The sequence below is a fragment of the Hymenobacter ruricola genome, from assembly GCF_015694525.1.
In the GTDB taxonomy this organism is placed as follows: Bacteria; Bacteroidota; Bacteroidia; order Cytophagales; family Hymenobacteraceae; genus Hymenobacter; species Hymenobacter ruricola.
On record NZ_JADQDM010000003.1, the window covers coordinates 115,344 to 173,014 of the forward strand.

The 57,671-nt window shown below is 64.4% G+C and carries 35 protein-coding genes (2 of these 35 cut by a window edge); 14 read left to right on the forward strand and 21 right to left on the reverse strand.

What is annotated here, in order from left to right; genetic code table 11:
- A protein-coding gene (locus tag I2H31_RS08550; protein WP_196292609.1) for a DUF294 nucleotidyltransferase-like domain-containing protein crosses the window boundary here: on the forward strand, nt 1-525 show its 3' portion. 1,389 nt of this gene lie to the left of the window's left edge; the window shows 525 of its 1,914 coding nt (coding positions 1,390-1,914); the start codon falls outside the window, past its left edge; its stop codon occupies nt 523-525.
- A 185-nt stretch (nt 526-710) separates the two neighbouring features.
- On the opposite strand, the gene I2H31_RS08555 is transcribed toward I2H31_RS08550, so the two are convergent.
- Both I2H31_RS08555 and I2H31_RS08560 read right to left on the reverse strand, forming a co-directional pair.
- Nucleotides 711-1,160 carry a DUF4174 domain-containing protein gene (locus I2H31_RS08555; protein ID WP_196292610.1) on the reverse strand — a complete coding sequence of 150 codons (450 nt, stop codon included), beginning with the start codon at nt 1,158-1,160 and terminating at the stop codon, nt 711-713.
- Nucleotides 1,157-1,864, reverse strand: coding sequence for a DUF4328 domain-containing protein (locus I2H31_RS08560; protein WP_196292611.1), 708 nt, complete (start codon nt 1,862-1,864; stop codon nt 1,157-1,159). Before I2H31_RS08560 ends, I2H31_RS08555 begins: the two co-directional genes overlap by 4 nt.
- 271 nt (nt 1,865-2,135) lie before the next feature.
- Here I2H31_RS08560 and I2H31_RS08565 point away from each other — a divergent pair, with 271 nt between their 5' ends.
- The 4 genes from I2H31_RS08565 (at nt 2,136) to I2H31_RS08580 (ending at nt 9,719) form a co-directional block, all read left to right on the forward strand.
- The gene (locus tag I2H31_RS08565; RefSeq protein WP_196292612.1) at nt 2,136-3,608 is read left to right on the forward strand and encodes a TIGR04222 domain-containing membrane protein; all 1,473 of its coding nucleotides are present in this window, start codon (nt 2,136-2,138) and stop codon (nt 3,606-3,608) included.
- Nucleotides 3,609-3,927: 319 nt separating this feature from the next.
- Entirely contained in the window at nt 3,928-5,157 is a 1,230-nt protein-coding gene (locus tag I2H31_RS08570) for an oligogalacturonate lyase family protein (RefSeq protein WP_196292613.1), read from the forward strand.
- Nucleotides 5,158-5,298: 141 nt separating this feature from the next.
- Nucleotides 5,299-6,432, forward strand: coding sequence for a glycoside hydrolase family 88/105 protein (locus I2H31_RS08575; protein ID WP_196292614.1), 1,134 nt, complete (start codon nt 5,299-5,301; stop codon nt 6,430-6,432).
- 443 nt (nt 6,433-6,875) lie between these two features.
- On the forward strand, nt 6,876-9,719 hold the full coding sequence (locus tag I2H31_RS08580; RefSeq protein ID WP_196292615.1) for a glycosyl hydrolase: 2,844 nt from the start codon (nt 6,876-6,878) through the stop codon (nt 9,717-9,719).
- A 488-nt stretch (nt 9,720-10,207) separates the two neighbouring features.
- Here the strand turns inward: I2H31_RS08580 and I2H31_RS08585 are convergent, their stop codons facing one another.
- From I2H31_RS08585 to I2H31_RS08615, 7 genes are all read right to left on the reverse strand, one after another.
- Complete coding sequence (locus I2H31_RS08585; protein WP_196292616.1) at nt 10,208-10,774, reverse strand: LutC/YkgG family protein; 567 nt, start codon at nt 10,772-10,774, stop codon at nt 10,208-10,210.
- Complete coding sequence (locus tag I2H31_RS08590; protein ID WP_196292617.1) at nt 10,771-12,168, reverse strand: lactate utilization protein B; 1,398 nt, start codon at nt 12,166-12,168, stop codon at nt 10,771-10,773. Before I2H31_RS08590 ends, I2H31_RS08585 begins: the two co-directional genes overlap by 4 nt.
- A 152-nt stretch (nt 12,169-12,320) precedes the next feature.
- The gene (locus tag I2H31_RS08595; protein WP_196292618.1) at nt 12,321-13,061 is read right to left on the reverse strand and encodes a (Fe-S)-binding protein; all 741 of its coding nucleotides are present in this window, start codon (nt 13,059-13,061) and stop codon (nt 12,321-12,323) included.
- 107 nt (nt 13,062-13,168) lie between these two features.
- The gene (locus I2H31_RS08600; RefSeq protein ID WP_196292619.1) at nt 13,169-14,554 is read right to left on the reverse strand and encodes an FGGY-family carbohydrate kinase; all 1,386 of its coding nucleotides are present in this window, start codon (nt 14,552-14,554) and stop codon (nt 13,169-13,171) included.
- On the reverse strand, nt 14,551-15,831 hold the full coding sequence (locus tag I2H31_RS08605) for a TIM barrel protein (RefSeq protein WP_196292620.1): 1,281 nt from the start codon (nt 15,829-15,831) through the stop codon (nt 14,551-14,553). The genes I2H31_RS08600 and I2H31_RS08605 overlap by 4 nt, the downstream gene beginning before the upstream one ends.
- Before the next feature lie 204 nt (nt 15,832-16,035).
- Nucleotides 16,036-17,046 carry a GntR family transcriptional regulator gene (locus I2H31_RS08610; RefSeq protein ID WP_196292621.1) on the reverse strand — a complete coding sequence of 337 codons (1,011 nt, stop codon included), beginning with the start codon at nt 17,044-17,046 and terminating at the stop codon, nt 16,036-16,038.
- 293 nt (nt 17,047-17,339) lie between these two features.
- Entirely contained in the window at nt 17,340-19,448 is a 2,109-nt protein-coding gene (locus tag I2H31_RS08615; RefSeq protein ID WP_196292622.1) for a bifunctional aldolase/short-chain dehydrogenase, read from the reverse strand.
- Between the two features lie 296 nt (nt 19,449-19,744).
- Here I2H31_RS08615 and rhaT point away from each other — a divergent pair, with 296 nt between their 5' ends.
- The 9 genes from rhaT to I2H31_RS08660 all read left to right on the forward strand — a co-directional run bounded on the left by rhaT (nt 19,745) and on the right by I2H31_RS08660 (nt 41,769).
- Nucleotides 19,745-20,833, forward strand: a complete 1,089-nt coding sequence (gene rhaT / locus I2H31_RS08620) for an L-rhamnose/proton symporter RhaT (RefSeq protein WP_196292623.1) — start codon at nt 19,745-19,747, stop codon at nt 20,831-20,833.
- A 330-nt stretch (nt 20,834-21,163) separates the two neighbouring features.
- A complete protein-coding gene (locus tag I2H31_RS08625; RefSeq protein WP_196292624.1) occupies nt 21,164-24,040 on the forward strand; it encodes a glycoside hydrolase family 2 protein in 2,877 nt (958 codons plus the stop codon).
- A 129-nt stretch (nt 24,041-24,169) separates the two neighbouring features.
- Entirely contained in the window at nt 24,170-25,252 is a 1,083-nt protein-coding gene (locus I2H31_RS08630; protein WP_196292625.1) for a glycoside hydrolase family protein, read from the forward strand.
- 371 nt (nt 25,253-25,623) lie between these two features.
- Nucleotides 25,624-28,836: a SusC/RagA family TonB-linked outer membrane protein gene (locus I2H31_RS08635; protein ID WP_196292626.1), complete on the forward strand. Its 3,213-nt coding sequence runs from the start codon at nt 25,624-25,626 to the stop codon at nt 28,834-28,836.
- A gap of 21 nt (nt 28,837-28,857) precedes the next feature.
- Nucleotides 28,858-30,381, forward strand: a complete 1,524-nt coding sequence (locus I2H31_RS08640) for a RagB/SusD family nutrient uptake outer membrane protein (protein ID WP_196292627.1) — start codon at nt 28,858-28,860, stop codon at nt 30,379-30,381.
- Between the two features lie 208 nt (nt 30,382-30,589).
- Complete coding sequence (locus tag I2H31_RS08645; RefSeq protein WP_196292628.1) at nt 30,590-34,117, forward strand: DUF4450 domain-containing protein; 3,528 nt, start codon at nt 30,590-30,592, stop codon at nt 34,115-34,117.
- Between the two features lie 12 nt (nt 34,118-34,129).
- Nucleotides 34,130-36,274, forward strand: coding sequence for a hypothetical protein (locus I2H31_RS08650; protein WP_230687604.1), 2,145 nt, complete (start codon nt 34,130-34,132; stop codon nt 36,272-36,274).
- A gap of 136 nt (nt 36,275-36,410) precedes the next feature.
- Complete coding sequence (locus I2H31_RS08655; protein WP_196292629.1) at nt 36,411-38,066, forward strand: glycoside hydrolase family 28 protein; 1,656 nt, start codon at nt 36,411-36,413, stop codon at nt 38,064-38,066.
- Between the two features lie 499 nt (nt 38,067-38,565).
- The gene (locus tag I2H31_RS08660) at nt 38,566-41,769 is read left to right on the forward strand and encodes a fibronectin type III domain-containing protein (RefSeq protein WP_196292630.1); all 3,204 of its coding nucleotides are present in this window, start codon (nt 38,566-38,568) and stop codon (nt 41,767-41,769) included.
- Between the two features lie 424 nt (nt 41,770-42,193).
- On the opposite strand, the gene I2H31_RS08665 is transcribed toward I2H31_RS08660, so the two are convergent.
- The 12 genes from I2H31_RS08665 to I2H31_RS08720 form a co-directional block, all read right to left on the reverse strand.
- Nucleotides 42,194-42,457: a hypothetical protein gene (locus tag I2H31_RS08665; RefSeq protein ID WP_196292631.1), complete on the reverse strand. Its 264-nt coding sequence runs from the start codon at nt 42,455-42,457 to the stop codon at nt 42,194-42,196.
- 203 nt (nt 42,458-42,660) lie between these two features.
- A complete protein-coding gene (locus I2H31_RS08670) occupies nt 42,661-49,863 on the reverse strand; it encodes a putative Ig domain-containing protein (RefSeq protein ID WP_196292632.1) in 7,203 nt (2,400 codons plus the stop codon).
- A 387-nt stretch (nt 49,864-50,250) separates the two neighbouring features.
- Nucleotides 50,251-50,784 (reverse strand): phage tail protein, encoded by a 534-nt coding sequence (locus I2H31_RS08675; RefSeq protein ID WP_196292633.1) that lies wholly within the window; start codon nt 50,782-50,784, stop codon nt 50,251-50,253.
- A gap of 43 nt (nt 50,785-50,827) precedes the next feature.
- Nucleotides 50,828-51,367: a phage tail protein gene (locus I2H31_RS08680; RefSeq protein WP_196292634.1), complete on the reverse strand. Its 540-nt coding sequence runs from the start codon at nt 51,365-51,367 to the stop codon at nt 50,828-50,830.
- Nucleotides 51,368-51,400: 33 nt separating this feature from the next.
- Entirely contained in the window at nt 51,401-51,937 is a 537-nt protein-coding gene (locus I2H31_RS08685; protein ID WP_196292635.1) for a phage tail protein, read from the reverse strand.
- 441 nt (nt 51,938-52,378) lie between these two features.
- Entirely contained in the window at nt 52,379-53,047 is a 669-nt protein-coding gene (locus I2H31_RS08690) for a response regulator transcription factor (RefSeq protein ID WP_196292636.1), read from the reverse strand.
- A gap of 60 nt (nt 53,048-53,107) precedes the next feature.
- Nucleotides 53,108-53,917 carry a sensor histidine kinase gene (locus tag I2H31_RS08695; protein ID WP_196292637.1) on the reverse strand — a complete coding sequence of 270 codons (810 nt, stop codon included), beginning with the start codon at nt 53,915-53,917 and terminating at the stop codon, nt 53,108-53,110.
- Nucleotides 53,896-54,558 (reverse strand): hypothetical protein, encoded by a 663-nt coding sequence (locus I2H31_RS08700; RefSeq protein WP_196292638.1) that lies wholly within the window; start codon nt 54,556-54,558, stop codon nt 53,896-53,898. The genes I2H31_RS08695 and I2H31_RS08700 overlap by 22 nt, the downstream gene beginning before the upstream one ends.
- 45 nt (nt 54,559-54,603) lie before the next feature.
- Nucleotides 54,604-55,296, reverse strand: coding sequence for a hypothetical protein (locus I2H31_RS08705; RefSeq protein ID WP_196292639.1), 693 nt, complete (start codon nt 55,294-55,296; stop codon nt 54,604-54,606).
- 240 nt (nt 55,297-55,536) lie between these two features.
- Nucleotides 55,537-56,553: a zinc-binding alcohol dehydrogenase family protein gene (locus tag I2H31_RS08710; protein ID WP_196292640.1), complete on the reverse strand. Its 1,017-nt coding sequence runs from the start codon at nt 56,551-56,553 to the stop codon at nt 55,537-55,539.
- Between the two features lie 103 nt (nt 56,554-56,656).
- Nucleotides 56,657-57,445: an L-fucose dehydrogenase gene (locus tag I2H31_RS08715; RefSeq protein WP_196292641.1), complete on the reverse strand. Its 789-nt coding sequence runs from the start codon at nt 57,443-57,445 to the stop codon at nt 56,657-56,659.
- An 11-nt stretch (nt 57,446-57,456) separates the two neighbouring features.
- Nucleotides 57,457-57,671 carry the final stretch of an amidohydrolase family protein gene (locus tag I2H31_RS08720; protein WP_196292642.1) on the reverse strand. It continues 616 nt past the right edge of the window, so 215 of the gene's 831 nt are visible here — the last part of the coding sequence; its start codon lies beyond the right edge, outside the window; the stop codon is at nt 57,457-57,459.

A 57,671-nucleotide genomic window follows, 5' to 3' on the forward strand; every position in this document is an offset into this window, starting at 1 on the left:
CGCTACCTCTACGGCGACGCCGAAATCATGGACGAGCTGCACGTTTTCCTGGCCGCTGAGCTGCGCAAGCCGCGCGACCGGTTTTTCCACTATATGGCCGTGAACGCGCTGCAATACGAGCCGCCGCTCACGTTTTTCCGCAACATCCGCACCTTTGCCGTGGGCACGCAGCAGGTGTTCAACCTCAAGCGCACCATGTCGCCCATCGTCGATTTGGTGCGCATGTACGCCCTGCGGCACCGCATTTTTGCCACCAACACCGGCGAGCGCCTCGCCGCCCTGCGCGCCGCGGGCGTGTTCACGGAGCGCGAAACCCAGGAGCTGCTGCAGTCCTACTACTACCTCATGGGCGTGCGCCTCAAAAAGCAAGCCGCCCAAATCATCAGCGACAACGTGGCGCCCGACAATTACCTCGACCCCAAAACCCTGACCAAAGTAGAGCAGGTGACGCTGAAGGAAATTTTCAAGGTGATTTCCGATTTCCAGCTCAAGATTAAGGTGGGCTTCACCAAGTCGTTGGGGTAGGAGCAAGGTACGTCTGTCATTGCGAGCGTAGCGAAGCAATCCGTCCTTTAAGAACCAGACACCTTCCGAAGTGAGAAGCCCCGGCACTGCGTAGTGCCGGGGCTTCTCATTGAGGTTTTGTCACGCCTCAAGCCTAGTCGCAGAAACCAGGATGGATTGCCGCGCTGCGCTCGCAATAACTGGTACTACTGCTTCCGCATTTCCTGCCGGCGCATGGGCATTTTGTCCACGGTACCGAAGAGGTTTTCCGGCTTCATGGGCCGGCTGCTTTTCTCCTTCACGCCGCCGTCTTTGCCGATGAGCACCATGGCGAAAGCGGGCGGCTGAACGCCAATTTCACGCTTGAGAAATTGCTGGTCGGCGGCCGAAAGCTGCTCGTACAGCACCGGCAGCACCAGGAAGTCGCGTTCGGCCAAAGCGGCTTTTTGCGAAGCCAGAAGTTCCTGTTGCTGCTGGAAGTCGGCTTGTTGCGCATTGGGCGCCGCTACCAGCAGCACGCGCTTTTTCCAGCGGCTTTCGCGCAGGGTCTTTTCCAGGCTCATGGCTTTGGGGGTTTGGGCGATGAGCGTGCTCAGCAGCGCAAACGCCACGAGCGCGGCCATGCCGGTAATCAGGTTTTTGCCGAAGCGTTTCATGCCGTAGGGGCCGGCGCCGTGGTGGAGGCGGCGAACAGAAAACGCTCGTGCGGCGCCAGGGTTTTTAGCAGCGTCAGCGTCGCGGCGGCACTCAGGGCTGTGAGCGTCTCGGCAGCCATCAGAAGCCGGCTGTAAAGCAGTAAGTCCTCTATCGGGCTGGCCTCGGTGGGTGTGAATGCGGACGACATGGTGACCCTAGAAAACACGAGGATAATCAGGTGCAATGCCCACCAGGCCACCAGCGCGTAGTCCCAGCGGGGATTGGTGATGGTGTTGCGAGGACTGATGAACCCACCCAGGTAATGGCCCAGCTCCGCCATTATTTTGTAGGGATACCACAGGTTTATCACCGGAATAAACCAGCCCCACACGGCCATGCTGGCGGGGTAGTTGGGGTCAGCCAGGGGCAGGCGGTGGGCGTTTTGGTAGGCCCGGTAAAACCACAGCAGCAGGCCCACAAACGCCCCGATAATGACCACGAGTTGCCCCACGGTCAGCGCCAGCACGCCCCCGTCGATGGCATCGGCTGTGCCGGCAGCCACCTTCTGGCCCAGCTGCACCCGCCGCAGGAGGTGGTATTGCACCGCATACGCAACGACCCCGAGCAGCGCCAAGCCGCCGCGAACCCATTGGCCACCCTGCGCAAAGCGCATCCGGCGGCGGTTATCCAGTAGTTGTGCGGGCAAGGAAACGTCGTTCGACATTGCAGGAAAGGCTGGGCGTAGCGCGCAAGAACGGAACAAACAACTGCTGTGGCCGTCCGATTCCGCTTTTCTGGTGAGCAACGAGCAGGGGAGGCTTTTTCGGGCTGCGCTGCGCTAGCCGCTTCGCCGGGATAAAGGCCGCCAGTGTGGTTCCCGATGTCGTCCCATCGCCAGCCTAGGCGGCAGGGCTGATATTATCTTTTTGTTTCCAGGCCCTTCGGGGAGAGGGTTTTCGGAAAAGTTGTTTTAGCGCCTTCTTACCTTTGAGGCGTTGAAAAACATCGCTGAAAGCGCTGCAGGGAACCACGCAGCCCCGGCCCTACTCTGGGCCCGATTACAAGCCCTGGACCTCGACGGAGGGGCTTCATTCTCCTTCTCCAAGCGCCTGGCCCGCGACAACGGCTGGACGGCCGCCTTTGCCCAACGGGTGGTGCTGGAGTACCGGAAATTCCTGTTTCTGGCCGCCACCTGCGGGCACCCGGTCACGCCTTCCGACGAGGTGGACCAGGCCTGGCACCTGCACTTGGTGTACACCCGCTCGTATTGGGACGAGCTGTGCGGGCAGGTGCTGAGCTTTCCGCTGCACCACGGCCCCACCAGGGGCGGCGCGGCCGAGGGCCACAAGTTTGAGGACTGGTACGCGCGCACGCTGCGCTCCTACGTGGCTGCCTTTGGCACGGCCCCGCCGGCCGATGTGTGGCCCGTGGCGGCGGTGCGCTTCGGCGAGGCCCCGCACTACCGGCGCGTGAGCCTGCGGCGGTACTGGCTGCTGCCGCGGCTGCGGTGGCCGTTTGGGCGGCCCGATTGGCGCGGCGGGCTGGGGCTGCTGGCGGCGCTGGCGCTGGTGGGCTGCGGCGCTCGCACCCCGCTGAACCCGCTGAACTGGTACGGTGCTGAGTTCCTGGCGCTTTTCTGGGGCCTGGCCTTCCTGCTGGGGCTGCTGGGGCTGTGGGCCCGGCACCGGGGGCGCGGGCCGGAAGGCGAGTACACCGGCGCCCCGCTCGGCATCTACGAGCTGGCCCGGCTGGCCGGCGGGGGCCGGTTGGTGGCCGAAAGTGCCCTCGCCGCCCTCCTCAAAACCGGCCAAGCCGAACTGGTGCCCGAGCGTAAAATCAAGCGCACCGCCGCGCCCCCGCCCACCGAGCCCTACGAACTTGCCGTCTGGAACCTGATGGGCGCCGCGGGTGCAAAGGATTTGGATGCGCTACGCGAGCAGGCCACCGGTCCCACTATTGGGGCGCTGCAGGCGCTCGATGACTCGCTGAAAGCCAAAGGACTGCTGCTGCCCGCCGCCGAGCGCCGGCGCATCAATAGCCTGCCAGTGCTGGGCGCGTTGGGGCTGGGCCTCTTCGGCCTGGCCAAAACAGGGGTGGGCCTGAGCCGGGACCGGCCCGTGGGCTTGCTGTGCCTGTCGCTGCTGGCCCTGGGCGGCGCGGTGTGGAGCAGCCGCAAGGCCTACGCGGTGTGGGCCACCGGCTGCGGCGAGCGCCTGTTGCGCGAGTTCATTCCGCAGGTGCGCGCCGCGCAGGTAGCCCACCACCGGGCCGACACGCCGGGGCCGCTGGTGGCCGTATCGGTAGCTTTCTTCGGCGTGGCCGAGCTGGAGCGGTTTGGCATGGCGGAGGTGGCCGCCAGCCTGCTGCCGCCCCCGCCCCCGGCCGGCGGCAGCGACGGCGGCTCGGGTTGCGGCAGTAGCGGCTGCGGCGGGGGCGGCTGCGGGGGCTGCGGCGGGTGCGGCAGCTGAGCACATCGAACAAAAAGGCCAGAGCAGCACAGGGCCGGGCTCGCCGCCCGGTGCGCGGCACGGCTTCGGCCTGCGGCCCGGGTTGGCATCGGAAATAAAATCCGAGCCTCAGGCCGGAGCCTGGGGCAAGAAGGTGTTGGCAGCAAGCCGAAGGCGGGCGCGGCGCCATTCGGTAGCCGAGCGGTCGGCGCCGCGTTGGCCATTCACCGAAGAGTACAGGAAGGTTGCGCGCCGGGCCCCCAGGTTCTTGCGGTGCCTTTCCGCAATGCCTGTTCCGGTCTTGTCGAAAGGCCGTGCCCTCACCCTACCAACCCCACCCATGAAAACCAACCGCTACTTGCCCGTGCTTGGCGGCCTGCTGCTGAGTGTCGGCAGCAACGCCCAAACCACCCGGCTGGCCACCGGCGCCCAGAAGCCCATGCCCGCCGCCGAGTGGATTGACGCCGACACCGGCCACAAAATCGTGCGCCTCACCGCCCTCGACGGCGCCAACGAGAGCTTTTACTTTCACAACAACCCCTTCGTGAAAAGCCTGGGCACGGCCGGCGACAAAATGGTGTACTACCACACCTCGCCCGCCGGCAAGCAGCTCTACGTCCTCAACCTCAAAACCCACCAGGCCGAAGCCCTGACCCGGCCCTTCGCCAAGGTGCACGGCGAAATAGTGGGCCGCAAGCGCCGCGAGGTGTTTTACCAGACCGGCGACACGGTGTACGCCACCCACCTCGACTCGAAAAAGACGCGCTTGGTCTACGTTTTCCCGGCCGATTTCAAGGCCGACATCACCACGCTGAACGCCGACGAAAGCCAGCTGGGCGGGGCCTGGGGCAGCGACGCCGAGAAGGAGATTTACCGCCAGTACCCGGCCAAGCACGACTTTTTTACCCGCATCTACGAAGCCAAATTGCCGCGCACGCTTTTCACGGTGAGCGCCGACGGCAAGGGCCACCTCACCAAGCTGTTCACCGACAAGGCCTGGCTGAACCACGTGCAGTTTTCGCCCACTGAGCCCAATCTGCTGCTGTTTTGCCACGAAGGGCCCTGGGAAAAAGTGGACCGCATCTGGACCATCAATACCAAAACCAAGGCCGTGCAGCTCATTCACAAGCGCACGCTCGACCGCGAGATTGCCGGCCACGAGTGGTTCGGGGCCGACGGCAAAACCATCTGGTTCGACCACCAGAAGCCGCGCGGCGTCACCTTCGCCGTGACGGGCGCCGACCTGCGCACCGGCCGCGAGAAAACCTACGCCCTGACGCGCGACGAGTGGTCGGTGCACTACACCAGCGCGGCCGACGAGAAGACCTTTGCCGGCGACGGCGGCTACCCCACGTCCGTGGCCAAGTCGGCCGAAGGGCACTGGATTTACTTGTTCACGCCCGAAGGCGACCATTTCCGGTCCGAGAAACTGGCCAACCTCAAGATGCACGACTACAAGCTGGAGCCCAACGTACACTTTTCGCCCGACGGCAAATGGCTGATTTTCCGGGCCAACTTTGAGGGCCAGGCCCAGGTGTACGCCGTGGAAATTGCCAAGTCGGCGATTTGAGGTTTTGTCCGGTCACAAACAGAACGGTCATGTCGAGCTGGTCGAGACATCTCGCGTGCCGCCCCTAATCCGTTGATTACTGCCCCGGGCGAGATGTCTCGACCAGCTCGACATGACCGTGCAAGCAAAGTTTTTTACTCCATGCCCCTCAAACTTCCCCTCCATCTCCTCCTCGGCGCCGCGCTGCTGCTGGCCCTGCCCGCCGCTGCCCAGAAGCTCCCCAAGCCGAAAGCCGTGCTCAAGGCCATGACCCTGACCAACGACTACTTCATGCGGAAGTGGCCGGATACGGGCAAGGAAATCGTGACCAACGCCACCCGCCCCAGCCACATCTGGACGCGCGCCGTGTACTACGAAGGCCTCCTGGCCCTCTACCGCACCGATAAGCAGGCGCGCTACTACGACTACGCCGTGGACTGGGGCCAGCAGCACCAGTGGGGCATCCGGCGGGGCACTACGGACCGAAACGCCGACAACCAGTGCGCCGGCCAAACCTACCTGGAACTCTACCAGATTGACCCCAAGCCGGAACGCCTGCACGACATCAAGGCCGCCGTGGACAACATGGTGAACAGCCCCAAAATCGACGACTGGAACTGGATTGACGCCCTGCAAATGGCCATGCCCGTCTTCGCCAAGCTGGGCGTGATAACCCGCGACACGGCCTACTACGAGAAGATGTACCGCATCTACACCTACTCGAAAACCCGGCACGGCGGCAATGGGCTGTATAACCCGCAGGACAAACTCTGGTGGCGCGACAAGGACTTTGTGCCCCCGTACCAGGAGCCCAACGGCGAAGACTGCTACTGGAGCCGCGGCAACGGCTGGGTGGTGGCCGCCATGGTGCGCGTGCTGGAGGTGCTGCCCCAAGACGCCCCGCACCGCACCGAATACGAGCAGATGTACCGGGCCATGATGCAGGCCCTGCCGCCCCTGCAGCGCCCCGATGGCTTCTGGAACGTGAGCCTGCACGACCCTACGCACTTCGGCGGCAAGGAGATGACCGGCACCGCCCTCTTCACCTACGGCATGGCCTGGGGCCTCAACCACGGCCTGTTGGACAAACAACAGTACGCCCCCATCATCGCCAAAGCCTGGCAGGGCATGGTGAAAGACTGCATCCACAAAGACGGCTTCCTGGGCTACGTGCAGGGCACCGGCAAGGAGCCCAAAGACAGCCAGCCGGTGAGCTACACCAGCAAACCGGACTTCGAGGACTACGGACTGGGCTGCTTTTTATTGGCGGGGAGCGAAGTTTACAAGCTGAAGTAGGCCGCCGGCCGACGCGAAACGAGACAAGCGGCACCTGCTTATGGCATAACGCACCCGTGTTATGATACATCCGGCATTGTTTTATGGAACATCACAGGTGTGTTATGGTACATCCGGCATTGCTTTATGGAACATCATATGTGTGTTATGATACATCTGGCATTGTTTTATGGAACATCACAGATGCGTTATGGTACATCCGGCATTGCTTTATGGAACAACGCGTATGTGTTATGGTATATCCGGTGCTGCTTTATGGTGCAGTGCAGGTGTGTTATGGTATATCAGCCAGTAGTTATGATACAACGCCCTTGCACAACGATACATCCGACGGCGGAATGTGTCATTGCGCCGCTTTGGAGCCACGAAAAAACCGCCCGCTTCCGTAGCAGCCCCTCGCCGTTGAGGAGAGAGCCGGGAGAGGCGCCCGCCAGAACAATTACATGAAACGCACCCTCGCCCTGCTGCTCCTGGCCTCGCTCACGGCCCAGGCACAAGCCCCCAAATGGCCCGCCATCACCCAGCAAGCCAAGCCCTGGACGCGCTGGTGGTGGCAGGGCAGCGCCGTGAACCGGGCCGACCTCACCCGCCTGCTCACCGAGTACGACAAGGCCGGCCTGGGCGGCCTGGAAATCACGGCCATCTACGGCGTGAAGGGGGCCGAAAGCCAGTTCATCGATTTCCTCTCGCCGAAGTGGATGGACATGCTCACGCACACCCTCACGGAGGCGGGCCGCCTGGGGCTGGGCATCGACGTGGCGCAGGCTTCGGGCTGGCCCTTCGGCGGGCCCTGGGTGACGCCGGCCGATGCCTCGAAGTACGTGGCCTACAAAACCTACGAAGTGAAAGGCGGCGCCGGCCTGGCCGAGCCGGTGGCCTTTATGCAAAAGCCCATTGCCAACGCCGTGGGCCACAAAGTCGACCTCAAGCAGCTGGCCGACCCCGTGGCCGCCAACAAAAACCTGCAAGCCCTGGCCCTGGACCAGGTGCGCTTCGAAAAGCCGCTGCCGCTGCAAGCCCTGATTGCGTACTCGGACCAGGGCGCTACGGAAGACCTCACCGCCAAAGTCGACGCCAAGGGCAAGCTGGCCTGGACGGCCCCGGCCGGCGCCACCTGGACGCTGTACGCGCTGTTTCAGGGCGGGCACGGCAAGCAGGTGGAGCGCGCTGGCCCCGGCGGCGAGGGCGACGTCATCGACCACCTCTCCAAGCCGGCCACGGAACATTACCTGGCGCATTTCGACAAGGCCTTTGTGGGGCACAACGTGAAGCCGATTCGGGCCTTCTTCAACGACTCCTACGAGGTGGACGACGCCCAGGGCGAGGCCAACTGGACCCCGCAGCTGTTCGCCGAATTTGGCCGACGCCGGGGCTACGACCTGCGCCAGCACCTGCCCGCCTTGTTCGGCAAAGCCAGCGCGGACGAAAACCAGCGCGTGCTCACCGACTACCGCGAAACGGTGTCGGAGCTGCTGCTCGAAAACTACACCCAAACCTGGGGCGCCTGGGCCAAAACCCACGACGCCCTGATTCGCAACCAGGCCCACGGCTCGCCGGCGAATATCCTGGATTTGTACGCCGCCACCGACATTCCCGAGACGGAAGGGGAAAACCTCACGCGCATCAAGTTCGCCTCCTCGGCCGCGCACGTCGCGGGCAAGCCGCTGACTTCGGCCGAAACGGCGACCTGGGAAAATGACCATTTCCTGAGCAAGCTGAGCGACGTGAAAAAGGCCGTCGACCGCATGCTGCTCGGCGGCGTCAACCACGTGTTTTACCACGGCACGGCCTACTCGCCGGCGGCCGCGAAGTGGCCCGGCTGGCTGTTCTACGCCGCCGTGGAGTTCAACCCGCAAAACCCCTTCTGGACGGATTTTGGCAAGCTGAACCAATACACGGCCCGCTGCCAGAGCTTCCTGCAGGCCGGCCAGCCCAGCAACGACGTGCTGCTGTATTTGCCGCAGTCCGACGCCTACACCCGCCCCGGCAAGGTGCTGTTGCAACACTTCGATGGCATCGACCACGGCTTCAAGGGCCTGCCCGTAGAAGCCACCAGCGAGTTGCTGCTGGCCAAAGGCTACGGCTACGATTTCATCTCCGACAAGCAGGTGCTGGACGTGAAAAACGCCGGCGCCGCCCTCGCCACCAGCGGCGGCGCCCGCTACCAGACCCTGCTGGTGCCCGACGCCCACCTCATGCCGCTCCTCACCCTGGAGCAGCTGCTGCGCCTGGCCACCAACGGCGCCACCATCCTGTTTCAGAACCAAACGCCGGCCGACGTGCCCGGCCTCGGCAACCTCGAAAACCGGCGCGTGAACTTCCAGAAGCTGCTGGCCCAGTTCAAGTTCAAAGACTCCCAGGGCGGCGTGCGCCAGGCCACCGTGGGCAAGGGCCGCGTGCTGCTGGGCCCCGACGTGGACCAGCTCCTGGCCAAAGCCGGCGTGCGCCGCGAAACGCTGGTCGATAACGGCCTGCAGTTCATCCGGCGCGGCCGGGCGGGCGGCCACACCTACTTCCTGGCCAACTGGGGCGACCAGCCCGTAGCCGCCTGGGTGCCCCTGGCCACCGCCGCCAAATCGGCCGCCCTCTACAACCCCATGACCGAGCAAAACGGCCTGGCCGCCGTGCGCGCCACCGCCCAGGGCACCCCCGAAGTGTACGTGCAGCTGGCCCCCGGCGAAACCTGCCTCCTCGACACCAACGAAGCCGCTGCCACCGGCCCCGGCTACCCCTACCACACCCTGGCCGCCGCGCCCCAGCCCCTGGCGGCGCCCTGGGACCTGAGCTTCCTCATGGGCGGCCCGGAGCTGCCGGCCAAGCAGCAGGTGCGCGACCTGGCCTCCTGGACCACGCTGGCGGGCGAGGCGGGCCAGAAGTTCTCCGGCACCGCGGCCTACACCACCACCTTCGCTATGCCCGAAGGCCCTGCCGACGGCTGGCTGCTCAACCTGGGCCGCGTGGCCCAGAGCGCCCGCGTGCAGCTCAACGGCCAGCTCGTGGCCACCCTGCTCGGCCCCGTGTACCAGGTGTATTTGCCCAAATACCAGCTCAAACCCACCAACACCCTCACCGTGACGGTGAGCAACCTCATGGCCAACCGCATCGAGGACCTGGACCGCAGCCACGTCGACTGGAAGGTTTTCTACAACATCAACATGGCTGCCAAGCTCAAGGAAAACCGCGGCGCCGACGGCCTCTTCACCGCCGAGAAGTGGGCGCCGCAGGAGTCCGGCCTGCTCGGTCCGGTCACGCTCACGCCGGCTTCGGTGGGCGCGCCGGCGCAGTAGGGCAGGGGCAGGGCCAGGTTCTTGCCAGGGTTTTCAACTGCACAAGTGGCCCGTCATGCGGACAAGTAGTTCGTCAGGTCGAGCTTGTCGAGACATCCCGCGTGCAGCAGTAATCAGTTGCTCTGGCCCGCGGGCTGTCCCGGCTGCGCTCGACCTCACGCTTGGTAAGTCAGTACTCACCAGAATTTCCTGATAGCAGGAGGGTGCGGGAAGGTTTCAGGTAGTCAGGGTGACAGCTTTGTAATTGTGAGTGAATTACAACCTGACTGGCACGCAGCAGAACGGAAAAAGATTGGGTGGGAGTCCTCTTTCGTCCGTCTCTGCGGCGTGCCACGTCAGTGTTGCCATGTAGCGCCAACGATTAAAATCTGTGGTTGGGGCCGGCCACTACGAAAGCATGAAGGTTACAAGTGAGTTTTAGTGAAACAAGTAGAGTCGAAGAGGCGGCCTCCCCTGGGGGCCGCTTCTTTTTTGGACAGTTTCCTAGCTCAGTACAGCAGCACTACGAGGCTGCGCGCGCCGTGCGCCCCAATCACCAGCGACTGCTCGATGTCGGCCGTCTTGGATGGGCCGGCCACGAACTTGCCGTAGCCACCGGTGCCGGGCAGCTGCGCGTAGGCCTGGTGCATGGTGGCCACGATGCGCCGGTGGTCGAGCACCAGCGCCAGGTGCTGGGTGATGGTGGGCAGCGCCCGGTGCAGCATATTGGCCTCCGGGAGCCAGACGGCGCCGTTCTCGGCCACCCCGATTTCGCCCGGCAGCACGGCCAGGTCGATTTCGGCCAGGATGCCGGTCGACGTCTGCGCATCCACGGGTACCGTGCCGCGGAACAGGGGCGAGGCCGTGTTGCGCGCCTCTGGGAAAAGCTGCTGCAAAGTGGGCACGAGGCTGCCCAGCCCCTCCAGCCACACCACCGTGCCGCCGATGCCGGCCAGCACGCTCGCAAACCGCTCCGCCGTGGCGTCGCCACCGAACAGCGGCACCTCGGGCAGCGGCAGTTCGTCGGGCTTGTTGGCCTGGGCGGCGGCTAAAATTCGGTCGCGGGAAGCACTCATGCCGGCAGTTTGGGTTGGGGTTGAGGCGCGGGCTGCGGCTGCTTGGCGTACCACTCGCGGAAGCTTTGCTTCGGCGGCGCGGGCAGCTCGCGGGCCACGGCCCAGGCATTGAAGGAGGTGGCGTGGGTGAGGCCGTGCGGCAGCAGGCGCAGGGCGCGCCGCGCAAACTGCCCGCCCAGGCCATACACCCGGGTACTGGCCAGCACCCGGCCCATGAACTTCATGCCCCACTTTTTCGAGGCCGGGATTTCGTTGGCCTCGCCCAGCACCTGCCGCCACTTGTAGAGCTGGGTGTGAATGTCGATTTTTACGGGGCACACGTCGGTGCAGGAGCCGCAGAGCGTGCTGGCAAACGGCAGCGAGGCGTGCTTTTTCATGTCGATGTTGGGCGACAGGATGGCCCCAATCGGGCCGGGCACCGTGAAGTCGTAGCTGTGGCCGCCGCTGCGCCGGTACACCGGGCAGGTGTTCATGCAGGCCCCGCAGCGAATGCACTTCAATGAGGCCCGGAAATCGGGCCGGCCCAGCTGCTGCGTCCGGCCATTATCGACGATGACAATGTGCATCTCCTTGCCCGGTGCCGGCTTGGTAAAGTGCGAGGTGTAGGTGGTAACGGGTTGGCCCGTGGCGCTGCGCGCCAGCAGCCGCGTGAACACGCCCAGGTCCGTGAGCCGCGGAATAATCTTCTCGATGCCCATGGCCGCGATGTGCACCTGCGCCAGGTTCACGCCCAAATCGGCGTTGCCCTCGTTGGTGCACACCACCACGCCGCCGGTTTCGGCAATGGCAAAATTGACGCCCGAAATGGCCACCTGCCCCGCCAGGAACTTGGCCCGCAAATGCTGCCGGGCGGCTTCGGTGAGGCGCTGCGGGTCGCTTTCGCCTTTGGTGGTGCCCAAGTGCGTGTGGAAGGTGTCGCCCACGTCCTCCTTCTTCAAGTGAATGGCGGGCAGCACGATGTGGCTGGGCGCCTCGTCGCGGAACTGAATAATCCGTTCGCCCAAATCGGTATCCACCACCTCAATGCCGTGCTGAATCAGATACGGATTCAGGTGGCATTCCTCGGTCAGCATCGACTTGCTTTTCACCACGCGCGTGGCGCCCTGCTGCCGAATAATGTCGAGGATAATGGCATTGTGCTCGGCCGCATCGGCGGCCCAGTGCACGTGCACGCCGTTGGCCTGCGCGGCGGCCTCAAACTCCTGCAAATACAGGTCGAGCCGGCTCAGGGTGTGGTTTTTGATTTGCGAAGCCAGCTCGCGCAGCTCCTGAAATTCGGGCACGCCGTACACGGCCTTGTCTCGCTTTTCGCGCACAAACCACAGGGTTTCGTCGTGCCAGGTGGTGCGGTCGGCATCCAGCAAAAACTTGTCGGCGCGGATGGCGTGGTTCATGTGGTGGGTTGGTGGAGTGCGAAGAGCGAAGGTGAAAATGTCCGTCATCCTGAGCGCAGCGAAGGACCTTCTCACGCCCGAACAAATTGCAGTAATTTCAAACTGCGCAGTCGTGAGAAGGTCCTTCGCTGCGCTCAGGATGACAGATGTAATTAGGCAACCACACCATTCAGAATCTCCGCCGCGTGCATCACCCGGATAGGCATTTTAGCGCGGCGCACGATGCCTTCCAGGTGCATCAAACACGACATGTCGCTGCCGGTGAGCACCTGCGTGCCGTTCAGCACGTGGTCGGCCACGCGGTCCTGGCCCATGCGGGCCGAGATGCCGGCTTCGCTCACGCAAAACGTGCCGCCGAAGCCGCAGCACTCGTCGTTGCGGTTGAGGTGGGTAAGCTCGATGCCATCGAGCGAGGCCAGCAGGCGGCGCAACTGCCCGTCGCGCACCGGCGTCATCTCCGATTCGTTGGCTTGGTGCAGGCCGCGCTGGCCGTGGCAGCTCAGGTGCAGCCCCACTTTGTGCGGGAAGGCGCCCGGCAGCGTATCCACTTTCAGTACGGTGCTGATGAAGTCGATTAAATCATAGGCCGCGCCGCGCACGTGCTGCACGGCGGCGGTTTGGTCGAGCTTGTCGAAGTGCTTGCGCACGTGGTAGACGCAGCTGCCGGAGGGCGCCACCACGTAATCGTAGTCCTGAAACGTCTGCACGAAATGCTGGTAGATGGGCAGGGCGTCGCGCTCGCAGCCGCTGTTGGCCAGGGGCTGGCCGCAGCAGGTTTGCTGGGCCGGAAAGTGCGCGGTGACGCCCAGCTTCTCAAGCAGCTGCAGCGTCGCAATGCCTACCTGGGGGTAGAACTGGTCGATGTAGCACGGGACGAATAGGGCAACTTTCATTCTTGGTTTTTAGCGTGTGTAGCGTGGACTCTGCGAGTCCGCGCGCTGGCGAACGTCCCGGCAAAGCGCGGACTCGCAGAGTCCACGCTACGACTGTCCGGCTCTCGCTACGCCGTCCGGTTCTGCGCAATCACCAGCGGCAGCTCGTCCTCATCCGTGAACAGCGGCTGGGTTTTCTTCAGCGCCTCGCCCTGCTCCAGGTGCACCAGAGCGCCCAGCGCGGTGGCCTGCGGCACTTCCAGCGTGCGGATTTCGGCCTTGGGGAAGTTCCAGCTCAGCGTTTGCATGAAGAGTGGGTTGCGGGCAAAGCCGCCGTCCACGAAGATGGTTTTCTCGCCCTGCCACACCAGATGGATGGATTCGAGCAGGATGTTAATCAGCCCGTGCATGAGGTGCTGGTAGGCATCGGAGGCAGTGCGGAAACCTGAGAGGTCCCACTCGCCGGCCGGCTCATCGGGGAAGGGGCCGGTGCCGGCCATGCAGCCGGGCCGGAAGTCGGCCGAGGTTTTGTCGTAGGGCCGGGCCAGCACGATGGAGCGGTAAAAGTCCGGCTTCACGTGGAAGTGCGCGGCAATGCGCTCCACCTGAAAGTCGTGCTCGCGGCCCAGAAACACGCGGGCGGCGCGGGTGGCTTCGCCGCGCGGCGTCATGAAGCTGAGGCAGTCGCGGCGCAGCAGCTCCGGCGTGAGGGGCTGGCTGTTGAACGGGTTGATGGTAACCGACCAAGTGCCCGTCGAAACCAGCACGAAGGGTTCGTCGTGCTCGGCCAGGTAGGGCATCACGGCCGAAGTGCTGTCGTGCAGGCCCACGCCCACCATGATGCCGTCGACCACCGAGGCGATGGAGTCGCGCGTAAGCGGCGCCAGCTTCTCGTCGATGCCCTCGCGGCGCACCCACTCGTGGTACTGGCCGCGCTGGTAGTCCCACAGGTTGGTGTGGCAGCCCACGGAAGTATAGTCACTGAATTTCTCGCCCGAAATCAGGTAAGAGAGGTAGTTGGGCAGGTGCAACGAGGTGTGGATGCGGGCGTACTGCTCCGGCTTGGCGTATTTCAGCCAGTACAGCTGCAGGCCCGAGTTCAACAGGCCGAGCTGTGGCGAGCAGGTTTCGGCCGCGAATTCTTCCTTCGACTGCCCCAGTTGGGCGTAAAACTGCGCCTCAATCTCAGCCGGAATGGGCTTGAGGTAGTTGTAGAGCGGCAGCACGGGCTCGCCGTCGGCGCCGAGGTGCACGAAGCTGGCGCCGTAGGCCGTGAAGTTCACGCCCTTTACGGTGTAGTGCGGGTGCTGGCGCAGGTTGCGCCAGTGGGCCAGCACCCACTCGGTGAGGCGGGGCAGGTGGTCGCACACAAAGCCGTCGTCGTCCAGCACGTCAGTGCACACATGCAACTCCTCGTCAATAATCTGCTGGTCCTCGTCGAAGAGAATCAGCTTCTTATTGGTCTTGCCGATGTCGAACACGGCGTACACCGACTTTTTCATGGTCTTTTTCATAGCCCGGTCGATACGCTGTGCTTGCCGCGCTGGCCGATGAGCTGCTCGCGCACGCCGGCGGCGCGGTAGGCGGCGAGGGGCTTGAGGGCGCCGCCGGCCCGCAGGTAGGCTTCTGACACCAGCGGGCGCACGTCGGTGAGGAAGGCGTCGCGCAGGATTTCCTCGGCCCGCACCACGTCGTTGGCTTCCTGGGCTTCGGCGAGGGCGTCGCGGTCGACTAACAGGGCTTTGGCGTAAGCGGAAAGGATGTTTTCGACGGATTGCAGCAGGTCTTCCAGCGGGTCTTTCACGTTGTGGCTGGCGTCAATCATGTAGGCCACGGCTTCGGCCGGCACCGATTGGTCGAGGGCGGCGTCCACCAGCTCGTTGAAAATCAGGAAGAGCTGGAAGGGCTTGGCGCTGCCAGTGGTCAGGTCGTCGTCGCCATACATCGAGCCGTTGAAGTGGAAACCGCCGAGGCGGCCAAACTGGCGCAGGCGGCCCACAATCTGCTCGATGTTGGTGTTGGGCAGGTGATGGCCCAGGTCCACGAGCACCTGCGCGTTCTGGCCAATGGCCTGGCACAGGGCCAGCGAGGTGCCCCAATCCGGAATCACCATCGAGTAGAAGTTGGGCTCGTAGGGCTTGTACTCCACCAGCATGGTCCAGTCGGTCGGCATGGCCTCGTAGATGGCCGCCAGCGACTCCTGGGTGCGCAGAAACGCGCGGCGCAAGTGCTGCTGGCCGGGGAAGTTGGAGCCGTCGGCCAGCCACACGGTCAGCGTTTTGGCGTCGAGCTGACGGCCGTAGCCCACGCAGTCGATGTTGTGCTGAATGGCCTGCTCGCGCACGGCTTTGTCGGTGTTGCTGAGCGAGCCAAACTTGTAGGTGTGGGCCTGGTCTTTCTGGTCCTGAAAGGTGTTGGAATTCACCGAATCAATCACCAAGCCGTTTTGCTTGAGCAACTGCTGGAGGCCGGCGATGTCCTGCGGAATGTCCCAGGGAATGTGCAGCGAAATGGAGTTGGACGAGCGATTGAGCGCCTGCAGAATGCCCACGTCACCGATTTTCTCTTCCAGCGTGCGGGGCTCACCGCCCAGCGGGAAGCGGCCGAAACGGGTGCCGCCCGTGCCCAGCGCCCAGCTCGGAATGGCCACCTGGAAATCAATCAGCTTCTGCACCACGGCCGGCACGTCGAGCTGGCGCAGGCGCGGCGACTCGGCCAAATGCTGGAAATTGTGTTGGTGCTCGGCCAGCAAAGGCTGGTTGAGCTCGGCAAGGCGTTGGTCGGAGAACATAAGGCCGTGGAGTAGGATAGGAAAGTCCGGTGTTGGATGGGTAGAACAAATTACCCGTAGGCAGCGGCCGGAACTGTTCTGGGCTCTCCTGTTTGCGGGGAAAAACCTGGCGGCGCGGGCGGTAGCGTGGACTCTGCGAGTCCGCGTATCGTTGTCGTCGTAGGCCGTTCGCTCGGGCGCGGACTCGCAGAGTCCACGCTACCGCTACAACGAGCCCCGCCGAATGGTGTAGAACGGGTTCTTCACCTTCACGCGCTGCTTTTCCAGCAGCAGGGTGGCCGCGGTGCGGCCCATGGCCTCAAAGTCGGTGGTAATCACCGTCATGTTCAGCAGCTCTTTCAGGGGCGTTTCGTTGAAGGAGATGATGCCCACTTCGCGGCCCAGCAGGTAGCTGGTCTGGCGGATTTTCTTCACCAGCTCCACCAGGTCGGTTTCGCGGATGACGACGTAGGCGGTGCCGGCCGTCACCACTTCGTTCATGGCGTTTTCCACCACCGAAAATTCCTTGTTGCGCATCAGGCAAAAGGAGCGGAAGCCCCAGGGTAATTCTTCCGGGTGGTTGGCGTCGGAAGGCAGCACCAGCACCAGGCGGGAGTACTTTTCCAGCAAATCTTCGGCGTTTTCGAGGGCCCCGAAAATGTCCTTGTCAAAGTCCTGGAACACGCGCAGACAGTCGTGGGCGAGCTCGGGAATATCCTTATCGAGCAGCACCAGCTCCTGGCTGGGAATGGTGTTGAGAATGGCGCGGGACAGGGCCTTATCGGTGTCCAGGGTGAAGTGTGGCATCACCACGTAGTAGTTGTATTTGCCTAGGTTCTTTTCAATGATTTCCTGAAACAGGTTCACGTTGTAGTGGTGAATCTGCAGGTCGACGGTGGCGCGGTCGCCGAGGGTTTCGAGAAAGGCGTAATAGATGATTTTCTTGTAGGAGCTGAGCTTGTTGAACACCAGCAGAATCTTCAGTTTCGAGGTGTCGCTGGCTTCCACGTAGTAGCCCTTGCCCTGCACCGAGGTGATAAAACCCCGCTCGCGCAGCTCACGGTAGGCTTTTTCCACGGTGTCGCGGGCCAGGTAGTGCTCCACGCTCAGCTCGCTGATGCTGGGCAGGTGGTCGCCGTTTTTCAGCACGCCGCGCTCAATGTCCATAATCACCGACTGCACAATCTGCTTGTACTTCGGCGTTTTATCCAGCGGCTTGAGTTGTAGTTGGTACATCCCGGGGTGGTGGGGAATCTGGTGTCGTCGGGTGTCAGGTTTTGCTAAAAAACGGGCCTGACGCAACGAGGCGTGGGAAAAAGGGGAGGAGGCGTCACCCCAAATGTAGCTTTTTCCGCAATGCCAGCGGATAGATAGCTCAATAAAAGCAGAACGTCCTGGCAAGGCAAAAACAGAACGTCATGCAGAGCGCAGCGAAGCATCTTTACCGCAGTAGTAAATGATTACTTCCTGCGGGCAAGATGCTTCGCTGCGCTCTGCATGACGTTCTACTTGTTCGTCATGCTGTTCGCTTAGCGCACAAACGCCATGGCCACGCCGCCGTCCACGTTCAGCACGTTGCCGGTCGATTTGCTCAAGGAGCCATCCACGAACACGCGCACGGCCTTGGCGATGTCCTCCGACAGCAGCTCCTCGCCCAGCAGCGTGCGCTTGGCGTAGTGCGCCGGCAATTCCTCAACCGAGATGCCGTAGGCCTTGGCGCGGCCGGCGGCCCACTCGCCTTCCCAGATTTTGGAGCCGCGCAGCACGGCGTCGGGGTTCACGGTGTTCACGCGGATTTTGTCGCCTCCGAGCTCAGCGGCCAGCAGGCGGCTCATGTGCAGCTGGGCGGCTTTGGCCGTGCCGTAGGCCACGTTGTTGGGGCCGGCCACGAGGCCGTTTTTGCTGGCGATGTTCACGATGTCGCCGCCCAGGCCCTGCTGACGCAGGATGACGACGGCGGCCTGGCTCACCAGGAACTGGCCTTTCACCAGCACGTCGTTCAAAATGTCCCAGTCGGCCTGCGTGGTCTCAGCCAGCGGCTTAGAGATTGACAAACCGGCGCAGTTCACCACGATGTCGACGCCGCCGAACTGCAGCACGCCGGCGCGCAGCGACTCGGCAATGCTTTCGGCGCTGGTGACTTCGATGGGCGCCGTAACGGCGCCGTCTTTGCCGAACTGCTTGCGTAGGTCGGTTTGGGTTTCTTCGAGGCGGTCGCGGTCCACGGCCACCACGCAGGCGCCGAACTTCAGCAGCTCCTCGCAGATGGCTTTGCCGATGCCGCCGGTGCCGCCGGTCACGTAGGCCACCTTGCCCGAGAGGGCTTTGGGCGGGGCCATGCGCTGCAGCTTGGCTTCTTCCAGCAGCCAGTATTCGATGTTAAAGGCTTCCTGCTCGGGCAGGCCCTGGTAGGTGCTCACCGCTTCAGCCCCGCGCATCACGTTGATGGCGTTGGTGTAGAATTCGGCGGCCACGCGGGCGGTCTGCTTGTCTTTCGAGAAAGAGAACAAGCCCACGCCGGGCCACAGGATGATGACCGGGTTGGCGTCGCGCATGGCGGGCGAGTTCGGGTGCTTGCTGCGCTCGTAGTAGGCGGCGTAGTCGGCGCGGTAGGCCTCAAACTGGCTTTCCAGGTAGGTTTTCACGCCGGCCGCATCCCCTTGCATCACGTCGGCGTCGAGCACGAGCGGACGGATTTTGGTGCGCAGGAAGTGGTCGGGGCAGGAGGTGCCTTTGGCGGCGAGGCGGGCGAGGTCGTGCGAGTTCACGAATTCGAGCACGCGGGCGTCGTCGGTGTAGTGGCCCAGCATGCGGCGCTGGCTGCTGGCCAGGCCGCGCAGCACGGGCATCACGGCGGCGGCGGCGGCGCGGCGCTGGGCCGCGTCCAGGGTTTGCTCGCGCTTCACCCCGCCGAAAACCGGGCCGCGCTGGCCGTAGTTGGCTTCGAGGTATTTGGCGGCCTGCTCAATCACCTCCAGGGTGTTGATGTAGGAATCGTAAGAGGTATCGCCCCAGGTGAAGAGGCCGTGGCCGCCGAGGATGACGCCGCGCAGGCCGGGGTTCTCGGCCACAATCTTTTCCAACTGCAGGCCCAGGTCGAAGCCGGGCTTCTGCCAGGGCAGCCAGCCCATGCTGTCGCCCCAGATGTCGTGCATAATCTGCTCGCCGTCCTTGCTGGCCGCGATGGCAATCAGGGCGTCGGGGTGCAGGTGGTCGATGTGCTTGAAGGGCAGCAGGCCGTGCAGCGGCGTGTCGATGCTGGGCGTGGCGCACTTGGGGTCGAAGAGGCAGTATTCGAACAAACCCACCATTTCATCTTCAAATTCCAGGCCGCGGTAGCGGTTCTTGAGCTGGTGCAGCTTCTCGACGTAGAGGTTGGCGCAGCCGGCCTTGGTGAGCGTGCCGATGTCGCCGCCCGAGCCCTTCACCCACATCACCTCGGCGGGCTGGCCGGTCACGGGGTCGGTTTCCTGGATTTTGCAGGAGGTGTTGCCGCCGGCGTAGTTGGTCAGGCGCAGGTCGGCGCCCAGCAGGTTGGAGCGGTAGAGGAACAGGGCCACTTCGTCGCCGGCCAGTTCGGCGGCTTTCGTTTCGTCCCAGAGGTAACTCACGTGCTGGAAAGTGAGGGTTTTTTCCATGATGGTGCTTCTGTTGCGGTACAGAATTCGGGATGGGGTTGCTTTGGGTGCAAAGGTGCCGGGCCGGGCTGGCTACCAACCTCCTGCACTCTCCTGCTCGGGCATAAAAAGTTATTGTGAGCAGTAGCGCGGACTTTGTAGTCCGCGTCGCCGCGCCGTTTTGGGTGTCGTTTGGGTTTCCGCTGGGGACGCGGACTACAAAGTCCGCGCTACTTTCCGCATTATTTCGCACTCAGGAGAGCACAGGAGGGTTGGGGCTCACTTACCGGGCAGCTTTGCCCAAAACCGAAAATCGTATGGCTGTCATCTGGGGAGTTATCCTGCACGCGCTGGGCGGCTTTGCCTCCGGCAGTTTTTACCTGCCCTACAAGAAAGTCAACGGCTGGGCCTGGGAAAGCTACTGGCTGGTGGGCGGCATCGTGAGCTGGCTGCTGGCGCCCTGGGTGCTGGGCTACCTCACCGTGCCGCACCTGTTTGAGGTGCTGCACCAGGCCGACAATTCCACCATTTTCTGGGCCTACTTCTGGGGCATTCTCTGGGGCACGGGCGGGCTCACGTTCGGGCTGGCCATGCGGTACCTGGGCCTGAGCCTGGGCATGGCCGTCACGCTGGGGCTGTGCGCGGTGTTTGGCACGCTGGTGCCACCCATTTACGAAGGCAAGATGGGCGAGCTACTGAGCACCTCCTCGGGCCGCTACATCATGCTGGGGCTGGGCGTGTGCGTGCTGGGCATCCTCATTTGCGGCCGGGCGGGCCTGCTCAAGGAAAAAACCCTGACCCAGGAGCAAAAGCAGGAATCCATTGCTGAATTTGACCTGAAAAAGGGCCTGCTGGTGGCCGTGTTTTCGGGCATCATGAGCGCCTGCTTCTCGTTCGGGCTCACGGCCGGGCAGCCCATTGCCAAGCTGGCCGAAGCCAACGGCACCAACCCGCTGTTCGTCAATAACGCCATTCTGGTCATCATCCTGCTCGGCGGCCTCACCACCAACGCGGTGTGGTGCCTCTACCTCAACGTCAAAAACAAGACCTACACCGACTACCTCAACCCCTCGTACCCGGCCCTGCGCAACGTGTTGTTCTGCGCGCTGGCGGGCACCACGTGGTACTTCCAGTTCTTCTTCTACGGCATGGGCGACAGCCAGATGGGCGCCTACCGCTTCTCGGGCTGGACGCTGCACATGGCCTTCATCATCGCCTTCAGCAGCATGTGGGGCCTGGTGCTGCACGAGTGGCGCGGCGCCAACCGCAGCACCATGCGCACCGTCACGCTGGGCATCATCGCCGTGGTGCTCTCCACGGTGGTGGTGGGCTACGGCAACTACCTGGGCGACCCCTCGCGCAAGGCGGCCGCGCAGGACACGGCCAGTGCGAACACGGCAGAGTAGGGGGCCTGCGCCTCAGATATCTTGCCCGGATAAGCCTGGAAGCACGGGCAGCGCTGCCCGGTTCATCTTGAGCAGGTAAGAGATACCGGGCAGCGCTGCCGGGTGCATCTCAAGCAGGTGAGATAGGCCAGGCAGCGCTGCCCGGTGCCCATTAGGTAGTTAAGATAAGCCTGGCAGCGCTGCCCGATGCTTCTCAGGCGGGTAAGCAGTGCCGGGCAGCGCTGCCGGACTTGCGTCGGGGCCTGCATGTGGGATAGGGCCGATGAGCCGGTAGGCCAGCCTTCGGTTCGCGGCGCACTGCCTGTCGCCCCGTTTGCTTTCCTTCGCGCCATGTCTACTTTCTCTGTGTGTCGGCTTTTGCTCGTGTGCCTGCTACTGGCCGCCCAAGCCGCCCGCGCCCAGCCTACGGCCCAGAAGCAAATCCAGTACCTCTCGGGCCGCGACAACCGCCGCGCTGTGAAGTGGGATTTCTACTGCACCGGCGGGCGCCAAAGCGGCTATTGGACCAGCATTGCCGTGCCCTCGTGCTGGGAGCAGGAGGGTTTCGGCCTCTACAACTACGGCCGCGACTACAAAACCTACGGCAAAAACTTCCGCTTCGCCGACGAGCAGGGGCTGTACAAGCACGCCTTCCCGGTGCCCGCCGCCTGGCGCGGCCGGCGCGTCGAAATCGTGTTCGAAGGCTCGATGACGGACACCGAAGTGCGGGTAAACGGGCAGGTGGCGGGCGCCGTGCACCAGGGCGCGTTCTACCGCTTCAAGTATGATATCACCGACAAGCTAAAATTCGGCGAAGCCAATGTGCTGGAAGTGAAAGTCAGCAAGATGTCGGCCGAGCCCAGCGTGAACAACGCCGAGCGGCTGGCCGACTACTGGATTTTCGGCGGGATTTTCCGGCCCGTCTACCTGCAAGCTTACCCGCAGCAATACGCCGACAACGTGGCCATCGACGCCCGCGCTAATGGCAGTTTCACCCTCCGCACCAACGTGCGCCACGTGCGGCAGGCCGCCGAATTGCAAGCCGACATTCTCGACCCCACCGGCCAGACCGTGGGCACCGCCCGCGCCGCCGTGGCCGCCGGCGACACCCTAGCCCGCCTGACCACCACCGTCAAAAACCCGCGCCAATGGACCAGCGAAACGCCCGCGCTCTACCGCGCCCGGCTCACACTGCGCACCGGCAATGAAACCCTATACCAAACCACCGAAACCTTCGGCTTCCGCACCATCGAAGTGCGGCGCGGCCGGGGCATTTTTGTGAATGGCACGCCGGTGAAAATGAAGGGCGCCAACCGCCACAGCTGGTGGCCCGAAACCGGCCGCACCCTCAACGATTCCATACAGCTGCTCGACGTGAAGCTGCTGAAACAGATGAACATGAACGCCGTGCGCCTGTCTCACTACCCGCCCGACGCCGAATTTCTGCACCTCTGCGACTCGCTGGGCCTCTACGTGCTTGACGAGCTGGCCGGCTGGCAAAAAGCCTACAGCACCCGGGCCGGCACCCCGCTGGTGCGCGCCATGGTGGAAAAGGACCAGAACCACCCCAGCGTCATCTTCTGGGACAACGGCAACGAGGGCGGCACCAACAAGGAGCTGGACGCCGTTTTTGCCCAATACGACCTCACCCGGCGGCCCGTCATTCACCCGCACCACCGCCCCGGCAACGCCCACAGCGGCATCGACTGCAACCACTACGAGGACTACTACAGCACCCAAAAAATCCTGGCCGACTCGCTCATTTACATGCCCACCGAGTTCCTGCACAGCCAGGATGACGGGGGCGGGGGCGCCGGCTTGGCCGATATGTGGGAGCTGCACTGGAAAGCCCCGCGCTCGGGCGGCGGCTTCCTCTGGGCGCTGCTAGACGAGGGAATTGTGCGCACCGACCAGAACAACCTCATCGACGTGAATGGCGTGAACGCGCCCGACGGCATTGTGGGCCCGCACCGCGAGAAGGAGGGCAGCTTCTTCGCCATCCGCGAGATTTTTTCGCCCATCAACATCCGCCTCAAAGAGCTGCCGGCCAGGTTCAACGGCACTATTGAAGTCGAAAACCGCTACCATTTCACCAACCTCAGCCAGTGCTTTTTTCAGTGGGAGCTGGTGAACTTTCGCAAGCCCAACGACCCCTTCACGGGCAGCCTCACGCAGCAGAAAAGCCGCTTCAAAAGCCCCGCCGTGGCCCCGCTGGCCACCGGCCGGCTCCGGTTGGACCTGCCCAAAGACTGGAAGAATTACGACGCGCTGGTGCTCTCGGCCTACGACCCGTTCAAAAACCAGGTGTATAAATGGACCTGGAAAACCGGCGGCAACGCCAAGCTGCTCGATGGCGTGCTCAGCCTTGAAGCCAAAGACAAATCAGCCGTGGAAGCCACCGAAACCGATACCACGCTGACCCTGAAAGCCAGCAACATCAGCGTCACTTTCAACAAGCAAAACGGCCGCCTCACCGGCGTGAAGGGCAACAACGGCGACCGGCTTTCCTTCACCAACGGCCCGGTGCCGGTGGCCGGCACCGCCGCCTTCGCCGGCCTGCAGCACCACGCCGAGCCCGACGGCGAAGTAGTGGAAGCCACCTACACCGGCGACCTGCGCGCCGTGCGCTGGAAGATGCACGCCAGCGGCTGGCTGCGCCTCGACTACGAATACGCCCTCACCGGCGACTACCCCTTCACCGGCCTCAGCTTCAGCTACCCCGAAAACTTCGTGATTGGCGCCAAATGGCTGGGCCAGGGCCCCTACCGCAGCTGGAAAAACCGCCTGGCCGGCACCGCCCTCAACGTGTGGAGCAACGCCAACAACAACACCCAAACGGCGGCCGCGCCCTGGATTTACCCCGAGTTCAAAGGCTATTTCGCCGACGTGGCCTGGCTGGAAATGAACACCGTGGAAGGCAAATTCCTCGTCGCCAGCCCCGGCGAAAACCTGTTCGTCCGCCGCTTCAATTTCTACGGCCTCTCGGGCGTGAAACCCCAGCCCGGCCTGCCCACCGGCGACATTTCCTTCCTCGACGCCATCCCGCCCATCGGCACCAAGCTCGGCCTCACCATCGACCCCAACCCCCAAAACCTCGGCCCGGCCAGCGAAACCAACCACTTTGCCGGCGCGCCCACCCGGCGCACGCTGTACTTCTATTTCGGCCTGCCGCCCACCAGCAGCCAGCCCCAGCCCTACGTCGCACCGGTGAAGGACGACCTGTTTTAGGGTAAATCAGAGAGTAGGCAAAAGCCATAAACGGAACGGTCATGCTGGGGGCTTCCGGCAGGGTGCAGGAGAGTGGCGGTGCTACCACGAGCTTCCTTGCGGCATTCTTCGTCCTTCAACTTCCCGCCCGTGCTTGCCCGTCGTACTTTTCTCACCGGCCTGGTGCTGGCGCCGCTGGCGCGGGCCTGGGCCGGCTTTGCCGCGCCGCGCCTGATTGACTATCCCAAAGGAGCTTTCTCGAAGTTCAGCAAGCACCTGAAACCAGTGGGGCGGGCGCTGGAGCTGCCCGACTGCTACGTGTGGTGCAACTCACCCATCTACGGGCCCGACGGCCGGGTGCACGTGTTTTTCTCGCGCTGGGCGGCCGGCAAGGGCATGGGCGGCTGGCTGAACGGCTCCGAAATCTGCCACGCGGTGGCCGACAAGCCGGAAGGGCCCTACGCCTTCGTGGAGGTGGTGCTGGCCCCGCGCGGCCCCGGCCACTGGGACGCCACCACCTGCCACAACCCCAGCATTCAGCTGGTGGATGGGCAGTACTGCCTGTTTTTCATGGGCAATGCCAACGGCAAAACCGACACCAAGCGCATCGGCCTGGCCACCGCGCCCACCCTGGATGGCCCCTGGACGCGCCCCGACCAGCCCCTGCTGCTGCCCGGCCCCGCCGGCGCCTGGGACGACCACTGCACCACCAACCCCGCCTTCATCAAGCACCCCAACGGCCAGTACTGGCTCTACTACAAGTCCTGGAACACCCGCGAATACGAAGAAGCGAAGGGCCAGGCCATCCGCGGCAATCGCAAGTACGGCCTGGCCGTGGCCGAGCAGCTGCACGGGCCTTACGTGAAATTTGAGGGCAACCCGGTCATCGACTTCTCGGGGCAGGGCCACAACAAGCAGTTTGAAGATGCCTTTGTGTGGCGGCAGCACGGCAAGTTCCAGCTGCTGGCCCGCGACATGGGCGTGTACAGCCAGGAAGTGGGCCTGTTTCTGGAGTCGGAAGACGGCAAGGCGTGGAGCTTTCCCACCATTGCCTTCCGCGCCATCCGCGACTATGGGGTGCCGGAGCCGCCCGCGCCGCCCAGCCTCAAGCGCTACGGCCGCCTCGAACGGCCGCAGCTGCTGCTGCGCAACGGCAAGCCGGAATACTTGTTCTGCGCCTCGCAGGGCGGTAAATTCATGACGGCTTCGTCGTTTATTCTCAAAATCACCTGAGCTTTTTTCGATTGATAATGAGGCCGCGGCGCTGGCAAGCGCCTGCCGGCGAGCGGGCAGGAGGGTGCGGGAAGGCGCTGCGGCGAAAGAAAGAAACATTTGCATAAATGGTAGAGTGAGGCGCCCGGGCGCTATTTGGGGCGTTGCAGGCGGGCGGCTTTGGAGCGGCCGCCTGCCACACCTCAGGTTCGCCGCCTCACCCGTTTTGCGAGTCTGGCCAATCGAGTACAGAAACTGGCTAAGATGGTAGCCAAAAGGCCCAACCAGTAGTCTACAGGAGAGTAAGGGCTCACCCGGCTTCTAATATTGACTCAATTCCGCCTCTCACCCGCCGCGGTTCAGTTGAACGTCTCACCCAATTCCCACACCCAATGAATACCTTTTACTCCTGGCAACGTTTGCGGCTTGCGGCTTGCGTGCCACTGTTTCTGATGACGGGGCCGGCGCTGGCCGCGGCGGCCCTGCCCCCGGCGGCGGCGCGGCACGCGGCGGCCGACTGGCAGCTCACCGGCAAGGTAACTTCGCCCAACGGCGAAGGCCTGCCGGGCGTCACCATCGTGGTGAAGGGCACCACGCTGGGCACCTCCAGCAACGCCGACGGCTCGTTCAGCCTGGCGGTGCCCGAAACGCCGGGCACGCTGGTGTTCAGCTTCGTGGGCTTTCAAACCCAGGAACGGCCCTTTGCCGGGCCCGAAAACTTCAGCATCCGGCTGGCCGACGACACCAAGAGCCTCGACGAAGTGGTGGTGGTGGGCTACGGCACCCAGAAGCGCAGCGACGTGACCGGCGCCATTGCCACCCTGGACGCCAGCAAGCTGGAGGAGCGGCCCATCACCCGCGTCGACCAGGCGCTGGTGGGCCAACTGGCCGGCGTGCAGGTGCAGCAAAACACCGGCCTGCCCGGCCGCGGCTTCACGGTGCAGGTGCGCGGCAACAGCTCCATCACGGCCGGCAACCAGCCGCTGTATGTGATTGACGGCTTTCCGCTGGAAATTGCCTCGCCCAACAGCAACGGCAACTACAGCACCGGCAACCCGCTCGACAACATCAACCCCAGCGACATTCAGTCGATAGAAGTGCTGAAGGACGCGGCGGCGGCGGCCATCTACGGCTCGCGCGCCGCCAACGGCGTGGTGCTGGTGACCACCAAGCGCGGCAAAACCGGCAAGGCCGTTATCAGCGTGAACGCCTACTCCGGCGTGTCGCAGATGGCCAAAAAGCTCGACCTGCTCACGCCGGAAGAATGGACGCAGCGGGCCACCGAAATCGTCAACGCGGCCTGGGTGAAATCGGGGGCGGGCCGCTCCGCCAGCCAGGACAACGCCACGCGGCGGCAGATTCTGGGCCTGGCCCCCGGCGCCTACACCCCCAGCCTGATGCCCGATGACCGGTGGAGCCAGCCCGGCCACCCCGGCCTGGACTACATCGACTGGCAGGACGCCATTTTCCGCACCGGCGTGGTGCAGAACTACCAGGTGTCGGCCAGCGGGGCCACGCCCAACATCAACTACTTCGTGTCGGGCAACTTCAACGACCAGCAGGGCATCGTCATCGGCGTGAACTACCGCCGCTACTCGGCCCGCGCCAACGTGGAAGTGAAGGCCAACGACAAGCTGAAATTCGGCCTGAACCTGACGCCAACCTACTCCGAGTCGAGCGACCCCGGCGTGGAGGGCAAGGACAACCTGACCCAGAAGTTCGTCACCATGGTGCCGGTGGCCGAGTCGTCGGCGGGCCTGCTCACCAACTACGGCGAAAACCCCGTGTACCTGTGGGGCGGCTCGTCCATCAGCCCGGTGGGCGAGCTCACCAACCGCCAGCAGAGCACCAAAACCTTCCGCAGCCTGGCCACGGTGTACGGCGAGCTGGAGCCGGTGAAAAACCTGCGCCTGCGCTCCACCGTGAACCTCGACAACACCGACGCCCGCGCCAAGTCCTACATCCCCAACTCCAAGCTGGTGGGCTCGGGGGCCACGGGCACCTTCAGCGGCTACCGCCACATCACGTTCGTGAACGAGAACACGGCCACCTACAGCCGCGTGTTTGCTGAAAAGCACGACCTGACCGTGCTGGCCGGCTATTCCTACAACTACTTCCACACCGAGTCGGACAAGCTCAAGTCGTCGGGCGGCTTCGTGAACAGCGCCGTGACCACGCTCAACGGCGCCACCAACATCACCGGCACCGCCGACAACGGCACCAGCGAAACCCAGAACACGCTGGTGTCGCAGTTTGCGCGCCTGCAGTACGCTTTTATGGGCAAGTACCTGCTGATGGCCAGCGTGCGCCGCGACGGCTCCTCGCGCTTCGGCGAAGACTCGCGCTGGGGCGTGTTTCCGGCTGGTTCGGCGGGCTGGCGCATCTCGCAGGAAGGGTTCATGAAAAACGTGGCCTTCCTGAGCGAGCTGAAAGTGCGCGGCAGCATCGGCTTCGCCGGCAACAACAACATCGGCGACTACAGCAGCCTGGCCACGCTGGGCGTGAACAGCTACACCTTCGGCGGCGCCATTGCCACCGGCCAGGCCCCCAACTCCTCGCCCAACGCCGACCTGCGCTGGGAAAAGTCGCGCACCCTGGACTTCGGCCTCGACTACGGCTTCTTCCGCAACCGCATTTTTGGTTCGTTCGACTACTACACCAAAACCAGCAAAGACCTGCTGCTGAGCGTGCCTGTGCCCTCGGCGTCGGGCTACGGCTCGCAGCTGCGCAACATCGGCGAAGTGTTGAACCAGGGCTGGGAAGTGGAGCTGAAAACCAACAACTTCACCGGCGCCTTCACCTGGAGCACGGCCCTGAATTTCAGCCACAACGAGAACCAGGTGGTGCACCTGGGCCCCGGCGACGCGGCCATCGAGATTCCGTCGTCGTACGGCGCGGCCAGCGCCATTCTGCAAGTGGGCCAGCCCATGTTCTCGTTCTACTCCATCGTGCAGGACGGCATCCTGACGCAGGCCGACATCGACTCCAAGGTGCCCATCATTCAGGGCGAAACCGTGGGCGACCCCAAGTACCGCGACGCGGACAACAGCGGCGCGATTGACGACAAAGACCGGGTCATCGTGGGCCAGCCCAGCCCGAAATACACCTGGGGCATCACCAACACGTTCTCCTACAAAGGCTTCGACCTGAGCGTGCTGGTGCAGGGCCAGAACGGCGGCCAGTTGTACTCGCTCATCGGCCGGGCCATCGACAACACCAACATGGGCTACAACCAGAACGTGCTGGGCCTGCAGCGCGACCGCTGGATTTCGCCCGAAAACCCCGGCGCCGGCGAGCGCGGCAAGGCCTCGACCAGCTTTACGCCCCTGAAAAGCACTTCCTGGCTGTATTCGAGCGACTACTACCGCGTGCGCAACATCACGCTGGGCTACAACCTGAACACCCTCATCGGCACGCGCTTCGTGCAGGCGGCCCGCGTGTACGCCTCGCTGGAAAACTTCTTCGGCCACGACACCTACCGCGGCGGCTACAACGTGGACGCCGTGAACTCCAACGCGGGCGGCGGCAGCTTCGGCGTGGGCACCGACTACGGCGGGCTGCCCCTCACCAAGTCCGTCACTTTTGGCCTGAACGTCACCTTCTAGCATTCCCACCCGACCATTCTCATGAAAAAGACCTTGCTCTGCGCCCTGGCCGCCGCCCTGTTGGTGGCCAGCACCGGCTGCGAAAAAGACCTCGACCAGTCGCCGATTTCCAGCGGCTCGGTGCCCACGTTTTACAAGTCGGCCGACGATTTTACCCAGGCCATGAACGCGGCCTACAGCAGCCTGCGCGACTACCCGGACCGGCAGCTCACCATGGCCGAAACCCGCTCCGACAACATTTACGGGGTGAGCACCCAGGGCATCCGCACCTGGGAGCCCATCAACAATTTCTCGACCGCCATTGCCTCCAACGAGTACCCGGCCGGCACCTGGACGGCCGACTACACCGGCATCTACCGCTGCAACATCCTGCTCGACCAGCTGGCCGCCAACGGCAGCGTGCTCACGCCGGCCCTGCGCACCCGCTACGAAGGCGAAGCCAAGTTCCTGCGCGCCCTGTACTACCTCGACCTGGTGCGCTACTTTGGCAAAGTGCCGCTGATTGACCACGCCCTGGAACCCCAGGTGGTGGCCAAAATCAACCGCTCGCCGGTGGCCGACGTCTACGGCCTCATCATTGCGGACCTGACCACGGCCAGCGCCAGCCTGGCGCCGAGCTACACCGGCGCCGACGTGGGCCGCGCCACCAGCTGGGCCGCCAAAGGCCTGCTGGGCCTCGTGTACCTCACCCGCTCGGGCCCCACCTACGGCATCGAAGGCCCGGGCCTGGACAGCCACGAATACGACAAGGCCTACGCCCTGTTCAACGACATCACCACCAACGGCCCCTACCAGTTCGCCACCGGCACCAACGCCTACGCCAACATCTTCTCCTACACCAACGAGAATAATAAGGAGGTGCTGTTCGACGTGCAGTACATCAGCGGCGGGGTGGGGCAGGGGGCTTCGTATCCGTCCATTCTGGTGACCAACAACTACTTCAACTCCATCGGGGTGGGCACCACCTTCGGCACCGGCGACGAGCTGCGGCCGGCCTCCAACAACCTGCTGAGCACCTTTGCCGCGGGCGACGTGCGCAAGACCTTTTCCTTGCAGCAGGGCTACACCACCACCACCGCGCCCATCCTGACCGAACCCCGCGCCGCGTTCAAAAAGTACATCAACGGCGCGCTGCGGGGCACCACCCGCACCGACTGGCCCATCAACTTCATCGTGATGCGCTACACCGACGTGCTCATGATGAAGGCCGAAGCCATCCTGAAAGGCGGCGGGGGCGCGCCGGCCGACGTGGACGCCATCATGAGCCAGGTGCGGGCCCGGGCCGGCCTCACCGGCACCGTGACGGGCACCACCTACGCCCAGCTGATGGAAGAGCGCCGGCGCGAGTTTGTGGGCGAAGGCCTGCGCTGGCACGACCTGGTGCGTTCGGGCAATGCCGTGAACATTCTGAATGCCTGGATTGCGCAGGACGACGTGAGCAAGCGCATGCGCTCGCCGCTCAATGCCAACGACTTGCTCTACCCCGTGCCGCAGGCCGAACTGGCCGCCTCGGCCTACCTCTACGAGCAGAACCCCGGCTACTAGCCGGAAGACGCTTAAAAGCACCTGTACCCCGAAATTTCAATTCGGCCGCCGGAACGCCGCAGCTTTGCGAAGTTCAGCGCGCCGAATTGAAAATTCGGGGTACAAGTATTTTCAACGCACCCGCTCCGCCCCGGCCAACCCGCACAGTACAGGACGGTACCGGGCGCGGAAGCCGCTTCCTTTGCTCCGTTCCCACCCTTCCCACCCCATGCCGCCACCCGGTTGCGCTTCGTTTCGCCTGCTGCTTCAGCTGCCCGCCTGGGGCCACTGGCTGCGCGCCGTGGCGTGGCGCGTGGCTTGCGCGGTGGCCCTGCAGGCGTGGGCGGGCCCTGGCACAGTGCAGGCGCAGGCCGCGCCGCTGTGGCACAACCAGCCGCGCACCCTGCGCTACCACCCCGAAGGCACCGATTTTGTCATTCGTAACGGCACCCGGCGGTTCACGCGGGCACTGTATGGTACCAACACCGCCTTTCGCGTGGAGGCCGGCGACTTGCCGGAATTTGCGCTCTACCTGCCCGGCATGGGCGGCAACCTGAAATTCGGCCTGCTGGCCAATGGCCAAAGCAAGTGGCTGATACAGGCCGAAAACATCACAGCCCGCTACCGCCCCGGCGCCATGCTCTACGACATCACCGACCCCTTGCTGGGGGCCGGTCGGCTGCACCTGGAAGTGCTGGCTCTGGCCGGTGCCGAAGGCGTGGTGGTGCGGGCGCAGTTCGAGAACGTGCCCGCCCGTCAGGTGCGGCTGCTCTGGGCGTTCGGCGGGGCCACGGGCAAGAAATTCAGCCGCGACGGCGACATCGGCGCCGACCCGGAATCGAGCTTTTACCTGAAGCCGGAATACTGCCAGGGCAATGCGTTTGATGTAAACAAGAACGCCTTCACGCTCAGCTACGGCCGGCCGCCGGCCCGCCCCGCCGCCGAGCCCGGCGCCAAAGAAACTGCCGCTTCAGTTTCGGCACCGGCCGCGCCGGCCAGAAAGCTGCTGGGCGTGGTGCCGCCCACTTCCGCCACGCACGTGGCCAATGCCCAGGAGCAGGAAACGCCCCAGCAGCTATTTGCCTCGGCGGTTTCGGAGGCGCCGGTGCTCACGGGGGCGGTGCCTGTGAAGGCCGGCGAAGCGCTTTATTTCGCGGTGCAAACCCCGACGGCTGCTCCACTGGTTTACGCGGGCTTGCCAGCGGCTTTCAACCAGGCCGAAGCCGCCCGGCAGGCGCTGGCCGGCCGCGTGAACGTGGTGACGCCCGACCCCTACCTCAACACGCTGGGCGGGGCGCTGAGCGTGGCCGCCGATGCCATTTGGGAAGCGCCCTCGTACCTGCACGGCGCCGTGGCCTGGCGCATGCGCCTCAACGGCTGGCGCGGACCCTACGCCGCCGACCCGCTGGGCTGGCACGACCGCGCCCGGCTGCATTTTGGCAGCTACGCCACGTCGCAGCTCACCAGCCCGGCCACGGGCCCCGTGGTGCCCGACACGGCCCTGCACCTGGCCCGGCAGCTGGAGAAGCTGGGCACCACTGTGTTCAGCGCCGGCTACATCAGCCGCAACCCCGGCGGCGACTTTCGGGCGCACCACTACGACATGAACCTCGTGTTCATCGACGAGCTGCTGCGCCACTTCAACTGGACCGGCGACCTGGCCTTTGCCCGGCAGATGTGGCCGGTGCTGCAGCGCCACCTGGCCTGGGAAAAGCGCAACTTCGACCCCGACGGCGACGGCCTCTATGACGCCTACGCCGCCATTTGGGCTTCCGATGCGCTGCAGTACAGCGGCGGCGCGGTCACGCACTCGTCGGCCTACAACTACTTCGCCAACCAAAAAGCAGCCGAGCTGGCCCGGCTCATCGGCGAAAGCCCCGAGCCCTACCGCCAGGAAGCCGCCAGAATCCAGCAGGCCCTGAACGCCCGGCTGTGGATGCCGGCCCGGGGCTGGTATGCCGAATATCAGGATGCCCTGGGCCTGAAAAGCCTGCATCCCGCCGCCGGCCTCTGGACGGTGTACCACGCTCTTGATTCGGAAGTGCCCGACGCTTTTCAGTCCTACCAGGCGCTGCGCTACGTCGACGCCGGGCTGCCGCACATTTCGGTGCGCGCCGCCGGCCTGCCTGATGCGGGCTACTACTTATTGTCGACCAGCAACTGGCAGCCCTACGACTGGTCCCTGAACAACGTGGTGCTGGCCGAAAACCTGCACGCCACGCTGGCCAACTGGCAGGCCGGCCGCCCCGAAGAGGCTTTTCTGCTCTGGAAGAGCGCCTTGCTGGAAAGCATGTATCTGGGCAGCAGCCCCGGCAATTTTCAGCAGATTTCCTTCTACGACGCCAACCGCGGCGAGCTGTACCGCGACTTTGCCGACCCCATCGGCGTGGCGGCCCGCTCGCTGGTGGAGGGCCTGTTCGGCATCGTGCCCGATGCCTTGCACGGCACCCTGCGCATTCGCCCGGGCTTGCCGGCCGCCTGGAACGAAGCCGCCCTCACCGTGCCCGACATCGCCTTTGATTTCAAGCGAAAAGACGCGCGCGATTCCTACACCATCACGCCAGCCTTTGGCCAGTCGCTGAAGCTACAGTTGCAGGTGCTGGCCCGCGCTGCGGCGGTGCAGTCGGTGGCGGTGAACGGGCGGCCCGCGCCGTGGCGCAATGTGGAAACCGCCGTGGGGCGGCCGGTTATTGAAATCGACAGCGAGCCGGCGGCGAAATACGTGGTTGAAATCCAGTGGCAGGGCGCCGCGCCCGATGCGGCCGCAACCAAGGCGGCCTACGCTACCGGGGAAGCCTTGGCGCTGAGTTTTCCGCACGCCACCATTGCCCGGGTTTTCGACCCGCAGCAGGTGCTCGGGCAGGTGAAAAACTCAGCCCATGAGCTGACGGCCGCGGTAGGAGGGGAGCCCGGCGCGCGCACGGCATTCGTGCAGCTGCAGCAGGGCGACCTGATGTGGTGGGAGCCGCTGAACCTGAACGTGGCCCGGCCCGTCAACGCGACCGCAGCAGCCCCGGCAACGGCGGCCACCAAGTGGGAAACCGTGGACCTGAGCCGCTACTTCAACGACCAGGTGACGCGCATTTTTCAAAACCGCTACCTCACGCCCCGGCCCACAACTCCTGCTTTGCAGCTGCCCACCCAGGGCATCGGCAACTGGTGCTACCCGCTCACGCAGGCCACCATCGACGACAGCGGCCTGCGCGGGTTGGCTGGCCCAAAAAACGAAATCAGGCTGCCCACCGGCGTGCCCCTGCGCACGCCCGGCGCAGCCGATGAAAAGAACATTCTGTTTGTGTCGCAGTGGGATAATTACGCCGACCACGCCACCGTGCCGCTCGCCGGCCGGGCCAGTCGCGCCGTGCTGCTGCTGGCCGGCTCCACTAACCCCATGCAAAGCCAGCTCGCCAACGGCGAGGTGCTGGTGACCTACGCCGACGGCAGCACCGCCGCGCTGCCCCTGCGCAACCCCGACAACTGGTGGCCCATCGAGCAGGACTACGCCAACGACGGCTTCGCCTTCCAGACCGGCGCCCCCAAGCCTTTGCGCGTCCACCTCAAAACCGGCCTGATGACCCGCGATTTCACCCAGTACACCGGCATCAAGGGCTTCAGCACCCGCGCCATCGACGGCGGCGCGGCCACCGTGCTGGAACTGCCCCTGAACCCCGCCAAAAAGCTCAAAAGCCTCACCCTGCGCGCCCTGGCCAACGACGTGGTGATTGGGTTGATGAGCGTGACGCTGGCTCGCAATTAACGCTTCTTCTCTATGAAAACAGTGGTTGGCATTATCGTTTTTGGCATTCTCCTGGCCGTGGGGCCCGGGCCTGCGGTTGCGCAGTCGGGACCCATCAACCGGCAGGCGGTGGTGGAGCGCCACAAAGTCGTCGTCACCAACACCGACTCGCTCAATTCGCTCTCCGTCGGCAACGGCCGGTTTGCTTTTACCGTGGATTTTACGGGTCTCCAAACCTTCCCGCTGCACTACGAGAAAGGCCTGCCGCTGGGCACGGAGGCGGAGTGGGGCTGGCACCGCTTCCCCAATAAAGAAGGCTACAAATTTGACCAGAGCCTGCGCACCTACACCCTCAACGGCCGCCCGGTGAGCTACGCGGTGCAGGTGAAAACGCCCGGCAACAAGGAATCGGGCGACTACTTCCGGGCCAACCCGCATCGCTTGCAGCTGGGCAACCTGGGCTTCGTCATTCTGAAGAAAAACGGCCAGCCGGCGGGCGTTCAAGACATCAAAAACATTCGCCAGGAGCTGAACCCCTGGACGGGCGAAATCCAGAGCCACTTCACGGTGGAGGGGACGGCGGTGGATGTAGTGACCGTAGGGCACCAGGCGCAGGACGCCGTGGCCGCCAAAGTGACCTCGGAGCTGCTGAAAGCGGGCCGGCTGAAAGTGGCCCTGCGCTTCCCGTTTCCCACCGCCGGCTGGGCCGACATGGCCGTGGACTACAGCCACGCCGAGGCGCACCAGTCGGCCATCGCGGAGCAGCAAGCCGGCCGCGCCCTGCTCACTCACCAGCTCGACACCAGCCGCTACGTGGTGGCCCTGAGCTGGGCCCAGCCGGCCACGCTGGCCGCCGGCCGGCCCCACGAGTTCATCCTCACCCCCGGCCGCCAAAGCGCCACGCTGGAGCTAGGCTGCCGGTTTGCGCCCCCAAAAGCGGCGGCTGCCGCGCCCACCTTCGCCGCCACGCTGGCCAATAGCCGCCAGCAGTGGGCCGCCTTTTGGCGCAGCGGCGGCGCCGTCGATTTCGGCGGCACGCCCGACCCGCGCGCCCGGGAGCTGGAGCGCCGCGTGGTGCTCTCGCAGTACCTCACCCGCCTGCACAACGCCGGCTCGCAGCCCCCGCAGGAAACCGGGCTGCTGCTCAACAGCTGGTACGGCCGCCCGCACCTGGAAATGCACTGGTGGCACGCGGCGCATTTTGCTCTCTGGGGCCGCCCCGAAATCCTGGAACGCAGCCTCACCTGGTACGCCCGGCCCGACGTGCAGGCCGTGGCCCGCGGCATTGCCCAGCGGCAGGGCTACGCCGGCTGGCGCTGGCAGAAAATGACCGACCCCTGGGGCGAGGAAGGCCCTTCGTCGGTCGGCGCGTTTTTGCTGTGGCAGCAGCCGCACACCATTTATTTCGCCGAAGAAGCCTACCGCGCCCACCCCAACGCCGCCACCCTGAAACTGTACCAGGAGCGGGTGAGCCAGACGGCCGAATTCATGGCCTCGTTTCCGTTTTATGAGCAGGACAAGGGCCGGTACATCCTGGGCAAAGGCGTGATTCCGGCCCAGGAGCGGTTCAAGGCCGAGGAGACGTTTAACCCGACTTTTGAGTTGGTGTACTGGCACTGGGCCCTGCAAACGGCCCAGCAGTGGCGCGAGCGCCAGGGCCAGCCCCGCAGCGCCAAATGGGACGAGGTGCTGGCCAAGCTCTCGAAATTGCCCCAAGCCAACGGCGTGTACTTAGCCACCGAAAGCGCCCCGGATTCTTACACCAACCCCGAGTTCAAGACTGACCACCCCTCGGTGTTGGCCGCGCTAGGCATGATGCCCGCCACCGGCCAGCAGGACGCCGCTACCATGCGCCGCACCTTCGACCTGGTGTGGCGCGACTGGAGCTGGGACAAAACCTGGGGCTGGGACTTCCCGATGACGTCCATGACGGCTACCCGCCTCGGCTTGCCCGACAAGGCCGTAGACGCCCTGCTCATGAAGGTGCAAACCAACACCTACCTCCCCAACGGCCACAACTACCAGGAAGGCCGCCTGCCCCTCTACCTGCCCGGCAACGGCGGCCTGCTCGCGGCCGTGGCCCTCATGTGCGCCGGCTACGACGGCTGCCCGGAAGCCACCCCCGGCATCCCCAAAAACTGGAAAGTGAAGTGGGAAGGCTTGCAGAAAATGCCGTAGCCCGCGGCACAACTCGCCGGTCATGTCGAGCTTGTCGAGACATCTCGCGTGCCACCACTAATCAATGAATACTGCTCCACGCGAGATGTCTCGACAAGCTCGACATGACGTTTCGCCGTGACGTTCTTTGCATCCTATGAAAACTGCCTTCCTCCTTAGCCTGGCGGCCTGCCTGGGCCACGCGACCTGCGCCCAGACGCCCGCTGCCCTGCCGCCCGTGAAAACCACGGCTTTCCGGGCCGACACCTTTTCCATTGCCAGATACGGCGCCGTCGGCGATGGCCAAACCACCAACACGGCTGCCTTCCAGCAAGCCATTGCGGCCTGCGCCAGCAAGGGCGGGGGCGTGGTGCTGGTGCCGCCCGGCCAGTGGCGCACCGGCCCCATCGAGTTGCAAAGCAACGTGAACCTGCACGTGGCCACCGGCGCGCTGGTGCAGTTCAGCGAGCGCATGGCCGACTACAAGCTGATAAAAACCAACTGGGAAGGCCTGGCCGCCGTGCGCAACCAGCCGCTCGTGTATGGTAAAAACCTGGAGAACGTGGCCATCACAGGCCGCGGCATCCTCGACGGCGCTGGCGAAGCCTGGTGGATGGTGCAGAAGGGCCGCACCCCCGAAAGCGACTGGAAAAAGCTGGTGGCCTCGGGCGGCGCCCTCAACGAGAAGCAGGACCGCTGGTACCCCACGGCCCAGGCCCTGAAAGGCACCACCGTGAAGGAAGCCGGCGTGCTGACCCCGGAAAAGCCGAACATCGCCGATTTTGAGGACATCAAGGACTACCTGCGGCCCGATTTCCTGGTGCTCGACGGCTGCCGGCGCCTGCTGATTGAGGGCGTCACCTTTCAGAACTCGCCGGCCTGGACGGTGCACCCGCTGCTGAGCGACGACGTCATCGTGCGCGACGTGCGCGTCATCAACCCGCCCTACAGCCCCAACACCGACGCCCTGGACCTGGAATCCTGCCGCAACGGCCTCGTGGAGGGCTGCTCCTTCACGGCCGGCGACGACGGCATCTGCATCAAATCCGGCCGCAACGAGCAAGGCCGCCAGCGCGGCGTGCCCACCGAAAACTTCCTCATCCGCAACACCACCGTGTACCGCGCCCACGGCGGCTTCGTGATTGGCTCCGAGATGTCGGGCGGTGCCCGCAACATTTACGCGACCAACCTCACCTTTATCGGCACCGATATCGGCCTGCGCTTCAAAACCACGCGCGGCCGGGGCGGGGTGGTCGAGAACATTTTCATCGACCACGTCACCATGAAGGACATCCTCAACGAGGCCCTGCTCTTCGACATGTACTACATGATACGCGACCCCAGCCCGCAGGTGCCCGGCTCGAAGGAGCGCCCCGCCTCGCCGCCCAAGCCGGTGGACGAAAGCACGCCGCAGTTCCGCAAAATCTACATCTCGGACGTCACCTGCAACGGCGCCAAAACCGGCATCATGGTGCGCGGGTTGCCCGAAATGGCCATTCAGGACATTGGCATCAAAAACGCGGTGCTGCGCAGCGAACAGGGCCTCATCTGCATCGAAGCCGACCGCATCAGCCTCAAAAACGTGGCCCTGCTTTCCACCCAAACCGACCCCGTGATGGAGGTGCACAACAGCCGCAACATCGCGCTGGACGGCATCCGCTACGCGCCGGGCGCCGCGGTGCTCCTGCGCGTGTCGGGCCCCGAAAAGGCCAAAAGCATCACCCTGACCAACACCGATGCCACCAAAGCCAGGCAGGCGCTGGAGCTAGGTGCCGGCACCAGCAAGAAGGTCGTCACGCTACCCAGAAAATAGGCGCCGGCTGAAAGCGGTGACGTGACCGGTTCAATCCACCTGATTGGGCTGGTTGTTCTTGTGGTAATTTGTACAGTTTTCGCCGTTAAAGTACGAAAGCATATCAGGGCGGCTTTCTGGCTTCGGGCCTTTCCAGATGAATCGTTTATCAAGTGAAATGCTTGCTTACGAGAAGATGCCTCTCTTTTGTAAGGGGCAAACTGGTAAAGGAATGCCGATTCTCGCTGCCAGGCCCTGCAATGTCAGCTCGTGTTAGCAGCTTTTGTTGCATTCCAACTTTTGCTAATAATGCAATAGATAAGCCTTGGATTTGACAACTATGCCAGCGAAGAGAATGGAATCCGCTGACAGCCAAAGCAAACAGGGTTTTTGCTGGTAATAATGTAAATATTCACTAAAAATTCACTTACAGTTTATTGCGTAAAAATCATCTGAATCAGGGTATTAACTGGCTCGTTTAGGCATACATTTGGAAAAACAACAATCAGTCATTTTTCCTATGAAGAACCTGTTTACGCGAACCTGCCGACCCTTGCTGCGAGCACTGGGCTTAGGCGCATTTCTGGTGGGCGCTGCCCACGCGGCCCCGGTGCCCGTGGCCGTGACCGGCTACACCGCCGACGTGGTGGCCGACGGCACGGGCGCCGCCTCGGCCCGCACCACGGCGGACTTTGATGGCGTGTCGTACGCCCTCATGACGCTGGGCTACACCAACCCCGCCGGCGCTTCGGCCACGGTGGGCCTGCCCGCGTCGGGCCTCATCAACAGCACCAACACGCCCGGGCTGAGCTTTCAGTTGGCTTCTTACACCGCCAACAACTCGTTGCGCATTGCCACGGCGACCACGGGCACCCTCACGCTGACCACGCCCCGCACGGCCGGCGACGTGTACGTGCTGGCCTCGTCGGGCAGCGCCATTAGCACGGTGGGCGTGACGGTGACCTTCACCGACGGCACTTCGCAGATATTCTCGTCCATTTCGGTGAGCGACTGGTTTGGGGGCAGCGGCGCAGCCATTGCCGGCATTGGCCGGGTGAGCACCGCCGACAACACCATCACCAACAACACCACCGACCCGCGCCTGTACGAGTTCAAGTTCACGCTGGCCCCGGCCAACCTGGCCAAACTGGTGCAAAGCGTCACCTTCAACAAAACCTCCACCGCCGGCGTGCTGAACGTGATGGGCATTTCGGTGAACCCGGTGTGCAACAGCGCGCCCACCGCCGGCACGGCCACGGCCACGGCCACCAACACCTGCGCGGCGGCCGGCATTGTAATCTCGCTCACCGGCACCTCCACCGACGGCGGCCTGGCTTACCAGTGGCAGGCCTCCACCAACGGCGGCACCAGCTACACCGACATTGCGGGCGCCACCAACCCCACCTACACCGTGGCCGGCCAAACGAGCACCACCCTCTACCGCGCCCGCGTGACCTGCAGCGCCACGGCGCAGTCGGCCAACTCGACGGCGGTGACCATTTCCTCGACGGCGCCCAGCTACGCGACGCTGCCTGTGATTGAAAGCTTTGAAAACACCTGGCTGGACGTGTGCAGCACCCGCGACGCCCCGAGTGCGTTCTGGCGCAACTCGCCGGCCACGGGCAACAACTCCTGGCGCCGCGACGACGACCCCACCTCGGCCAACTGGAGCGCGCCGACTTCCTACCTCTACACGCCGGTGGCCAGCCAGGGCTCCCGTTCGGCGCGCTTCCACAGCGGCTACACGATGGCCGGCATCATGGGCACGCTCGATTTGTACGTGAACCTGAGCCCGGCCGGCGCCAAGCGCCTGACGTTTGACATCAACAACTCGGCCGGGACCGACTCGCTGGTGGTGCAGCTTTCCAACGACGGCGGCGTCACCTTCAGCCGCCTGGTGGGCTTTGGCGTGACGGGTGCGGGCTTCGTGCCGCAGGCGGTGTCCATCAGCAGCACCTCGGCCACGGCCGTGATTCGCTTCCGCGGCCGCGGCGACTACCTGAGCAATGATATCGGCCTCGATAACATCGTGCTGGAATCGGCCACGGGCTGCCTCACGCCCGCTGCCCTCACGGCTTCGGCCATCACGCCCACGAGCGCCACGCTCTCGTGGCTGGCGGGCGGCACCGGTACCTACACGGTGGTGTACGGCCCCACGGGCTTCAACCCCGCCACGGGCGGCACCACGGTCAGCGGCCTCACCACCGCCACCACCACGCTCACGAACCTCACGCCGGGCACCACCTACCAGTTCTACGTGACGCAGAACTGCTCGGCGACCTCCAACTCGGGCACGGCCGGCCCGGTTTCGTTTACCACCCAGATTGTGAACGACGAGCCCTGCGGCGCCACCACCCTCACGATTAACAACGTGTGCACGCCCCTCAACACCACCACCTTCGGGGCCACCCAGACGCCCTCTTCGGTGTACGCCACCGGGGGGCAGGGCACCGGCTGCGGTTCCATCTCGGCGCCGCACGACGTGTGGTTTAAGTTCACCACCGATGCAACGGGCCCCACCAGCACGCAGGTGCGCATCACCGTAACCGGGGGCGCGGCCAGCGTGGTGCGGGCCTACTCGGGCACGGCCTGCACCGGGCCGCTCACCTACCTGTCCTGCGTGGGCACGGCGTCCAACCAGGCCGCCCCGGTCCTCGACCTGACCGCGCTTTCGCCCAGCACCACCTACTACATCCGGGTGAATGAGTACAGCACCTCCGGCACGCTCGGCACCTTCAGCATCTGCGCGTCGCCGGTGCCCAACTGCCCGGCGCCCACCGGCCTCGCGGCCGCACCCACCAACACCACCGCGTCCCTGACTTGGACCGTCCCGGCGGCCACCGGCAGCACCTTCCTGGTAACCTACGGCCCCAGCGGTTTCGTGCCGGGCGGCACGAACAGCACCACCGTCACGGCCACTGCCCAGCCGGTTATCATCACCGGCCTGACGGCCAGCACCAACTACTGCTTCTACGTGCAGCAGGTGTGCAGTGGCTTCAACGGCAGCAGCACCACCACCGGCCCCACCTGCTTCACCACCACCCTCACGGCCCCGGCCAACGACGAGCCCTGCGGCGCCCTGTCGCTGACCACTGCCCCCCTCACGGCCTCCAACGTGGGCGCCACCACCGGCAGCCAGGCCAGCATTTTCCTGCCGGCCTGCGCGGGCGGTGCCATCCCCAAGGACGTGTGGTTTGCCTTCACGGCCAGCGCCACCACTTCCACGTTCACCCTCACCGGCGCGGCCGCCGGCACGGTGCGCGTCTACAGCTCGCCGAGCTGCTCGGCCGGGCCGTTCACGCAGGTGTTTTGCCAGGGCAGCGGGGCCAGCAACACGGGCTTTGCCAGCCCCGTGGCCGTGACCGGCCTCACGGCGGGCACGCGCTACTACGTAGCCGTGAGCGGCTTCAGCAGCTCCGATGCCACGGGCAGCTTCACCATTGCGGCCACCAACGTGCTGGCCGCCCGCGCCCAAACCAACAGCAGCGCCCTGAGCGTGTTTCCGAACCCGAGCAATACCGGCCAGCTCACGCTCAAGCTCAGCGGCATCGGGGCCAGCCAGGCCACGCTGCTGAACTCGCTGGGGCAGTCGGTGCGGTCGCAGGCGTTGCCGGCCAACACGGCCGAGCACCTGCTCAGCACCCGCGGCCTGGCCGCTGGCATCTACACCCTGCGCGTGCAGGCCGGTGCCGAAGTGTACACCCAGAAGGTAGTGCTGGAATAGCCCAACTTCTCAAGGAGTTAACTAAAGAGGGCCGCCCCAACCAGGGCGGCCCTCTTTTGTGCGCGTGCAGGCTCTGATTTTATCCGTCAATCCCACCTGTGCCTGCGGGCACTGGATGAGTCTATTGCATAGGCTTTGTAATGCGATGGCCTGATGCAGCCGCAAATAGGGTTGCTTTCGCAGCTAATAAATTGGGTGGCCACGTGGCGAGTATTCTCCAAATGCAAGCGGGCTGGCGCAGCAGGTTGGGTTTATGCTTGAGAGCATATTTCGGGCATACCGCTACCCGGATGATGGCGCGCACTGACTCACTATTTCATCGATAAGCGACGCATGACAACCGATGTGTGCAGACGCAAAAAACAGTGCCTTCAACGTACTGCGTGCATGCCCTTGCCGGCTGTCAGTTCTTTGCATTTATCGTTTAGAAATGGCGAAAACCGGCTTTAACCACTGCGGGATGGCATGCCAGCGTGCATGAACTCATCGGGGCATATTGAGCCAGCAGTTGGAAGGAATCCTGCAGTTGATGGCCTGAGAACCCAAAGCTCACTGACGGTGAACCTAACGCTTCCATACCGCAACGGGTTCGGCATTGCCCTGCTGCGAAAATGGCTCTAAACGCGGTGACGCAGGTCAAATAAACCAATATCAAGGCCAGCGCCGCGAGTCCCGATTTCGCTGCCATGGCGTCCGATGATTTTGCCGGCTCTGAAACCGTGGGACAAGGCACCTAGACAGGCCGCGCCAGACTAGCACGAGCCCATCGGCGCGTTCGCCGGGCCCGGCGGGCCTTTGTTCCGGTAAGTAAGTGCGGAATGAATATGCCTTTACATACAAAAGCCCCGACTGCTCGCGCAGCCGGGGCTTTTGTACTTTATGAAAAAGCTGTTATTCCACGACCAGCTTCTTCACAATGACTCCGGCGTCGGTTTGCAGGCGCAGCGAGTACACGCCCGTGGCCAGATTGGTCAGCGGCAGCGTGTGGGTGGCCAGACCGGCCGGCAGCACCTGCGTGAGCACCACGCGGCCCAGGGCATCCACTAGGCCCGCCGTCACGGCTTTGCGGCCCAGCACGGCGGGCAGTTCCACAAACACGGCCGTGCTGGCCGGGTTGGGATACAGGCCCACCTGGGCGGCGAGCGCGGCCGGGGCCGTGGCCAGCACGGCCTGCGGCGAGAACACCAATTCGAAGCGGGTGGTCAGCAGGGCCGAGGCGTTGCTGACCGTGAACGAATAGCTGGGCTGCTGGGCCAGGTCAATCACCGCCCCCGTCTGCAAGTCGCGCAGGTAGGTGGGGGTGCTGCCCAGGTTCCGCAGCTCGGCGGCGGCCAGGGTGTAGGTGCCGGCCACGGGCACGCCCACGGCCAGCGGTACCACGCGCTGCGCGGCGGTGAGCGGGGCCAGGCCGTTGACGCACAGGCGCTGGGCGGCCGAGAGGCTGCTGCTCAGGTTCAGCCCCGAGGGGTTGGCCAGCTTCTCGGCGTCGTACGCGGCGTCGAAGCCGTCGGTGGCGCCGCCGTCAAAGTAGACGAAGGCGTCGTCGGCCGGGGCGCTGCCGGCGGCGGCGCGCAGGGTCAGGTGCGCGGCCGGGCGGGCGTCGGCCGTGCGCTGGAAGACGGGGATGGGGTTGGCGTAATCGGTCACGCGGTGGCTATTCTTGAAGGTGAGCGTGCCGCTGGTCTGGCCCGGGGTCACGCGCACGAAGAAGGCCTTGCCCAACGGCAGCACCGGGCTCACGTTGCCAAAGTCGCCGCTAGGGTTTACTTGGTAGAAGCGGTAGGTGCCGGCGTACGGGTTGGTCGGGTCGTCGCTGGTGAAAACGTACATGACGCCGTCCACGTTGGGGCGGTCGGTGGCGCCCACCTGGCTCCAGTCCAGGGGCGCGGGGTAGGGGTTGCCCACCAGGTGTAGCCCTGCGTCGGCGGCCGTGGCCCCGGCGTTGCGGGCCAGCGTCTGCGTCACGGGGCCGTTGTTGAGCGCGCCCACAAAGTTCCAGGTCTGGTTAGCCGCCAGGTTCACGGTGTAGCCCTGGCCTACGGCGAGGGGGGCACCCAGCGCGGCGGGCGAGTACCAGCCCTTGTCGAACGTGCTCAGGGGGGTGGGAGCGGTAGCCAGGCGGGCCTGGTCGTAGCCGAACACCGTCGGGAAGGGCGTCACGGTGTTGCCTACCGTATTGTAATCCGGGTTCACCACGGGCGTGAAGCCGCTCGTCGTCAGGCTCGCCACCGTGGCGTTGGCGATGGGCGCCGACACGTGGCGGTAGCCCGCGTTGGGGTTCTGACTCGGGTCGATGTAGCGCTGCACCGTGGCATTGCCGGTCACCACGGCCCCGCCGTTGTTCACCACCAGGGCCGTACCCGCCGCATCCGATATCAAAGTGAAGGGGTTGCCGGTGGTGGCGAAGTTGCCGTTGAGCGTGAGCACGCGCCGCACCGAGGTGACGTTCGGGTTGTTCAGCTGCGCGCCGTTGGCGCCCACCGTCAGGTTCCAGAAGCGGTTCACGCCGCCACCGTTGAGCAGGGCCGGGGCGCTGCCGCCCAGCGCGAGTGTGCCGCCGTTGGGGCCCGCGAAGCCGCTGAAACTCCCATTGTTGGTCAGGTTGGCAGCCAGCGTGAGCGTGTTGCCGCTCATCGTCAGAGAGGCCCCAGCGGCGATACTCACGTTGCGAGCGTTGGCCTGCGAGGTATTGACCGCAATAGTCGGGAAGCGGTTGCCGGTGGGCGAGGTCGGGATGACGGCATCAATGGTGGCATTCGGCACCTGGTTGGGCGTCCAGTTGCTGGCATCAAACCAACTAGTGTTGGTGTTGCCCGTCCAGGTCACCACCGTTACAACCGGGGCCGCGATGCTGAGCGTGTAGCTGCGCGAGCCAGTGTAAGGGCCCGCGCCAGTCGAGGCATCGGTTGCCGTCACCGTAAAGGTGTACGGGCCGTTCACCGTAGGCGTGCCCGAGAGCACCCCGGCCGCCGACAGCGTCAGGCCCGCCGGCAAGGCGCCGCCCATGATGGCGAAAGTGTAGGGAGCCGTGCCACCCGAAGCCGTGAGGACCTGGTTGTAAACCGTGCCCTGCGTGCCATTCGGCAGCGTAGGCGGGCTCACGGCGATGGTCGGGGCCGCAATGGTGAGCGTGTAGCTGAGCGAGCCGTTGTAGGGGCCGCCGCTGGCGCTGGTCGAAGCATCGGTGGCCGTCACCGTGAAGACGAACGAGCCGCCCGCTGTGGGCGTACCCGAGAGCACGCCGGCCGAAGACAAGGTCAGGCCCGCCGGCAGCGCCCCCGCCGTGACGGCGTAGGTGTACGGAGCCGTGCCACCCGAAGCCGTGAGGGCCTGGTTGTAGACCACTGCCACCGTGCCAGCCGGCAGCGTGGTCGGGCTCAGGGCGATGGCGGGAGCCGCAATAGTCAGCGTGTAGCTGCGCGAGCCAGTGTAAGGGCCTGCGCCGGTCGAGGCATCGGTTGCCGTCACCATGAAGGTGAACGAGCCGCTCGCAGCGGGCGTGCCCGAGAGCACCCCGGCCGCCGACAGCGTCAGGCCTGCCGGCAACGCGCCGCCCGTGATGGCGTAGGTGTAGGGAGCCGTGCCGCCCAAGGCCGTAATGGTCTGGTTGTAGGTCGCGCCCCGCGTGCCGCTAGGCAACGTAGCCGGCGACACCGCAATGGTCGGAGCCACGATGGTCAGCGTGTACGTCTGCGAGCCGCTGTAGGGGCCGCCGCTGAAACCGGGTGAGGCATCAGTGGCCGTGAGTGTAAAGGTGAACGAGCCACCCGCCGTAGGCGTACCCGAGAGCACGCCGGCCGAAGTCAAGGTCAGGCCCGCCGGCAGCGCCCCCGCCGTAATGGCGTAGGTGTACGGAGCCGTGCCGCCCGAGGCCGTAATTGTTTGGTTGTAAGTGGCCGCCACCGTGCCCGCCGGCAGCGTAGCCGGGGTGAGCGTAATGGCGGGAGCTGCAATGCTGAGCGTGTAGGTGCGCGAGCCGCTGTAGGGGCCCGGAGCCGCCGAGTTGTCGGTCGCCGTCACGGTGAAGGTGAACGAGCCACTCGCCGCGGGCGTGCCCGCAATCGTGCCGTTCGTCAAGATAAGTCCAGCCGGCAATGCGCCGCCCGTGATGGCGTAGGTATAGGGAGCCGTGCCGCCCAAGGCCGTAATGGCCTGGTTGTAGGCCGTGCCCCGCGTGCCGTTGGTCAGGGTAGCCGGGCTCACCGTGATGGTCGCGGCCTGGAACTGCACGCTCACGATGTTGCTGAGCGAGTTGCCGGTGTTGTTGGCGTCCTGGGCCACGTTGGCGGCCAGGCTCACCGATACGAGGCCGAAACCGCTGGGCGTCACGGTGAAGGTGTAGGGGCCTGCGCCGCTGCCGCTGAAGCTGGCTGCATTGAGCGTACCGCCCGATACCGTCACGTCCGCGGCCGTGAAGGTGGTGCCCACGCTCTGCGGGTTGCCGCCCGCCGTGAAGCTCACCGCGAAGGGAATGGGCGCGGTGCTGGTGGGGCTGGCCGAGGTGGTGCTCACGGTGGCCGTCAGGGTCGGGGCAAACACGTTGAACGAAGCCGAGGTGAAGGGCTCGTACGTCGGGGTTTGATTGGGCTGAATGCTGCCCACGAACACGTCGTTGACGAACACGTTCAGCCGCTGGTCGACTGCGGTGTAGTAGCGCTGAGCCGTCTGGAAGTTCACCTGGTAGCTGCCCGTAGGCACGGCTAGGTTCTGCGAGAGGCTGGCGTTGTTGTCGCCAGCGCTCTGTATCAGGGCCACCGCGTCGCCGTTGGGCGGCAGGGGCTGGGGTCGGCCCGGGACTTGGGAGTCGAAGGCGCTGCCGTAGCGCGCCACGCCGGCCGTGCCGGTGAAGGCCCAGGGCGCGGCCACCACGGGCGTGGCGTCGGTCGCCTTCCGGAAGCCGTTGGCCGGCACGTTGTTGGTTTCGAAGCTGCCGTTTTGCAAGCCGTTGGCCACCACCGTGCTCGTGCCGCTTTGCAGCACCTGCACCACGTCCACGAAGGCCGTCACGTCGCCGTTGCCGCTGGCGCTGCCCGCCGCCTGGATGCGCAGCGTGGGCGCCGCCGCGAAGCTCTTGGTGATGGTGTAGGTTTCGCCGGCCGTGTAGGGCACGTTCGACACCGTGGGCGTAATGCCCGTGCTGTTGGCCACGTTCAGCGTCAGGGTGCCGTCGCCCGTGCCCGTGTTGACTACCGCCGTGTAGGTCGTGCCTGAGCCCGAGACGCTGCTGATGCTGGCGCCGGTGTTGCTCGTGACCGAGAAGTTGTTGACGGTAACGCCGCTCACGCTGCCCGAGAACACCACCTGGTAGCTCACCTGGGTCGTGGCCGTGGGCGAAGGCGTCAGGCGCGTGACCGAGGCGACCGTTACGCTCTGGCTGACGGTATAGGTTTGGCCGCCGGTGAAGCCGCCGCTCAGGCCATTACCCGCCGCGTCGCCGATGCCCGAGCCGCTGCTCTTCACGTCGAGGCGCACGGTGCCGTTGCCGTTCACGCCGTTCACCGTCACGTCGTACTGCGTGCCGTTGCTGCCGCTCACGGCCGCCACGCTGGCAACGCTGCCGGTGGTGCTGCCGGTGGTCGTCACGAAGGTGAAGCTGCCAGTCGTTACCCCCGTCACCGCTTCGCTGAACGTCACGCGGAAGGTGAGCGAGGTGGCGCCGGTGGTGGCCGTGACCGGGTTCTGGCGCACGCTGCTCACCACCGTCGGGGCCACGGCATCCACCAGGATGCCGGCCGTCGAGGGCACGTTGTTGAGCGTGAGGGTGGCGTCGTTGCCGATGGCGTCGCGCAGCGTGCCGCCGTTCAGGGTCAGGGCGCCCAGCGCGATGCCGTCCGTGTCCACCTCGCCGTTCTGCACGGTGTAGCTGAAAACCAGCGCTGTGCTGCCCGAGCCTGAGGCGTAGACGGCCTGCCGGGCAGTCGAGCCAATGGTCAGGGCCAGCTGCGGGGTGCCCGTCACCGTGACGGCCTCCGAAAAGTTGACCGTGAAGCTCAGCACCTGCGTGGCGCGGTAGCTGCCATTGGCCGGCACAGCCACGCTGGTCACCACCGGGCCCGTCTTGTCAATGGTATAGGTTTCGCCCGCAAACGGCAGCGTCGTCGTGATGTCCGCCGAGAGGTTGGTGTCGTTGGCCAGGTTCAACGTCAGGCTGCCGCTGCCCGTGCCCGTGTTCACCGGCACCGTCCAGGTGTTGCCCGCGCCTGCTACCGGCGTACCCACCGAAGCCGTGCTCACCGTGCCCGTAGTGGTTAGCGAGAAGTTGGCCGCCGTCAGGCCCGTCACCGGTGCCCCGAAGGTCACCGTGTAGTTTACCGTGGCGGCGTTGGTGGGGTTGGCGTTGGCCCGCACGATGGAGTTCACCGTGGTTTGCTGCGTGCCGGTGATGCGAATGTAGTCGAAAGCCAGCTCCTTGGTGCCGATGCTGCTCTGCTCAACCTTGAAGTCCAGATTGGCCACGGCGGCGCTGTTGGGTATGTTGGTAAAGAGGATGTCCTGCAGGGTCGACGTAAGCCGGGGGCTGGTCGTTTCGGCCACGCCGTCCAAGTTGGTGTCCTGGCGCAGCTCATTGGTGGCGTTGTTGCCGTAGAACGCCCCAAACAGCACCCAGGTGCCGCCGTTGACCCGGTAGTACAGCTTCACGAAGTCCGTGTTGGCCCAAGGGCTGCTCAGCGAACCCTGGCCCTGGCCCATGCGCAGGGTAAAGCGCAAGTTCACATAGCCGGCGGCATTTACCGGGGCCAACTGCACGGCGGCCACCGGGGAGGCGGGGCTGCCCGGGCCATTGGTGCCTTCGCCAAACCAGTAGCCGGTGCCGTTGTAGTTAGCGAAGGTGGAGTTGGTGGGCGTCACGTTGCCGGGGCCCACGGGCGGGCTGGCCGTGGCCCGGAAAAAGCCCGTGCTGGAGGCCGCCACGGCAAAGGTGTTGGCGGTGTAGCGGGTCCCTTCGCCATCCAATTCGAAGTCTTCGGTGTAGGGCAGCCCCGCCGCCGCATTGAGCGTGGTCGTTACGTTGATGGTGCGCGTGACGGTGTTGCTGTTGGAAGTGCCATCATTCACCGTGAAAGCAACGATACGCGCCCCTCCGGTAGCCGTGGAGTTATTGCTGTTTCGGTAAGTAACCGAGCGCAACGCCGCTTGGTAGGCACCTAGCGCCGCCGTGCCCGTCAGCACGAGCGTGCCGTTGGCGTTGGACTGAATTGAGATGCCGTTCTGAGGGGAGAAGGCCAGCAGGTCCTGACCCGCTACGTAGCCGCCCGATTGGATGGCCACCGTGGCGCTTGACAGGGTGGTGTTGGTCCCGCTATGGCTTACCGCGATGCTGCTGGTAATCTGCGTGTCCGGGTCGCCTTCGGTGTAGCTGAGGGGGGTGTTGGTTTCGGTTGTACTCAGAGCCAATACCGGCTTGGCGACGTTGTCCTCGTCGCCTATCACCCGGATGTTGTCGAAGGCTATTTCCTCGCTGGCCCCGTGCTCATCCACCACCACGCGCACGTACAGCGAGCTGCCGGTAGCGGGTACGCCAAAGGTGAATTCCTTAAAATTACTGTCTACAACATCTGCCGTGGCAGTAGTGCCATTCAGGCTCAAGTCACCCCGGGTGCCATTGAATGCAGTGTTGCCCCTGAAGGTGGCCAGGGTGGTAAAATTCGTATTATCAAATGAGTACTGAACCAACAGTTGGTCATCCGCTTCGAAAGGCCGGTTTCCTGGGGCCACGGCGCCAGGCCCGCTCTTCGGAGCGGCCAGGGCGATGGTTATTTCCAGGTTTTTGTAGCCGGTGGTGTTTATCCCATTCAGCGTTAACACGCCGGCAGGCCCGACGGCCGCTCCGTCACTGGTGCCACGCACCGCCTCCGCCGCCCAGAAGTTGGTGCCCTGCTGGTTGCCCAGTGCCAACGGAAAGTTGGCGTATTGACTGGTTGGCGTGGCAGTGGTGGCCTTCTGGAAGTACGAGCTGGTGCCGGTGATGGTATTGGCCGTGTAGCCAGTGGCTGACCCTTCAAAGTTTTCCTGGCCCAGCGTGACGTTCAACTGCTGTGCCCTGGCGCCAAAGGCCAACAGGAACAGAAAGACCCAAAGTATGGATGTCTTCATAAGTTTAAAATTAATTGAAAAAGCAAATTTAAGCGTGAAGCGTTATTCTACAGCAATTTAGTATGAACCATTATGGGAAAGGCTTCCATAATCTCGCCAGCCCGTATGCCCAGCGCCACTAGCTGCGGGCCGGTGAAGTGGCCTTCGGTAAAAGCCAGCATATAGTAGAGAAACCGGGAGCCGGCACCTGCAGCACGGCGGCCGGGACACGCCAGAGAAAGGTGAATGCCCGCACGGCCGCGGGGGCCTGCATCAGCTGTTCGGTTTCGTCGGATGAAGGCAGCCGCGTGCATGGAGATAAGTACTTGGCAAACAAACCGCGCTGGCAGCCCGGCAGGCGACCTGCCCCGACTGCCAGCGCGGTTGTGGAAAAGCGGGCGGCGGCCGTTAGCCGCGCGAGGGGAAGTAGCCCTGCAGGGCAATGGCGTAGTTCATGGCAATCAGCGGCTGGCGGTTGTCGTGGGGCTGGTTGCCGCCCACCGAGGAGGTCGTGTTCGGCAGGGCATTGGCGCCGAAAGACGCATTGGGCGTGCCCGTGGCAAACTGCGTCGCGGTGCCCTGGGCCGGAAACGCCTGGCTGGCTTCGGCATACTCCGCGGCGGTGCCCGTCTGAATGGTGCCCTGGTAGCCGTGGCCGTGCGCCGGCATCTGCGCCTGCGTAAGCGTCACGGTTTCCGAGCCGCCAATCTGGCCCCAGCTGTAGGTCGAGCCACCGGGCATCGCGCCTACCCCCGTGATAAGGCGGCCGCGCAGGTCGGGCAGGCGGAACGTCGTGACGCCGTCGCCGCCGTAGGTGGTGCCCAGCAGCGAAAACAGCGCCTGGTTCTGGTTAATGGGCAGTGTCTGGCCTTGGCAATAGGCCCAGCCTTTCGGCGCGAAGGGGAAGCTCATGAGGCGGATTTCGCCAACGAATGCGTCCATATAAGTGAGGAAAGAAAATGAAAAGGGAGAAGAAAAGCGGCGCCTATGGCTGCGTCGGGTAAATGCCCGAGGTGCAGATGATGTAATAGATGGCCGTGAGGGGCTGCAGGTTGGAGTGCGGCTGCGAGCCGCCAGCGGGCGTCATCTGACCGGTGAGGGACGTGGGCGCCAGCGCATCTGCGCCAGAGGTGTTGATATAAGCCAACGCGCCCTTGTCCGCGAAGAAGGCGTTGGTGGGGTCGGTTACGGGGGTGGTGGCGCCGCTGATGACGTTGACCGTGCCGCTGAACGGGTGCTGGTGCACCGGCAGCTGGTTGCTGGTGAGCGTCACCGTCTCCGTGCCCTGCATCTGCCCAATGACGTAGCTCGACAGGCCGGGCCCCTGGCCCTGGCCAACGGCCACGCGGCTGGCCATGTTGGGCACGGCAAAGGTGGTTTGCCCGTCGCCGCCGTAGGTGGTGCCGATGAGGGCATACAGCGCGTCGTACTCGCTGATGGACAGCAGGCTGCCGTTGCAGAACAGCCAGCCAACGGGGGCGAATGTGCCGCCGAAAATGCGGATTTCTCCGAGGTAAGGTTCCATGGTTGAAAATCGAATGAGGGGGAGAACGGACGGTTAGGAACGCTGCGGGAAGACACCCTGCAGGGCAATGACGTAATACATGGCCAGGAAGGGCTGACGGTTTTCGTGGGGCTGATTGCCCCCCACGATGCCGCCCGAGCCTTTCACCGAGCCGGCGGCCATGGTCTTGGTGCTGGCGGTGGCCCCGTACTGCGGGTCCACGGTGTCGCTGAGGTAGTTTCCGCTGGGCGAGGCAGCGTTGCCCGGTTGGGAATTGACGTTTACCGAAGCGCTGAGGGTGTGGGTGTGGGCCGGCATCTCCGGCTGCTGCAGCGTCACCGACTCTATGCCAGTCATTTCACCCGGCGTGTAAGAGGTCAGCCCAGCGCCAGCGCCCGCGTCCACGATGACGCGGCCGCGCAAGTCGGGCAGGGCGAAGGTCGTCGTGCCGTTGCCGCCGTACTGCGTGCCGAGAATCGAGAACAGGGCTGTGTTCGAGCGGATTTGTATCAGCGAACCGTCGCAGATGGCCCAGCCCCGCGGAGCGAAGGAAAAAGCGACAGCGCGGATTTCTCCGAGTAATGGTTCCATAGAGTGAACGAGAAAAAGGTGAAGGTGAAAAAAGCAAGCCCTCGCAACCGCGCCGGCCCGTAACAAAGCAGTGGTACTAATCAGGAAAAAGGAGCAGTGGCCGGCTCCCACAGCTTGCGGTAGGTGGTGGGTTGCGGCATGGCTTGGCGAGCCATTGCGCGGTAGTTAACCTGTTGGCCAGTGAGAGAGAAAATGCATCACTGCCAAAAGTACCAGCCTTCGGACAGCGCAGAGAGTGGAATGCTCAGCGTGCACATTTTTCTGGTCACTAACGTAGTAAATGCTTGAGAACAAGGAATAGAAATTCGCGAAGCTAAACGGTTTGCGTCAGCAAAGAAAGGGGGTATGAGCCGTCAGCGTTAGCGTAGAAATACGGGGGTTAGCAAGCACGTATTTCTACGTGTATGGCCTCCCCAAATTAGTCGCCGCCACGGCATGTTGCTACATTTTCAGCATGCCGTGCTTGGCGGCAAACACCACCAGGCCGGCCACGTTGCGGGTGCCGGTTTTTTCCAGCAGCCGCTGCCAGTGGCCTTCCACCGTGCGCTTGCTGATGAAGAGGTGCGCGGCAATTTCGGCGGCCGTGAGCCCTTCGCAGATGAGGCGCAGCACGGCTTCCTCGCGCGGCGTGAAATGGTCGGACTCCAGCAGCCGGGCCGCCGGCAGCCGGGTGGGCTGCTGCACGCCCCGCATCAGGGCCCGCGAAATGCGGGGGGTGAAGTGGTGGCCCGTGGTGAGCACCTCCTCAATGGCCCGGACAAGCTCGTCCGGGCTGGCGTCTTTGGGCAGGTAGCTGCGGGCGCCCAGCTTCATCATCTGGGTGATGAACTTGTCGGCCGAGTGCATCGACAAGACGATGATTTTCAGGTTGGGGTACTGGGCGAGGAGGCGCTGGGCCACTTCGGGCCCGTCCATGTGGGGCATCTGCAGGTCGAGCAGCAGCACGTCGGGCAGGCGCCGCTCGCACACGGTCAGCAACTCGGGCAGCGTGGCGGCCTCGTCCACCTGCTCGACGTAGGGCAGGGCCTGTAGAATGTAGCGCAGCCCCTGCCGGAACATGGGGTGGTCGTCGAGCAGGGCAATGTGGGCGGGAAAAGAAGGGGAAGCCATTGCAGCGGGGTAGCCTAAGATGGGCGAAAGTAGGCAGTAATAATCAGACGAATGCCTACATTATTCCGGGGTTTGCAGCTCAATCAGGAAATGCGTGCCGGGGGTGGCAAGGGCCGGCTGGTGCAGGCGCGCGCCCAGCATTTGCACGCGCACGTCGATGTTGCGCAGGCCCAGGCCGGCCACCCCGGCCGGCTGCAGGCCGCCCGCCGCCGGGGCCCGCAGCCCGCAGCCGTCGTCTTCCACCGACAGGGTCAGCCGCTGGCCCTGCTGCTGCAGCTTCACGCTGAGGCGGGTGGCGCCTTTGGCGTGCTTCAGGGCGTTGTGCACCAGCTCCTGGCAAATGCGGTAGAGGGCCAGCTCCTGGCGCAGGGGCAGTGGGCGCGGGTAGTGCAGCTCCAGGGCGATGGGCAGGGCGCCGGTTTCGTTGCCGATGTCGACGAGGTGTTGCAGGGCATCGGCCAGGCCGAAGCGGGCCAGCACCGCCGGGTAAAGGCTGTGCGAGATGCTGCGTGCGTCCTGCACGGCCGTGGCCATGAGTTCCTCGACCAGCGCCAGCAGCTCGGGCGAGTTGGCGGGCGTGGGCTGGCTGCTGAGGCGGTTCACCAGCAGCTTGGCCGTGGCCAGCGTGGAGCCGATGCCGTCGTGCAAATCCTGGCCAATGCGCTCGCGCTCGCCTTCCTGCGCTTCGATGATGGCGGCCAGCAAGGCCTGCTGGTGCTCGGTTTCGGCGGTGCGCAGGCGCAGCTGCTGCTGCAGCAGGCGCTTTTGGTAGGTGAAGAGGAACAGCAGCAGGCAGCCCGCCGCCAGCAGCATCATGCCAATGCCCCAGAACAGCAGTGAGCCAAAAGCTACTTCTTCGGGGGAAGCCATAGGGCCAGGCTGTAGCAGCAATAAAGCGTGATAAACAGCAGGGTGTGCACCATCCAGACGTTCATGTTCAGGCCGTGCGAATAGCGGAGCAGAAAATTGCTAAACAAGGCAATCTGCAGGTAGCCCAGGCAGTAGATGGTGAGCCCGGCCGACACCCAGAACATGGGCTCGCGCTTGAGCTGCTGCACGCGCAGCTCGTGCAGCAGCTTGCGAAAGTAGAGGCCGATGAGCCCCAGCACCAGCACGCTTTGCAGCACCTGCTGGCCGGGGCGGAACTTCCAGAGGCTCCCCGCCGCGTAAAAGCTGTCGAACAGCACGTAGGCCGTGAAGCCGCCCACCAGCCAGGGCAGGGCCCGGGTGAAGCCCGGCGAGCGCAGGGTTTTGTCGTAGACCAGGGCCAGCAGCCCAAACTCGCCAATGGCGCACACGGGCATCAGAAACAGGTTGTTCTGGTGGTAGAGCATCATCACCAGCCCCACGAGTTCGAGGGGCAGAATGAACCACATGAGCGCGGCCAGGTAGCGCAGGTTGAGGGGCAGGGAGCGAAAGCGCACCAGCCCAATGAAGGCCGCCACCACCACCGGCGCCGGCGAAACCCGGGCCAGAAGATGCGGCAGCGAAAGGTGGAAGAGGTCGGCCATCGGGGCAGCGGAAAGCTTCGGTGGGCAGGAGCGGCCGGGGCGCGGCTAGTCCATGGGCGGGCAGGGCGTCGATAGGTCGAAGAACCCGGCGCTGGCGGCCTTCGCTTGGGCCTGCTGGCTGGGGTCGAAGCGGCGCACCACCAGGCCAAAGGTTTGCGAGGGCGAGGTGGCCCCGGCCGCAACGTACTGGTGCAGGCCCAGCTTCAGGCGGATTTGCTGGTCGGTGTAGTCGGCCGTGTCGGTGAAGAGCGGCGCCAGAAAATCGTCGATTTCAAAGTTGTAGCCTTCGAGCGGCCCGTAGCTGGTCGTGAACATGGCCGTGGTCAGCGTGTCGGCGCCCAGCCAGTTGGCTTCCCACAGGCCGGCTAGGCCGCCGGGCACGGGCTCGGTGGGGAGCGACGGGAACGGGGCCGCCATGGCGTCGGGCAGGTAGAAGGCCGTTAGCTGCCGGTTGTCGTCGTCGGAGGCAAACAGCACCAGCGAAAACCGGTACTGCTCGTCGGTTTGGACCGGCAGCAGCACAAAGCGGGCCTTGATGCGGCGCACGCCCACGGCCGAAACCAGCTCGATGATGCGCTGGATAGAGAATGTAGCGTAGGCCACGCGCTGGTCGCCATCGTTGAAATAGCCGGGGAGGTCGGGGTTGTCCAGCTCACTTATTTTGTTCAGCCACTGGGCAGCGTATTCCGTGTACAGTTCGGGGTCGAGGATGCTTTCGGAAGTAACGGTTGGGCGCATGGGAAATGTGGGCGTAAAAAGTGGTGAAAAAAGCGGTGGCCGGGTTGCCGGTGGCCCGAAGCCAGCGCTTCGGACCTGGCAAAGGAACAGCACTGCCGGGGTTCGGACAGCGGGTAAAAATACGGGGGATTAAAAACCACGTATTTCTACGGGGTACCGGTCCTGTTTTCCGGTGGTTTTCGGGCTGCTTGAGTTTGCAGGACTCGGAGGGCGCCGTGGGCCCGGCCGGTGAGAAGTCCTTCAGTCCAGCTCTACCATGGCCTTGATGACGCCGTTGGCAGGGTCGAGCCAGCCCTCAAACTCGGTTTTTACTGCATCGAACCGCACGCGGTGCGAGATGTAGGTGGTGGGCTGCACCAGGCCCTGCTTCACGGACCGGATGACGTGCTCAAAATCGGCCCGGGTGGCGTTGCGGCTGCTCATGAGCGTGGCTTCGCGCTTGTGAAATTCCGGGTGTGAAAAGCTGATGTCGCCCTTTTGCAAACCCACCAGCACGAAGCGCCCGCCGTGCGCCAGGTACGGAAACGCGCCCAGAATGGCCTGCCGGCTGCCCGTGGCGTCAATCACCACGGTGGGCATGTCGCCGTGGGTGAGGGCGGCCAGCTGCGCCGCCACGTCGGGCGCCAGCGCGTTGAGGGTGTGGGCCACGCCCAGCTTCTGCTGGCAAAAGGCCAGGCGCTGCTCGTTGATATCCAGGGCAATGACCTGCCCGCCCGCGATGCGCGCAAACTCCATCACGCCCAGCCCGATGGGGCCGGCGCCCACCACCAGCACAAACTCGCCGGGCTGCACGCCGGCCCGCCGCACGCCGTGCGCGCCGATGGCCAGCGGCTCGACCAGGGCCAGCTCGTCGTAGCTCAGGCCTTCGCCGTGCACCAGCTTGTCGGCCGGCACCGCCACCACATCGGTCATGCCGCCGTCCATGTGCACGCCAAATACCCGGATGCTGGCGCAGCAGTTGGGCAGGCCCCGGCGGCAGGCAATGCAGTGCCCGCAGTTGAAATACGGAATGAACGTGACGGCCTCGCCCGGCGCAAAGCCCGGCGCGCCGCCGGCGTCCAGCAGCTCGGCGGCCAGCTCGTGGCCCAGCACCCGCGGGTAGTTGAAAAAAGGCTGCGTGCCCTGAAACGCGTGCAAATCGGTGCCGCAGATGCCAATGCGCCGGATGCGCAGCAGCGCCTGGCCGGGCTGGGCGGTGGGGTGGGGGTGCTGCTGGTAGGCAAACTGGCCGGGCTCAAGGCAGACGAGGGTATTCAAGGGAATTGTGAATTAGGAATTATGAATTCTGAATTAGAAACCAGAATCAGAATGCGCCAAAAGCGCCAATTCAGAATTCATAATTTTTAATTCATACTTAAAATCAAGCGTTGGCCAGGGCGCGGTCGAGGTGCACGTAGCCGCCGTCGATGTGCAGAATCTGGCCGGTGGTGTGGCTGCTGCGGTGGGAGAGCAGGAAGGCCGTGGTGTTGGCCAGCTCCTCGGCGGTGGTCATGCGGTTGCCGAGCGGAATTTTGCTGGTGATTTCGCGCAGCTTTTCCTCGGGGTTGGGCAGGGTCTGAATCCAGGTTTCGTAGGCGGGCGTCCAGCATTCGGCCACCATCACGGCGTTCACGCGGATGCCGTACTTGAGCAGCTCCACGGCCCACTCGCGGGTGAGGGCGTTGCGGGCGCCGTTGGCGGCGGCGTAGGCGGAGGTGTTGCCCTGGCCGGTTTCGGCGGTTTTGGAGGTGATGTTGACGATGGCGCCCTGCGACTTTTTCAGCTCGGGCAGCGCGTGGTGGGCCATGAGGTAGTAATGCACCACGTTGCGGTGCAGGCTCTGCATGAAGCCCGCGTAGTCGCCGCTTTCCAGGCCCACGCCGTCGTTCACGCCGGCGTTGTTCACCAAGCCGTCGATGCGGCCAAACTGCGCGACGACGGCCTGCACGGCACGGGCGCACTCGTCGGGTTCGGATAACTCGGCAGCTACCTGCCAGGCCTGGCCGCCAGCGGCTGCAATGGATACTACGGTTTGCTGGTTATCGGCTTCGTTGCGGCCCACGATGACCGGAATGGCGCCCTCCTGGGCCAGCACGCGCGAGATGCCTTCGCCGATGCCCTTGGCCCCGCCCGTGACGATGATGACCTTGTGTTGAAGCTGCAAATCCATGCGAATGGGGATTATAGATGGTAGAAAGCCACGGCGTTGTCGCCCCAGAACCCGGCCTGCTCGGCGGCGGAAAAGGGTTTCATGTAGTCTTCCAACATGCCCAGTGCCCGGCTGTAGCCGCCGGCCACGTTGCACACCGGCCAGTCAGACCCGAACATCAACCGCCCGGGCCCGAAGGCATCAAAAGCGGCGTCCAGATACGGCCGAAAATCGGCTGGTTGCCAAT

Coding starts and splice junctions, on each gene's coding strand:
- I2H31_RS08640 (WP_196292627.1), top strand. CDS start 28,858: ATGAAAAAGACCTTGCTCTGCGCCCTGGCCGCCGCCCTGTTGGTGGCC.
- I2H31_RS08680 (WP_196292634.1), bottom strand. CDS start 51,367: ATGGAACCTTACCTCGGAGAAATCCGCATTTTCGGCGGCACATTCGCC.
- I2H31_RS08605 (WP_196292620.1), bottom strand. CDS start 15,831: ATGTTCTCCGACCAACGCCTTGCCGAGCTCAACCAGCCTTTGCTGGCC.
- I2H31_RS08560 (WP_196292611.1), bottom strand. CDS start 1,864: ATGTCGAACGACGTTTCCTTGCCCGCACAACTACTGGATAACCGCCGC.
- I2H31_RS08615 (WP_196292622.1), bottom strand. CDS start 19,448: ATGGAAAAAACCCTCACTTTCCAGCACGTGAGTTACCTCTGGGACGAA.
- I2H31_RS08695 (WP_196292637.1), bottom strand. CDS start 53,917: ATGGCTTCCCCCGAAGAAGTAGCTTTTGGCTCACTGCTGTTCTGGGGC.
- I2H31_RS08585 (WP_196292616.1), bottom strand. CDS start 10,774: ATGAGTGCTTCCCGCGACCGAATTTTAGCCGCCGCCCAGGCCAACAAG.
- I2H31_RS08590 (WP_196292617.1), bottom strand. CDS start 12,168: ATGAACCACGCCATCCGCGCCGACAAGTTTTTGCTGGATGCCGACCGC.
- I2H31_RS08655 (WP_196292629.1), top strand. CDS start 36,411: ATGAAAACTGCCTTCCTCCTTAGCCTGGCGGCCTGCCTGGGCCACGCG.
- I2H31_RS08670 (WP_196292632.1), bottom strand. CDS start 49,863: ATGAAGACATCCATACTTTGGGTCTTTCTGTTCCTGTTGGCCTTTGGC.
- I2H31_RS08645 (WP_196292628.1), top strand. CDS start 30,590: ATGCCGCCACCCGGTTGCGCTTCGTTTCGCCTGCTGCTTCAGCTGCCC.
- I2H31_RS08705 (WP_196292639.1), bottom strand. CDS start 55,296: ATGCGCCCAACCGTTACTTCCGAAAGCATCCTCGACCCCGAACTGTAC.
- I2H31_RS08660 (WP_196292630.1), top strand. CDS start 38,566: ATGAAGAACCTGTTTACGCGAACCTGCCGACCCTTGCTGCGAGCACTG.
- I2H31_RS08580 (WP_196292615.1), top strand. CDS start 6,876: ATGAAACGCACCCTCGCCCTGCTGCTCCTGGCCTCGCTCACGGCCCAG.
- I2H31_RS08715 (WP_196292641.1), bottom strand. CDS start 57,445: ATGGATTTGCAGCTTCAACACAAGGTCATCATCGTCACGGGCGGGGCC.
- I2H31_RS08675 (WP_196292633.1), bottom strand. CDS start 50,784: ATGGACGCATTCGTTGGCGAAATCCGCCTCATGAGCTTCCCCTTCGCG.
- I2H31_RS08700 (WP_196292638.1), bottom strand. CDS start 54,558: ATGGCCGACCTCTTCCACCTTTCGCTGCCGCATCTTCTGGCCCGGGTT.
- I2H31_RS08690 (WP_196292636.1), bottom strand. CDS start 53,047: ATGGCTTCCCCTTCTTTTCCCGCCCACATTGCCCTGCTCGACGACCAC.
- I2H31_RS08595 (WP_196292618.1), bottom strand. CDS start 13,061: ATGAAAGTTGCCCTATTCGTCCCGTGCTACATCGACCAGTTCTACCCC.
- I2H31_RS08665 (WP_196292631.1), bottom strand. CDS start 42,457: ATGGCAGCGAAATCGGGACTCGCGGCGCTGGCCTTGATATTGGTTTAT.
- rhaT (WP_196292623.1), top strand. CDS start 19,745: ATGGCTGTCATCTGGGGAGTTATCCTGCACGCGCTGGGCGGCTTTGCC.
- I2H31_RS08575 (WP_196292614.1), top strand. CDS start 5,299: ATGCCCCTCAAACTTCCCCTCCATCTCCTCCTCGGCGCCGCGCTGCTG.
- I2H31_RS08650 (WP_230687604.1), top strand. CDS start 34,130: ATGAAAACAGTGGTTGGCATTATCGTTTTTGGCATTCTCCTGGCCGTG.
- I2H31_RS08610 (WP_196292621.1), bottom strand. CDS start 17,046: ATGTACCAACTACAACTCAAGCCGCTGGATAAAACGCCGAAGTACAAG.
- I2H31_RS08600 (WP_196292619.1), bottom strand. CDS start 14,554: ATGAAAAAGACCATGAAAAAGTCGGTGTACGCCGTGTTCGACATCGGC.
- I2H31_RS08555 (WP_196292610.1), bottom strand. CDS start 1,160: ATGAAACGCTTCGGCAAAAACCTGATTACCGGCATGGCCGCGCTCGTG.
- I2H31_RS08685 (WP_196292635.1), bottom strand. CDS start 51,937: ATGGAACCATTACTCGGAGAAATCCGCGCTGTCGCTTTTTCCTTCGCT.
- I2H31_RS08625 (WP_196292624.1), top strand. CDS start 21,164: ATGTCTACTTTCTCTGTGTGTCGGCTTTTGCTCGTGTGCCTGCTACTG.
- I2H31_RS08635 (WP_196292626.1), top strand. CDS start 25,624: ATGAATACCTTTTACTCCTGGCAACGTTTGCGGCTTGCGGCTTGCGTG.
- I2H31_RS08570 (WP_196292613.1), top strand. CDS start 3,928: ATGAAAACCAACCGCTACTTGCCCGTGCTTGGCGGCCTGCTGCTGAGT.